General features: G+C 39.9%; 52 protein-coding genes and 1 pseudogene (1 of these 53 running past the window's edge). 19 read left to right on the forward strand and 34 right to left on the reverse strand.

All coding sequences use genetic code 11. The features are described from left to right. The 8 genes from dnaJ to M5U24_RS16185 form a co-directional block, all read left to right on the forward strand. Positions 1-1071, forward strand: a 1071-nt coding sequence (gene dnaJ, locus M5U24_RS16150; RefSeq protein ID WP_298202988.1) for a molecular chaperone DnaJ, incomplete at its 5' end; no start/stop codon positions are given. A gap of 184 nt (positions 1072-1255) precedes the next feature. Beyond that, positions 1256-2065: a cobalamin biosynthesis protein gene (locus M5U24_RS16155; protein WP_099326633.1), complete on the forward strand. Its 810-nt coding sequence runs from the start codon at positions 1256-1258 to the stop codon at positions 2063-2065. Then, the gene (cobJ, locus tag M5U24_RS16160) at positions 2059-2817 is read left to right on the forward strand and encodes a precorrin-3B C(17)-methyltransferase (protein WP_099326634.1); all 759 of its coding nucleotides are present in this window, start codon (positions 2059-2061) and stop codon (positions 2815-2817) included. The genes M5U24_RS16155 and cobJ overlap by 7 nt, the downstream gene beginning before the upstream one ends. Positions 2818-2958: 141 nt before the next feature. Next, positions 2959-3996 carry a 4Fe-4S dicluster domain-containing protein gene (locus tag M5U24_RS16165; protein WP_099326635.1) on the forward strand — a complete coding sequence of 346 codons (1038 nt, stop codon included), beginning with the start codon at positions 2959-2961 and terminating at the stop codon, positions 3994-3996. Next, positions 3993-4820 (forward strand): FAD/NAD(P)-binding protein, encoded by an 828-nt coding sequence (locus M5U24_RS16170; RefSeq protein WP_099326636.1) that lies wholly within the window; start codon positions 3993-3995, stop codon positions 4818-4820. The genes M5U24_RS16165 and M5U24_RS16170 overlap by 4 nt, the downstream gene beginning before the upstream one ends. Next, positions 4817-5557, forward strand: a complete 741-nt coding sequence (locus M5U24_RS16175) for an NADH:ubiquinone oxidoreductase (protein WP_099326637.1) — start codon at positions 4817-4819, stop codon at positions 5555-5557. The genes M5U24_RS16170 and M5U24_RS16175 overlap by 4 nt, the downstream gene beginning before the upstream one ends. A gap of 19 nt (positions 5558-5576) precedes the next feature. Continuing rightward, a complete protein-coding gene (locus tag M5U24_RS16180; protein WP_099326638.1) occupies positions 5577-6866 on the forward strand; it encodes a Ni/Fe hydrogenase subunit alpha in 1290 nt (429 codons plus the stop codon). Positions 6867-7265: 399 nt separating this feature from the next. Further along, positions 7266-8948 (forward strand): IS1634 family transposase, encoded by a 1683-nt coding sequence (locus tag M5U24_RS16185; protein WP_205713364.1) that lies wholly within the window; start codon positions 7266-7268, stop codon positions 8946-8948. Here M5U24_RS16185 and M5U24_RS16190 read toward each other — a convergent pair. Next, a complete protein-coding gene (locus M5U24_RS16190) occupies positions 8911-9462 on the reverse strand; it encodes a Druantia anti-phage system protein DruA (protein ID WP_164995047.1) in 552 nt (183 codons plus the stop codon). The genes M5U24_RS16185 and M5U24_RS16190 overlap by 38 nt on opposite strands. Between M5U24_RS16190 and M5U24_RS16195 the strand changes: the two genes are divergently transcribed. From M5U24_RS16195 to M5U24_RS16215, 5 genes and pseudogenes are all read left to right on the forward strand, one after another. Beyond that, positions 9461-9886, forward strand: coding sequence for a hypothetical protein (locus tag M5U24_RS16195; RefSeq protein ID WP_205713302.1), 426 nt, complete (start codon positions 9461-9463; stop codon positions 9884-9886). The genes M5U24_RS16190 and M5U24_RS16195 overlap by 2 nt on opposite strands. 9 nt (positions 9887-9895) lie before the next feature. Further along, a pseudogene (locus tag M5U24_RS16200) lies at positions 9896-10012 on the forward strand (integrase); the annotation flags it as partial. A gap of 582 nt (positions 10013-10594) precedes the next feature. Next, entirely contained in the window at positions 10595-10756 is a 162-nt protein-coding gene (locus tag M5U24_RS16205) for a hypothetical protein (RefSeq protein WP_298202991.1), read from the forward strand. 89 nt (positions 10757-10845) lie between these two features. Next, positions 10846-10974, forward strand: coding sequence for a hypothetical protein (locus M5U24_RS16210; protein ID WP_298202992.1), 129 nt, complete (start codon positions 10846-10848; stop codon positions 10972-10974). Between the two features lie 224 nt (positions 10975-11198). Further along, a complete protein-coding gene (locus M5U24_RS16215; protein ID WP_298202994.1) occupies positions 11199-11486 on the forward strand; it encodes a hypothetical protein in 288 nt (95 codons plus the stop codon). A 487-nt stretch (positions 11487-11973) separates the two neighbouring features. Here the strand turns inward: M5U24_RS16215 and M5U24_RS16220 are convergent, their stop codons facing one another. After that, the gene (locus M5U24_RS16220) at positions 11974-12144 is read right to left on the reverse strand and encodes a hypothetical protein (protein WP_298202996.1); all 171 of its coding nucleotides are present in this window, start codon (positions 12142-12144) and stop codon (positions 11974-11976) included. Continuing rightward, positions 12132-12572, reverse strand: a complete 441-nt coding sequence (locus M5U24_RS16225; RefSeq protein ID WP_298202997.1) for a hypothetical protein — start codon at positions 12570-12572, stop codon at positions 12132-12134. The genes M5U24_RS16220 and M5U24_RS16225 overlap by 13 nt, the downstream gene beginning before the upstream one ends. 645 nt (positions 12573-13217) lie before the next feature. Here M5U24_RS16225 and M5U24_RS16230 point away from each other — a divergent pair. Further along, positions 13218-13529, forward strand: a complete 312-nt coding sequence (locus tag M5U24_RS16230; protein WP_157820725.1) for a hypothetical protein — start codon at positions 13218-13220, stop codon at positions 13527-13529. A gap of 146 nt (positions 13530-13675) precedes the next feature. Here the strand turns inward: M5U24_RS16230 and M5U24_RS16235 are convergent, their stop codons facing one another. The 7 genes from M5U24_RS16235 to nfi all read right to left on the reverse strand — a co-directional run bounded on the left by M5U24_RS16235 (position 13676) and on the right by nfi (position 21340). Next, positions 13676-13978 carry a hypothetical protein gene (locus M5U24_RS16235; protein ID WP_099326656.1) on the reverse strand — a complete coding sequence of 101 codons (303 nt, stop codon included), beginning with the start codon at positions 13976-13978 and terminating at the stop codon, positions 13676-13678. A gap of 226 nt (positions 13979-14204) precedes the next feature. Continuing rightward, positions 14205-14960: an amino acid ABC transporter ATP-binding protein gene (locus M5U24_RS16240; protein WP_099326657.1), complete on the reverse strand. Its 756-nt coding sequence runs from the start codon at positions 14958-14960 to the stop codon at positions 14205-14207. A 92-nt stretch (positions 14961-15052) separates the two neighbouring features. Further along, positions 15053-16558: an ABC transporter substrate-binding protein/permease gene (locus M5U24_RS16245; protein WP_099326658.1), complete on the reverse strand. Its 1506-nt coding sequence runs from the start codon at positions 16556-16558 to the stop codon at positions 15053-15055. Between the two features lie 6 nt (positions 16559-16564). After that, a complete protein-coding gene (locus M5U24_RS16250; protein ID WP_099326659.1) occupies positions 16565-17131 on the reverse strand; it encodes a flavin reductase family protein in 567 nt (188 codons plus the stop codon). A 159-nt stretch (positions 17132-17290) separates the two neighbouring features. Beyond that, on the reverse strand, positions 17291-18727 hold the full coding sequence (locus M5U24_RS16255) for a mannose-1-phosphate guanylyltransferase/mannose-6-phosphate isomerase (protein WP_099326660.1): 1437 nt from the start codon (positions 18725-18727) through the stop codon (positions 17291-17293). A gap of 36 nt (positions 18728-18763) precedes the next feature. Beyond that, positions 18764-20461 carry a YvcK family protein gene (gene yvcK, locus M5U24_RS16260; protein WP_099326661.1) on the reverse strand — a complete coding sequence of 566 codons (1698 nt, stop codon included), beginning with the start codon at positions 20459-20461 and terminating at the stop codon, positions 18764-18766. Positions 20462-20629: 168 nt separating this feature from the next. Then, positions 20630-21340 (reverse strand): deoxyribonuclease V, encoded by a 711-nt coding sequence (gene nfi, locus M5U24_RS16265; RefSeq protein WP_099326662.1) that lies wholly within the window; start codon positions 21338-21340, stop codon positions 20630-20632. A 252-nt stretch (positions 21341-21592) separates the two neighbouring features. Between nfi and M5U24_RS16270 the strand changes: the two genes are divergently transcribed. Then, positions 21593-21751 carry a hypothetical protein gene (locus tag M5U24_RS16270; protein ID WP_157820726.1) on the forward strand — a complete coding sequence of 53 codons (159 nt, stop codon included), beginning with the start codon at positions 21593-21595 and terminating at the stop codon, positions 21749-21751. A gap of 646 nt (positions 21752-22397) precedes the next feature. Here the strand turns inward: M5U24_RS16270 and M5U24_RS16275 are convergent. From M5U24_RS16275 to M5U24_RS16290, 4 genes are all read right to left on the reverse strand, one after another. Next, positions 22398-23792, reverse strand: coding sequence for an ammonium transporter (locus M5U24_RS16275; RefSeq protein WP_230405656.1), 1395 nt, complete (start codon positions 23790-23792; stop codon positions 22398-22400). Between the two features lie 318 nt (positions 23793-24110). Further along, complete coding sequence (locus M5U24_RS16280) at positions 24111-24557, reverse strand: P-II family nitrogen regulator (protein ID WP_099326665.1); 447 nt, start codon at positions 24555-24557, stop codon at positions 24111-24113. Between the two features lie 39 nt (positions 24558-24596). Beyond that, positions 24597-25028, reverse strand: coding sequence for a hypothetical protein (locus M5U24_RS16285; protein ID WP_099326666.1), 432 nt, complete (start codon positions 25026-25028; stop codon positions 24597-24599). Positions 25029-25368: 340 nt separating this feature from the next. Next, positions 25369-26763, reverse strand: coding sequence for a sigma-54 dependent transcriptional regulator (locus tag M5U24_RS16290; RefSeq protein WP_099326667.1), 1395 nt, complete (start codon positions 26761-26763; stop codon positions 25369-25371). Positions 26764-26989: 226 nt separating this feature from the next. On the opposite strand from M5U24_RS16290, the gene M5U24_RS16295 reads away from it, so the two are divergent. Continuing rightward, the gene (locus M5U24_RS16295; protein ID WP_099326668.1) at positions 26990-27358 is read left to right on the forward strand and encodes a hypothetical protein; all 369 of its coding nucleotides are present in this window, start codon (positions 26990-26992) and stop codon (positions 27356-27358) included. Positions 27359-27387: 29 nt separating this feature from the next. Here M5U24_RS16295 and M5U24_RS16300 read toward each other — a convergent pair whose 3' ends face one another. From M5U24_RS16300 to M5U24_RS16385, 18 genes are all read right to left on the reverse strand, one after another. Further along, positions 27388-30582 carry a PAS domain S-box protein gene (locus M5U24_RS16300; protein ID WP_099326669.1) on the reverse strand — a complete coding sequence of 1065 codons (3195 nt, stop codon included), beginning with the start codon at positions 30580-30582 and terminating at the stop codon, positions 27388-27390. A 9-nt stretch (positions 30583-30591) separates the two neighbouring features. Then, on the reverse strand, positions 30592-32211 hold the full coding sequence (amt, locus tag M5U24_RS16305; protein WP_099326670.1) for an ammonium transporter: 1620 nt from the start codon (positions 32209-32211) through the stop codon (positions 30592-30594). Positions 32212-32515: 304 nt separating this feature from the next. Beyond that, the gene (gene msrA / locus M5U24_RS16310) at positions 32516-32959 is read right to left on the reverse strand and encodes a peptide-methionine (S)-S-oxide reductase MsrA (protein ID WP_205713303.1); all 444 of its coding nucleotides are present in this window, start codon (positions 32957-32959) and stop codon (positions 32516-32518) included. Beyond that, entirely contained in the window at positions 32871-33449 is a 579-nt protein-coding gene (locus tag M5U24_RS16315) for a methionine-R-sulfoxide reductase (RefSeq protein WP_205713304.1), read from the reverse strand. The genes msrA and M5U24_RS16315 overlap by 89 nt, the downstream gene beginning before the upstream one ends. Before the next feature lie 507 nt (positions 33450-33956). Further along, positions 33957-36632 (reverse strand): DEAD/DEAH box helicase family protein, encoded by a 2676-nt coding sequence (locus M5U24_RS16320; RefSeq protein ID WP_099326671.1) that lies wholly within the window; start codon positions 36630-36632, stop codon positions 33957-33959. A gap of 9 nt (positions 36633-36641) precedes the next feature. Further along, positions 36642-36956 (reverse strand): type II toxin-antitoxin system RelE/ParE family toxin, encoded by a 315-nt coding sequence (locus M5U24_RS16325; protein ID WP_099326672.1) that lies wholly within the window; start codon positions 36954-36956, stop codon positions 36642-36644. Continuing rightward, positions 36944-37132 carry a hypothetical protein gene (locus tag M5U24_RS16330; protein ID WP_099326673.1) on the reverse strand — a complete coding sequence of 63 codons (189 nt, stop codon included), beginning with the start codon at positions 37130-37132 and terminating at the stop codon, positions 36944-36946. Before M5U24_RS16330 ends, M5U24_RS16325 begins: the two co-directional genes overlap by 13 nt. Positions 37133-37331: 199 nt before the next feature. Beyond that, positions 37332-38318 carry a site-specific DNA-methyltransferase gene (locus M5U24_RS16335; protein WP_298203006.1) on the reverse strand — a complete coding sequence of 329 codons (987 nt, stop codon included), beginning with the start codon at positions 38316-38318 and terminating at the stop codon, positions 37332-37334. Positions 38319-38406: 88 nt separating this feature from the next. Next, on the reverse strand, positions 38407-39030 hold the full coding sequence (locus tag M5U24_RS16340) for a site-specific DNA-methyltransferase (RefSeq protein ID WP_298203008.1): 624 nt from the start codon (positions 39028-39030) through the stop codon (positions 38407-38409). A gap of 163 nt (positions 39031-39193) precedes the next feature. Beyond that, positions 39194-40330 (reverse strand): site-specific DNA-methyltransferase, encoded by a 1137-nt coding sequence (locus tag M5U24_RS16345; protein WP_298203010.1) that lies wholly within the window; start codon positions 40328-40330, stop codon positions 39194-39196. 110 nt (positions 40331-40440) lie between these two features. Continuing rightward, the gene (locus M5U24_RS16350) at positions 40441-41772 is read right to left on the reverse strand and encodes a hypothetical protein (RefSeq protein WP_099326675.1); all 1332 of its coding nucleotides are present in this window, start codon (positions 41770-41772) and stop codon (positions 40441-40443) included. A 369-nt stretch (positions 41773-42141) separates the two neighbouring features. Further along, on the reverse strand, positions 42142-43005 hold the full coding sequence (locus M5U24_RS16355) for a hypothetical protein (RefSeq protein ID WP_298203012.1): 864 nt from the start codon (positions 43003-43005) through the stop codon (positions 42142-42144). Further along, on the reverse strand, positions 43002-45491 hold the full coding sequence (locus M5U24_RS16360) for an SNF2-related protein (RefSeq protein ID WP_298203014.1): 2490 nt from the start codon (positions 45489-45491) through the stop codon (positions 43002-43004). The genes M5U24_RS16355 and M5U24_RS16360 overlap by 4 nt, the downstream gene beginning before the upstream one ends. A 407-nt stretch (positions 45492-45898) precedes the next feature. Continuing rightward, positions 45899-46426, reverse strand: coding sequence for an SMC-Scp complex subunit ScpB (gene scpB, locus M5U24_RS16365; protein WP_099326677.1), 528 nt, complete (start codon positions 46424-46426; stop codon positions 45899-45901). A gap of 37 nt (positions 46427-46463) precedes the next feature. Beyond that, positions 46464-47195 (reverse strand): FMN-binding protein, encoded by a 732-nt coding sequence (locus M5U24_RS16370; RefSeq protein ID WP_099326678.1) that lies wholly within the window; start codon positions 47193-47195, stop codon positions 46464-46466. Positions 47196-47198: 3 nt separating this feature from the next. Further along, positions 47199-48230 carry an RnfABCDGE type electron transport complex subunit D gene (locus tag M5U24_RS16375; RefSeq protein ID WP_099326679.1) on the reverse strand — a complete coding sequence of 344 codons (1032 nt, stop codon included), beginning with the start codon at positions 48228-48230 and terminating at the stop codon, positions 47199-47201. Positions 48231-48280: 50 nt separating this feature from the next. Next, on the reverse strand, positions 48281-49621 hold the full coding sequence (gene rsxC, locus M5U24_RS16380) for an electron transport complex subunit RsxC (protein WP_099326680.1): 1341 nt from the start codon (positions 49619-49621) through the stop codon (positions 48281-48283). A gap of 1120 nt (positions 49622-50741) precedes the next feature. Then, positions 50742-51698: a peptidyl-prolyl cis-trans isomerase gene (locus tag M5U24_RS16385; protein WP_099326681.1), complete on the reverse strand. Its 957-nt coding sequence runs from the start codon at positions 51696-51698 to the stop codon at positions 50742-50744. Between the two features lie 125 nt (positions 51699-51823). On the opposite strand from M5U24_RS16385, the gene M5U24_RS16390 reads away from it, so the two are divergent. From M5U24_RS16390 to M5U24_RS16400, 3 genes are read left to right on the forward strand one after another with little or no spacing between them, the layout of a single operon-like run. After that, positions 51824-52408 carry a molybdenum cofactor guanylyltransferase gene (locus M5U24_RS16390; protein WP_157820728.1) on the forward strand — a complete coding sequence of 195 codons (585 nt, stop codon included), beginning with the start codon at positions 51824-51826 and terminating at the stop codon, positions 52406-52408. A 19-nt stretch (positions 52409-52427) separates the two neighbouring features. After that, a complete protein-coding gene (locus tag M5U24_RS16395; RefSeq protein ID WP_099326683.1) occupies positions 52428-52646 on the forward strand; it encodes a hypothetical protein in 219 nt (72 codons plus the stop codon). Between the two features lie 13 nt (positions 52647-52659). Then, positions 52660-55356, forward strand: a complete 2697-nt coding sequence (locus tag M5U24_RS16400) for a hypothetical protein (RefSeq protein WP_298203018.1) — start codon at positions 52660-52662, stop codon at positions 55354-55356. 5 nt (positions 55357-55361) lie between these two features. Here the strand turns inward: M5U24_RS16400 and hxlB are convergent, their stop codons facing one another. Then, positions 55362-55964 (reverse strand): 6-phospho-3-hexuloisomerase, encoded by a 603-nt coding sequence (gene hxlB, locus M5U24_RS16405; RefSeq protein WP_157820729.1) that lies wholly within the window; start codon positions 55962-55964, stop codon positions 55362-55364. Between the two features lie 1007 nt (positions 55965-56971). After that, positions 56972-57671 carry the 3' portion of an ISAs1 family transposase gene (locus tag M5U24_RS16410; protein ID WP_298201247.1) on the reverse strand. 155 nt of this gene lie beyond the right edge of the window, so 700 of the gene's 855 nt are visible here — the last part of the coding sequence; its start codon lies off the right edge, out of view; it ends in the stop codon at positions 56972-56974.

Consider the following 57671-nt stretch of genomic DNA (forward strand, 5'->3'; position numbering starts at 1 on the left):
TATGATTTATTAGGTATTGCGAAAAATGCTTCTAAGGAAGATGTAAAATCTGCATACCGAAGATTGGCTAAAAAATTTCACCCGGATCTTAATAAAGATAATCCAAAATCATCAGAAGAAAAATTTAAAGAAATATCTGAAGCGTATGAGGTGCTGATTGACGATAACAAACGTGCAAAGTATGATAGTTATGGTTATGCCGGAGTCGAATCTGATTTTGGGAAAGAGGGTTTTTCTTGGCAGAATTTTACCCATATAAATGATTTGGAAGATATATTTGGTCACGATATATTTTCTGATTTTTTTGGCGCCAGGACCAGTGGATATGGAAAGCCGGAAAGAAAGATACGACGCGTACAAGTAGAAATCAGCTTAGAGCAGGCATATAGAGGGGTTAGTACTGAAGTGGCTATTCCACATATGGAAAAATGCGGTGACTGTAATGGGTCTGGAGCGGAAAAGGGCACAAGCTTAAAAATTTGTAATAGATGTGATGGACGCGGAGAAGTGAAACAGGAACAATTGCAAGAATTTGGCAGAATAATTAAGATTGGTGTGTGTCCTGTATGTAATGGGCGTGGGAAAATTATAGAGAAATTCTGCCAGAGTTGTCATGGCACTGGTGAAATTCAAAGACTGGACAAAATAAAAATAAAAATACCTCCTGGTGTAGATAATGGCACGACATTAAGAATAGCACCGGACAAAAGCGGTGGACGTTTGAAAGAAAATATATATGTTTATATTTCAATACAACCGCACCCTTTTTTTCGCAGACAGGCGAATGATGTGTATATTAAAAAAGAAATTTCGTTAATTGATGCAACATTAGGTTCTAAAGTAGAAGTGCCTACTTTGGATGGAAATGCTATAATGAAGATACCGCAGGGTACTCAGACCAACACATTATTTCGGTTGCGTAACAGTGGCATGCCATATTTAAGGGGGCACGGACACGGCGATCAGTATGTTAGAGTGATAGTTAAAACACCTAAAAATATAACAAAAAGACAAAGGGAACTTCTTGAAGAGTTTGAGAAGCACGAGAAAGAGAAAAGTACTAAAACGTAGTTACAATTTAGTTTTTTGAAAAACTCAAATAATAGCGATGTTTGCCACACGGCGTAGGGGCGAAGCATTTGTCAGTTTGGGCATAAATGTATTTATAACAATTTAAGGCAAATGCTTCGCCCCTACTTTTTCAAAAAACTAAAGTGTTACATTATAGCAGAATTTATTATGAGCTAAGGGTTTCTTGAATATTGCGATTATAACAATAACTGAAAAAGGGGTTGAGACGTCGAAAAGGATTGTTTCGTATATAGATACCACCCCTTCAGTGTATATCTTTAACTCCGACGATAAAAATGAGATAGTTAATGCCGGAGATAATTTGAATAATGCTGTGTACTTTAATGAACCGCTTCACCAATTAGTCGGGAAATTATTCAATGATTATGACGGGATAATATTTGTAATGGCTACGGGGATAGTGGTTCGGGTGATTGCTCCCTGTATTAAAAACAAATATATAGATCCTGCGATAGTGGTAGTGGATGATGTGGGGCGTTATATAATCAGTTTGCTTTCAGGGCATGAAGGTGGCGCAAATATGCTGGCGTATAAAGTTGCCTGTATATTACATTCGAGTGCTGTTATTACTACCGGGACTGAAGCGCACAAAGATATTATTGTTGGAATTGGATGTAAAAAAGGGATTACTTCGCATGAAGTAAAAAAGGCAATTGAAGACGCTCTTAATAAGATTTCCCTGAGAATAGAAAACGTTAGGTTAATTTCTACGGTTGAAATTAAAGCAAAAGAACCGGGATTATTGCAAGCTTCTGATGAACTTAGGATACCGCTGAACGTTGTGTCTTTACCTGAAATTGGCACTTGTATAAAGGAATACAGTAAGTCAGCTTTTGTAAAAGAAAAGATAGGCGTCTGGGGTGTCTGTGAACCATCTGCACTTTTAGCAGGGAGGAAAACACAATTAATTTTAAAGAAACAGAAATATCCGGGAATAACAATAGCCATTGCCAGGGAAAACTTTATGTGGTAGGTATAGGCCCAGGCTCTAAAGAAGACATGAGTGTGAGGGCATTGGAGGCGGTAAAAAAATCTGATACTATTATAGGTTACCGCCTTTATGTTGATTTGTTACGTGATATTACCAGCGGGAAAGAAATTATCTCCTCGGCGATGCGCAAGGAAGTTGAACGTGTAGAATTGGCTATTCGGGAAGCGCTGAAAGGGAAAATAGTATCGCTCATTAGTAGCGGAGATTCTGGTGTTTATGGTATGGCTGGCCTTGTTATGGAAATGTTGCACAAAGAAAATATTTGCTTGCCGCTGGAAATTATTCCTGGCATTCCCGCTGCCAATGCTGCCGCGGCCCTTCTTGGCGCACCACTGATGCATGATTATGCTGTAATAAGTCTCAGTGATTTATTAACTCCATGGGAAACAATTGAAAAACGTGTGAAAAACGCTGCAGAGGCTGATTTTGTAATGGTTATTTATAATCCTAAAAGTTCTCAAAGGAATTGGCAGCTTAAAAAGACGGTCGAAATTATTTTGAAATACAAAAACGCTGCGACACCGGTAGGAGTAGTGAAAAATGCGAAAAGAGAAGGGGAGTCTATAGCCATTACTACTTTAGGCAAAATGGACCAAAATTCAATTGATATGATGACAATCGTGATCATTGGAAATGCCTCTTCGTTCACATTTCAGAATTACATGGTTACTAAAAGAGGGTATAATTTATACTCAAGCACGAATAAATCTGAAAAGCCAAAATCCGAAGCGTGAAATCCGAATCAAATTTAAATGAACAAAATTCAAAATGTTTTGGGCATTCAAATATTTGAATTTAGGATTTGTTTCGAGTTTTGATATTAGATATTCGAATTCGATTGCGGCTACTCCGCACCAGGAATACTTTGGATAAATATGCCTATATTGATTAAAAAAGAAGACATAGATATTTTTTTAAAGAAACTAAAAGAAGAATATACGGTTTACGGTGTTAAGCAAAAAGAAACAGGGTTTTATATTTTTGATGAAATAGAGACATTTTCCGACCCACTTGATAATTATATACCTACATTGCTTCCTCCCAAAAAATACCTTTTTCCCCAACGAGAAACGCTCTTAAGCTTTTCTACCGCCCCTTATCCTGATGTAAAATCCGTGATTGAATCAAAAAAACAGGTAATCTTTGGCGTCCGTCCCTGTGATATCCATGGGATTAAATTGCTCGATAAGGTGTTTACTGCCGATCGTGAAGACAAAAATTATACTCAAAAACGTGCAAATACCATCATCATTGGAATTGATTGCATGAAGCCCTGCTATAAGTATGCTTATTGTGAAAGTGTCGGATGTTTGGACGTAGAAGAAGGATTTGATATTTTATTAACCGACATAGGTGATTGTTTTTATGCCTCCATTGGAACTGCACGCGGGGAAGTTATTATCAAAGAAAATGCTTGTTTTATACATGCGGGAAAACATGAAGATGAAAAGATTTGCCGTATGAAAGAAGAACGCAAGGGACGATTTGAGAAAAAATTTTTGACAGAGGTATCAAATCTTCCTTCATTATTTAAAAATGCAGATAACGATCCTGTCTGGGATGAACTAAATGACAGGTGTTTAGGATGCGGAAGATGTAATATTGTTTGCCCAACCTGTTATTGTTTTGATGTTTTTGATTGTGTGGATTTAACTATGACATCAGGAGAGAGACGCCGCCAGTGGGATGCTTGTACATTAAAAGATTTTTCTGTAGTTGCAACAGGCGAAAATTTCAGACCAACGAGAGGTCAGAGATTACGGCACAGGTTTAACCGAAAGTTTAATTACTTAATGACAAAACACAGCACATCATTTTGCGTTGGTTGTGGAAGATGTTCCAGGTCATGTCCCGTACATATAGATGTTGCAGAAACCGTAAATGCAGTTATAAACAATAATAAGCAAAAATGATAAGCAATAATTCAATCTATCTCCCGGAAATAGCAAAGATTGTGAGTATTAGACGTCTCACAGAGCTGGAAAAATATTTTGAAATACGTTTGGAAAATCAAAGAGAATTTTCTTTTATCCCGGGGCAATTTGTTCAACTGTCGGTTTTTGGAGTGGGCGAGGCGCCTATTTCAATATCGTCATCTCCATTTGACAAAGACAGTATTGGCGTATGCATCAGAAGAGTGGGGGACGTTACCTCAGCAATTCACAGGCTTGAAATTGGTTCATACCTGGGGATACGTGGTCCGTTAGGCAATGGTTTTCCAATAGAAGAATTAAAGAGGAAAGACATTTTATTTATTGCGGGAGGGCTCGGGTTAGCACCCTTGCGGTCGATGATTTATTATGTGCTTGAAAAAAGGCATGATTTCGGGAGAGTAATTATTCTCTATGGAACAAAAACCCCTGAAGAAATACTGTTCAGGGACGAGATGGAAACATGGAATAAAAGAGAAGATATAGAATTGACCGTTACGATAAATCGGCCTGATAAAAACTGGTTAGGAAAAACGGGCGTCGTTACCAGACTTATTCCGTTTCTCAAACTGGATCCTCAGGATACATATGCATTAGTGGTGGGGCCACCCGTAATGTACAAATATGCTTTACTCGAACTTCAGGAAAAACGGATTCCGGCAACAAATATAATACTGTCACTGGAGAGGCGTATGAAATGCGGCGTTGGAAAGTGTGGCCATTGTCAGGTCAACGGTGTATATGTATGTCTCGATGGTCCTAAATTTAGCTATCAGATGTTAAAATTTCTTCCGGAAGCGCTATGAACAAAACAAGAGTTGCCTTTTTTTCATTTACCTGTTGTGAGGGGTGTCAGTTAACTGTTTTGGCATTAGAAGAACAGCTCTTCGATCTTGTTAAGTTGGTCGATATTGTAACGTTCAGAGAGGCCATGAGTGAAAAATCTGATGAATATGATTTAGCATTTGTTGAAGGCAGTATAACCAGAAATTCAGAGATTGAGCAGGTTAAAAAGATACGTGATACGGCGAAGATTGTTGTTGCTTTAGGGGCTTGTGCAACGATCGGCGGCATTAATTGTCTAAAAAACCATTATGAAATGGATGACGTGAAAAAAATCGTTTACGGGAATATGGCAAATAATTTCGATACCATACCGGCACGCCCAATTGCAGCAGTCATAAAAATTGATTATACCATACATGGATGTCCCATAGATAAAGATGAATTTGTTGAAGTGGTAAAGGCGATTCTTCAGAAAAGAAAACCCCGTATACCAGGCTATCCGGTATGTGTGGAATGCCAGATGAAGGAAAACGTGTGTCTCTTTGAAAAAGGTATGATTTGTTTGGGCCCTGTAACAAGAGCCGGTTGCAAGGCAATATGTCCTACATACAATGATGGATGTGTGGGATGCCGTGGGCTGATAGATGATCCCAATATGTCTTCACATAAGAATTTATTAACGGAACATGGATTAACCATCGATGAGGCTGTTGCAGAATATCGATTATTTGGTAGTTACAATCAGGATAAGCAATAATATTCAAAGGGAACGTTGAATGCATGATTTACATGTAAATATTGAACATATAACCCGTGTCGAAGGACATGGAAATATTGTGATAGACGTTAAGAACGGGCAGGTGAAAGAATTGAGGCTTGATATAGTTGAGTCTCCAAGGTTCTTCGAAGCGATGGTGAGAGGCAGGACGTATAAAGAGGCCGCTCATATTACATCGCGAATATGCGGAATTTGTGCCGTTACCCATACAACAACGTCAATAAAGGCTATAGAGTCAGCACTCGGCTTTACACCATCGCAACAAACAATAAAATTGCGAAAACTACTCCTTAACGCGGAATTTATTCAAAGCCATATTCTTCATACCTATTTTCTGACTGTACCTGATTTTTTTGGTGTGAAGAGTATATTTGGCATGATAAAAGATAACAAGGAAAGCATCGTAAGGGGAATGCGGCTTAAGGCCCTTGCGAATGATTTGTGTGCCATGGTCGGTGGTAGGCATGTACATCCTATTACATTGAATGTAGGCTGTTTCTCAAAAATTCCTGAGAAAAGGGATTTTGAGCAGTTTAAAAAAAGGATAGAGGATTCGAGGGGAGATATTGATGAAACGGTAAAATTCTTTAAGCATCTGAGAACCCCGGAATTTGAAAGAGAAACAGAATATATCTCGCTTACCCATCCGGATGAATACGCTTTGTATGATGGCAATATCAAATCGAGCTATAATGGAGAAGTGAAACCTTCGGAATATCTCAAAAGAGTAAAGGAATTTATTGTAAAACACTCCACCGCAAAACATGCAAAATCATTCCGGGATTCATATATGGTGGGAGCTTTGGCAAGATTCAATAACAACTATGAACGTCTCCATCCAAAAGCAAAAGAGGCGGCGGAAGAAATGGGCTTAAAACACCCCTGTTACAATCCATATATGAATAATGTTGCTCAGGTTGTTGAAACAGTTCATTGTTTTGAGGATAGTATTGGATTGATAGATGAATTGCTTTCGGACAATTTGAAGGAAGAAACCGTGGCATTACTCCCCAAAGCAGCGAGCGGTGTTGGCGCTACCGAGGCTCCCCGTGGGACATTGTACCATGAACATACATTAGACGATAATGGCAGGATTACCTATGGAAATTTCATAATTCCAACGGCACAAAACCTTGCAAATATAGAAAATGATTTAAAGTTATTGATTCCTAAAATAGTAAATAAACCGAGGGATGAGATAATCCTTGATGTAGAAATGCTTGTGCGTGCATATGACCCGTGTATATCGTGTGCGACACATCTGATGAAAGTTGAATTTGTAAAATGAGGAAATACAATAAAAGTAACAATTTAGTTTTTTGAAAAAAAAGAGGGCGAAGTATTTGCCAGCATGGGTATTAAGGTCATACGTACCCTCAAACCAACACGCCTGCCAGTGGTTATGACTTGCGATGAAGTGAAAGCCGTTCTTGCAAACTTGACGGGCGATAAGTGGCTCATGGCCTTGCTTATGTATGGTTCGGGGTTACGTTTGATGGAGTGCCTTGAGTTGCGCGTACAGAACCCGGTTGAATGTCCTAAAAAAATCCATCCTGCAGCCTTATAGCGGATGTTCACCCCTGCCAAAACGCATAAGTGCTTAATACATAGTTTGTTAAGGCTGTATTTTTAATAAATATGTAGTCACTAATATATTGTTATTATACGACAATATACTTGACGGATAATGGTTGTTATCTGTACAATGGTGGACATGCATATTGTAGAGAACAAGTCAAAATCCGGTAAAAAAATCTATCGATCTACCCTTCTGCGGGAATCGTACCGTGAGGATGGGAAGGTCAAGAAACGCACCATTGCGAATCTGTCGAATTGCACTCCCCTGGAGATTGAAGCGATAAGACTTGCACTCGCACATAAAGACGATCTCTGTGCATTGGGCGCATTGTCAGAATCGGTGAAACTCCATGAGGGTTTGTCTGTGGGAGCAGCGTGGAGCGTGTACCAAGTGGCAAAGGAATTAGGGATAGAAGAGGCATTGGGAAAGGACTTTGAAGGAAAGCTGGCGCTTTGGCAAGTAATGGCAAGGGTAATAGGCCAGGGGTCAAGACTGTCTGCAGTAAGGCTGGCGCAGATACATGCTGCGGGTGACGTCCTGGATATGAAGCGTGGGTTTGACGAGAACAATCTGTACGATAATTTGTCATGGTTGTCAGAGAATCAGGCAAAGATAGAGCGAAAGCTGTTTGAGTTAAGACGAGGAGGCAATAAGCCGAAGTTGTTTTTGTATGACGTGACGAGCAGTTATTTAGAGGGGAAGTCGAATCATTTTGGTGAGTACGGGTATAATCGTGACGGCAAAAAGAGGAAAAAACAGATAGTGATCGGTATGCTTTGTGATGAATCCGGGGAGCCGGTATCAACAGAAGTATTTAGGGGCAACACCCAGGATCCGAAGACCTTTGAATCTCAGGTAAAGAAGGTATTAGAGCGGTTTGGATGCAAAGATGTAACGATTGTAGGAGATCGTGGGATGATCAAGACGGTGCAAATCGAAAGTTTACCGGAAGGGTTTCATTACATAACGGCGATAACCAAGCCGCAGATAGAGTCGTTGATAAATAAAGGGATACTGCAATTAGGATTGTTCGAAGAAAAGCTCTGCGAGATAAAGGATGATGAGGTTCGATATATTCTGAGGCGCAATCCGGTAAGGGCGGAAGAGATGTCAAAGACCCGTGTATCAAAATTACAGAGTATAGAGAAATACATCGTGAAGAAGAACAGTTATCTGAAGGAACATCCTAAGTCGTCAGTATCGAAGGCACTGGAAACAACAAGGGAAAGGCTAACGAGATTGAAACTTGATGGGTGGGTGCAGATAAAAGAAGAGGATAGGACGCTAAAGATAGAGAGAGATGAGGAAGCATTAAAGGAGGCATCATACCTTGATGGTTGTTACGCAATCAAGACTGATCTTGAGGAGAACGAGGCGGATACCAATCTGGTACATGAACGATACAAGGATTTAACGGAAGTGGAGAAGGCGTTTCGGGACTGTAAGACGGTGAATTTGGAGGTTCGTCCGGTGTATGTAAGAAAGGAGGATAGTACACGGGGACATGTGTTTGTGGTAATGCTTGCGTACATGATAATTCGAAGGCTGCGCAGAGCGTGGAAGAATTTTGACTTGACGGTAGAGGAAGGTCTCGCACAATTGACGACCATTTGTTCGATGGAAGTAACAATCAAAGGCCAAAAAGCTAGTTGCCAGAAGATCCCGCGTCCGCGGCAACAATCACATGAATTATTAGAGGCATTACAGATAAAGTTGCCAGAAGTATTGCCAAGCCGGAACATACGGGTAGTCACTAGAAAAAAGCTTGCTGTTCGGCGTAAAAGCCAATAAATATAAGGCTTTTACGGCACTTTTGTTTTTTGACTTGGGGTGAACATCCGTTATAGCAGGCGCCTTTAAAAAAACGAGGATCGACAAAGGTCTCCACAAGCCAGATTGGATGCCCATAGACCTTAGTCCAGTCTTGTGATAAGCGCTTAAGGTTAAGAGAAAGAATACGGGAGGCAAGGTTTGGTACGTGTATCTGAGGAAGGATCAGGAAACGGGAGTTGTTTGCTATGAGTTTCAGGCGTTGTGATTTTAAAAATGGCGGCCATCCAATCCACTTATCGCGAACGGTACATTTTAATGCTGCGGCAGCCCAGCCGATCAAGGCAAGCCATTGTCCCTGTGATTCCGCTACGTAGCGAATTGATTCTCCTACGAGAGAACGAAATCCAAGGTAATGATGCTGGCGCATCAGTGTGTCCCAATTTGCCTGGTCGTTTTGTGAAACAGGACGAACGGTAATTGAATGAAGTAGTTCGTTGTGTGTGTTATCGATTGGTGTTGTATGCTGGTTCATGCCCTATAATATAAAATATTTTAGGGGGAATATCCACGTTTTTTTACATATCTTTGTATTTTATGTGCTTATGGAAAACTTTGACAGCGCCATGCGTAACGGCAAAGGAGCGAAAGACCGGATAACGATGCTTCCTGAATTGCTTAAGAAACCACTTCAAGACCATTTGCTAAAGGTCAGAACTGTCCATGAGAGAGACCTTGCCGAAGGCTGGGGACGGGTACAGGCCCGATGCTTTGGATCGCAAGTATCCCAACGTGCCAGCAGATTGGCGCTGGCAATGGGTCTTTCCGCAGTAGAACAGATGGAAAAACACGTAACAGTTCACCCCTTCTGGTTTGTTCCAGTATTTGAAAAGGACACACCTCTCTCAAGAAGGGAATACAAAAAGTCCCCTCTTGGGAGGGGATTAAGGGGTTGGTGAACTGTTACTGATATTCGCACCATCCAGGAACTTCTTGGCCACAAAGACGTCAGCACAACGATGATCTACACCCTTGTCTTGAACAAAGGTGGTCACGGCGTCCAAAGTCCAGTCGATAGGTTGTAGGTTGGTTTATACAGACTGTATAAACCGGAATGAACAAAAGCAAAAAAATACACAAAAGCTTTATAAGAAATAAGTTACAATGCGTTATCAGAAGATAAGGCAACTTCTTATATATACTGAAACAGTCTGTATTTGCAGTTTTATACAGACTATATAATCATTGTTATGCTTCCCGGACATCACTTCATGGAACGACATCGTGACAACTATCTTGTCTTCCGCAGCCATTAGTGCGGGTCTTACAGGGGCACTTTTCTGGCTTTTCCGCCGTTGGATTTCCGAGCGCCTTAAGAACGCCATTAAGTTCGAATATGACCAAAAACTCGGAAACTTCAGCGCATAACTATCCCGCCTGAGCGAAGATCGAACTCGAAAGCTTGAGCGGCTTCTCCGCCACTACGAACAATAGACAACCGCATGCTTGCCTGGTCAACCGTTTGGAGGTGGCTGCGTTTCTTTGGCTCACTGAAATACACACTTCGCAACGCTTTTGACCTCATAAGGTTATATAATTAATGAATGTGCGCATGCATATCGTTCACTTGTAGTATGGGGAAAAATGTGTTTGGTGGGAAAAGGTCTATGCCATATATGACAACCTATAACTTTGGCGAAATTATTCTTGTGAGATTTCCCCATACTGACTTGCAGGACATTTCTAAAATGCCTGCCCTTATTTCTATACGATTCGGGGATCAAGATATTCTCATAGCAAGAATAACAACACAGGAATATACCACTTAACTAAAAATAGGTATACCAATGCAAACATTTACCGTTACCATAGCCAAGGGGGAAAAGTTTTACATTGCACAGTGCAAGGAACACTCAAATTGTTTTACTCAGGGAAAACAATAGAGGAGGCCATTCATAATATAAAAGAGGTTATTGAGCTTATACTGGAAATCAAAAAGCCTAAAATAAAGGTGGTATTAAAAGAAGATCTTGTAAATGCCTTGTAAAAAAGGCAAAACAGAGTCAGAGATTGGAACTCGAAATTCTATCACTGAACAAAGACCCCACACACGTCTCTATGCACGGCATCTTGTTGCCTGTTTTTAACGCCTTTACAAACATATACAAACACTACCAAGTAAATTGCTTTTTTATAACATTTCTGCTGTCAAGTAAATTCTAAATTATTTTCGCTGAATAGTTACAAAATATCTACATTGATACCGTCATTGTGAGCGACAGCGAAGCAATCTTAAGTCTTTTGGGAACAAGAGATTGCTTCGTCGCTCCACTCCTCGCAATGACATTTTTTAAGGGAAGTGTCCCTATATTAATTATGCGCCGATATCATTTACAAAAGAAAGAACGAGAAATAAAGGAGTTTGATGAAATACTCGATATTATAAAGAAGGGGAAATACATCACTATAGCAATGTGCAGGAAAAACGAGCCCTACATCGTCACCTTGAGCTATGGTTTTGATAAAACAAAAAACGCTTTTATCTACACAGTGCATTAAAGGGATTAAAATACGAATTTCTAAGAGAAAATAGCAGTGTATGCGCAACAATAATAGATGATAAAGGTTATATAATTAATGAATGTGCGCATGCATATCGTTCACTTGTAGTATGGGGAAAAATGTGTTTGGTGGGAAAAGGTCTATGGCATGGACATACTTCTTGCACATCTGGAAAATACCCCAGAACAGATTAAAAAAGGGGCATTATCTAACATCCATATTTATAAAACAGTTGGGATATTTAGAATAGACGTTTTGAAAAAATAGGGAAAAAGGGGGGGAGAAAAAATTTGGGGAATTTAATATTATTTTAAAAAAAACAAAAAAAAAAAAAAAAAAAAACCCCCAAGTGGCTGTAAGAATAGAAAGATATATCACCACAAAATTACAACGTCTGATAATGTATATTATGTTGTGTTTATAATGGATTTAAGTCGAAACTACGTTCTTATGGCATATTCGCACCTATTTAAACAAATTCCACTTACTTTGTCTTTTTCTGTGTTTTGGTTGTCTGTTTTGTGTCTATCCTTTTTGCTTTGCGCAATTCACGCAATGCAAGATAGAATTGCCTTTCCAGAGATGATTCATATTTCATTATTTCGCTCATCTTATCTTTTTCTTCAATAATTTTTAATGCCTTTAATTGTTGCAATTCATTTTTGTTCTCTTCTTAGATGTGAAAAATCCCTGTTCATATTCCTGAATACCGGAAGAGGCATGTTCAATAATCTGCTTCTCTATATTTAGACATCTTTTCATCCGCCATATACTAGAAACTATCCTGTCAGCGAAAAACGACTCAATTTCGTTTGAAGGTTTAAACTCCTTGTCTATAATAGCTCTCAAATCATTAAGGTCGTCAATGTTTTCACCTTCGATTAATATTTCATTACTAAATATATATTTTCTAATTACAGTGCTTTTAGGTACGGAGTCTTGTTCTTTTTCTGTAACTTCTTTTACAACAGTTTTTGTAGTTGGTTTTTTAATGATAGTATCCATAATCTTTTCTACTTTACCTTTACTGCCATTCTTCCTACTTTTTTCCTGCAAAACGTTTTCTTTTAATATTGCCGACATAAATCATCCTCCAAAGTAAAAATTAATATCTATTTTACGTAATAGCATGCCAATACGAAAGATACACACATACAGGAAGTAATATCTCATATTTGCTATTAATATTCAATAAATATTTTATCCCCTAATGCATATATGATCATAACTTATTATATTTCCACGGTATGGAAAAAGATGAAAACTAGTATAGCGTTTTATTAAAATATCTACATTGATACCGTCATTGTGAGCGACAGCGAAGCAATCTTAAGTCTTTTGGAAACAAGAGATTGCTTCGTCTTAACGAAACGATGTAATAGTTGATGCAATTATTCTGTTTATATGTAAGGGTTCCAAATAGAGATTTCTAAATTAAATTTAACTTTTGTTGACATAAATAGTTATAGCATTTGTGAAATCACATTTTGTGAACTTCTTGAGTATATAATAGATTATATTACATAGGTATTGCATAGTTATCGCCAAAGGTATTATTTATAATATACGTTGCCGGATCTTGATTTACTGATGCACTACGGTTACTATACTATAGTCTGTAATCTGGTTTTAATAATCACTGGACGGGCAATCGTAACTTAATACGGATGCGTCTGACTAATGACGTTTACATTTTACTGGGAAAATGGTTTTTTTATGGAGGGACATGTGAAAAAAAAGGTTGTATTTAGCATATCATTGAGGGATCAGGATAATATTCCCGTACAGATGAAGAACAAATTATTAGATAAATTTAATGAATTTGGCATTGAACCGGTTGATATAGGTTGGAATTTTGGAATAACAGACGCCTCTGACCTGGGATTGACAAAATATTTTACAAAAATAACTTACCAAACCGAGGGTAAAGAGGTCGATGATACGAAGGCATACACAAAAAAACTATATGAAACAATTGAAAAAACATTTACTGCTCTCAATCCTGATTTAAAAATTCAAAGTTATGAAATACAGGATTGAACAAACAAGGTTTGCAGTTTTTGATTTATTAAATTGATACAGGGCAAACATTACATAAAAAAACCCTGACAGGGTTTGGAACCCCTGTCAGGGTTAATATGCAAAATACTATCAGACTTATTTATTGAAGTTTTTTAAAAACCTAATCAATGTTGCTCTTTCCTCTTTTCGCATTTTTCATCATTGCAATATTTGCATGGGTCCTTTTTAAATGCGGCCGCACACCCCTCGCAACAAAGCGTAATTGATTTTTCCTCGCATTTTACAATGACTGCTTTTCCCGCTTCATTTGCTTTACCACAAACAGCACACTTTGCATTAGTAATTTCCTCGGCGGTTGCCTGTTTCGTTCCGCAACAACTTGATGCAAGTGTCGTATTTACCGCATTATAGGTAACTAAAGTAAATACAATCGCCAATACTCCGCAAATTAATCCAATACGCTTCACAAATTTGCTCCTTTCTCGAACTTGACATGTATAAAAATTACAATAAACGATGAGCCTTTCTCCAAATAGACCCACCAACGATTATGTAAAACAATAAATTTACTGAAAATGTTTCAACATTTTAAAAAGGCCGCATTTTACCTAAAAAAATCATATTAGTTTACCGCCGAGGGAGCCAAGAATGCAGAAAAAATAAATAAACGGTAAGCGGAACTATTACAAAAGATCATACGGTAAAATGGCTGAGGAATTCTCTCGTACGAATATTTTGAGGATTACAAAAAACCATTTCAGGGCTTCCGGACTCGACAATCTTCCCTTTTTCCAAAAAAATTACCTGCCGGGAAATGCTTTTTGCAAAATGCATTTCATGAGTCGCAATAACCGTTGTCATTCCTTCCGATACCAATTCCCTTATGACTGCAAGGACATCATCTGTCATTTCGGGGTCTAACGAGGATGTAGGTTCATCAAAAAGCATTGCTTCAGGTTTCATGGTAAGGGCGCGCGCAATTGCAACGCGCTGCTGCTCTCCACCCGATAACTGGCCTGGGTAGCTCTTTGCTTTTTTTTCCATACAAACCCTCTGAAGCATGCCCATCGCCCTCGATTCGGCTTCAGGATGGTTAATCCCCAAAACATGTACAGACGCAACCATTACATTATGCAAAACGGTCATATGCGGGAAGAGATTAAACTGTTGAAAAACCATTCCGATTTTTCTGCGTATATCTTCTACTACACCATTGTTTTTTTTATAGCGGTAATCAGGTTCGAGCGTGCCGTATATGGTAAGCTCGTCAACGGAAATTTTTCCCTTTTGAAAACATTCAAGTCCGTTGATACAACGTAATAGAGTGCTTTTCCCGCTTCCCGAAGGGCCTATGATTGAGACAATATCCCCTTTTGCAATATCAAGATGAAAACCTGTGAAAAGAGGCTCGTGGTCGTATTGTTTTGTAAGGTCACGAATTTTAATCATTTAAAATAGTGCTGATGTATGGGCGAAGCATTTGTGATAACTGGCATACATGCGTTCATGCCCGAAAACGCAAATGCTTCTCCCCTACAGTTTCAAAAGACGTTTAGCCTTTTCTCCAGTCTTCTGGAGTAAAGAGAAAGCGGATAACTCATCCCAAAGTACAACAAAGCGGTAATAATCCCCAGTTGAAAGAATTTCATAGAAGATGCCGCAAGTATGCTATAACTTTTAGTAAGCTCTACTAACGCAATTACCGAAACCAAAGAAGAATCTTTAAATAACGATATAAAATCGTTCGTAATCGGAGGCAATGTAATCCTCAATGCTTGAGGGAAAATAATCTTTTCAAATGTTAACCGCCCCGACATGCCCAATGAAAAGGCCGCCTCTGTTTGGCCTTTCGGGATTGCCTGTATGCCCGCTCGGTAAACTTCCGCTTCATACGCCGCATAATTCATCCCCAGCCCTAAAATGGCTGCGGCGAATGCCGACATGGTGATACCGATGTTGGGAAGCCCGTAATATAAAATGTAGAGTTGTATCAGGAGGGGTGTTCCGCGATATACTTCTATATATACGGTAGAAATTTTTTTAATCCATGTATTGCCGTACAAACGCATGACTGCCAATACAATTCCTAATGAAACGGCAAGCATCATAGATAAAACCGAAATGCCAATGGTAACTAACGCCCCTTTTAATAACGTTGGTACGAAGGTAGTTACTATTAAAGGAATTCGCTCTTCAGGTGATGGCGGATTTTCAGCATATTTTTGCAATAATCCCTCATGCAAATAAAGTTTTTCCTGCGCCGCATTCCAGAGTCCCCATTTCCGGCATATTTTTTTTATTTCACCCGTCCTTAAAAGTTTTTCAATGACACGGTTTAGTTCTTCCACTAACGCAGCATCTTCTTTCCGTAAGGCAATGCCATAATATCCCTCCCCTACCGGTCCCCCTACCAATCTCAATTGGGGATTTGGCTTGGCGTAATAGGAAGCAACAGGTAAGTCCACAAAAACGGCATCCAGGCGGTTATCCAGTAAATCCTTAAATGGTTCTACCTGTCCGCTGTATATCTTTATGGTCACGTCCCCCATTTTTTCAAGCATTTGTTTTGCAACGGTATTGTACAGTGTTCCTACCCGTTTACCGTGAAGATCTTCAAATGTATTGATTTTGAAGTCAGAGGCACGGACAACAATTTGTTCGCTAAAGACAAAATATGGACGTGAGAATAGTACGGAGTGCTGTCGTTCGGGTGTAATTTCGATACCATTCAATGCAATATCGAAATCGCCGCGTTGGAGAGACATGAGGATGCTATCCCATTCATTCTGAAAGTAATTTAGTTTTATCCCAAGTTCTTTTGCAATTGCTTCTGCAATTTCTACTTCAAAGCCGATATATTTTTTCGGATGCCTTTGATCTGGAAATACATAAGGAGCCCCCCCATCCGCATCAAAACCCCATGTTAATACGCCGGTCTGTCTGATCTTTTCCAGCGTATCCTGTCCGGCGCAAACAGTATTGTACGGATGGAGTATTGCCAGAAGTAGAATTGATATAACCGAAAGTGTGAAAAAGTGTCGTTTCATAAATTTTTATATATTTTTTCCTATAGAAAATGCCTTGCCAAGGCAGCTTCCAATGCCGTAATATGCACGTGTTTCAGGGGCATATATCATAGGCCGGATCTTTTCAATATCAGGCACGCCGTCATTGTTTAAGGCTGATTCTTCCGCCTTAACATCCATAATCTCGCCGATAAATTGCGTGTGCAATCCTATTTCGAAGGTGTGAAGCAGTTTACACTCCAGAATAACCGGAAATTCATTTATATACGGTGCGTCAACAAACTCTCCCTTGATGGGAGTAAGTCCGGCAGCAGAAAATTTATCCACATCCTTACCGGTAACAACGCCAAAATAGTCTGCCTGCTTTGCATATTTTTCAGACGGAATATTAATCGTATACGCCTGCCTTTCAACAATACAATTATACGAATATGTCGCTTTTCTCAGTGAGATGGCAACGCATGGCGGACTCGAACAGCATATGCCGCCCCATGCTACGTTCATTGCGTTTGGTTTGCCTTCTTTATCATAGGAACAAACAATAAATACGGGGGTTGGGTATGCAATAGCTTTTGCGCCTAAGGATTTTTTCATTATTACACCTTTCTATAATAACAAATAACAACCGAAGTATTTTTTCCAAAAAATCAAATTGTCACTATTTTTGTCGTAGTGTAGGGGCAAAGCACTTGCTGTGAATTGTCATAAATGCGTTCACACCCAAACGGGCAAATGCTTCTCCCCTACTTTTTTTTATTTGTAGGTTGTATACCGGACGATATCATCTTCACCTACATAACTCCCAATCTGCACTTCTATAACTTTTGCAATTTTGTCCGTGGGATTGTGTATCCTATGTTTGGCATTCTGAGGAACAAAGACGCTTTCATTTTTCTGTATTTGCTTTTTTGTATTGCCTATATATATATCAATTTTCCCCTCAACAACATTCCAATGTTCGCTCCTGTATTTATGTTTTTGCAATGAAAGAGTTTTTTGGGGATACACACCGATTTCTTTTACCTTGTAATTGTCTTGCTCATGCAACACCGTATAGTACCCCCACGGCCTGTACACTGTGCTGCCGGTCTTTGTGTGTTGTAGTCCTTTTTTATTTATCGCCGATACGAGTTCTTTTACATTATCCGAACAACCCCTTTTAACGATCAATAAAGAATCCGCAGCATCAATCGCCATTACATCATTCACACCTAAAAAACAAACAAGCCTGTTGTCCGAATACGCAAAGCAATTCTTTGAATCAAAAAATTCAGCATCTCCAATGGTAAAATTTCCCTTTCCATTGGTATAAAACTGTAAATAACTATCCCAGCTTCCCAAATCCGACCATTTAAGATTAAATTTGATCAATGCCGCATTTTTTGTTTTTTGCATAATCCCGTAATCAATAGAATCTGCCACTATGTTTTCAAAATTCCTGCAAAATTCATCATACGTATATTGATAATATTTGTAGCTTGACGGTGAACATGCTGCGAGTTCTCCCAGGAATGTTTTTTTATTAAAACAAAATATCCCGGAATTCCACAACCCCCCTTTTTTTATAAGTAATTTGGCTTTTTGAATCGAAGGCTTTTCTACAAATGTATCCACCAAATACCCTGCACCGAACTTTCTTTTCAGGAGAATATATCCGTATCCTTCCTTGGGGAATGTCGGTTTCACCCCAAATACAATAATTTTATCCTGTTCTGTGAGTGTTTCCGCCTGCCGTATGCATTTTTCAAAATCGTTCACCGGTTCAATTATATGATCGGACGGCAATACACATATGAGTTCGTTCTCATTTAAAATAGTTCTACTCTCAATATATTTTAACGAGAGCATTATGGCTGGGAGGGTGTTTTTGGGAACAGGTTCTAAAATAATATTTTCCTTTAACAAATTCTTGATTGCATTTTTTACTCCAGGCAATAATTGAATCTGATTCAAAACGGTAAACTTATAACTTTCATGAGAAACGATAAAAATGTCTTTTGGGGAAAAACATGGCAAAAGCCTTTCTATCGTTAACTGAAACAAAGACAATCCATCCTTAAATTCAACAAATTGTTTCGGGTGGTCTTCTCTGGATAAGGGCCATAGTCTGGTTCCTTTTCCCCCAGCCAGAATGATTGCCTTTCCGTTTATTTTATCTGTGACAATAACAGTCTTTGTTTTTTTGTTCATCTTATCGTTATTTCTAAAAAAATCCTGACTACTGTATTATTTATATTTTACCATAGGTAAGTTGGCATATACTCTTAATACGGCATCTGCGAGTTTGTCCGGATCATGGCGAAGCAGATCCTGTTTTTCCCAGAGGATACGTTTTTTATCAAAATCTTCTACCAAATCCGCTTTTTTTATATTTATGTTTAATCCGTGCACACCATTGTCAAATTCCGCCAATTCAGCCCCTTCTTTTTTGTACCGGTCAAGAATCTCTTTTTTGGGAATTTTGTCATTAACAATCACATAATCAACCATGCCATCAACAAGATATTTATTAATTGCCTGAATATGATCCGATACTTTATATTTATCCGTTTGCCCTGGTTGTGTAACGATATTACAGACATAAATTTTTACTGCATTGCTGTTACAAATAGCGGTGCGTATTCCGGTCACCAGCAAATTTGTTATAAGGCTTGTGTACAAACTGCCTGGGCCGATAACAATAATGTCCGCGTTGAGAATTTCTTCCACGGCTTCCGGCAATGGTTCGACATTTTCATTTTTTAAAAACACCCTTTTAATAGGAGACTTTCCCACGGCACGGACATTAAACTCTTCTTCTACATAAGCCCCATCTTCCAATTCTGCGCATATGTGTGTATCATTAAGCGTTGATGGTAGCACTTTTCCCCTAATATTTAAAATCTTGCTGGCCTTTTTTATCGCCAGGTCGAAGCTGCCGGTAAGGTCAGTTAAAGCGGCCATTAATAAATTTCCCAGACTCATGCCATTTAACGAACCCTTGTTGAATCTGTATTGAAAAAGCTGGTATAATTCCTGTTCCTGTTCTTCAGTTTCCGACAAAGCTATGAGGCAATTTCTTGCGTCGCCCGGGGGGAGAATTCCAAACTCTTCCCTTAAAATCCCGGAGCTTCTTCCTGAATCAGTAACGGTAACCATCGCCGAGAGGTGTTTGCTGTACGTCTTAGCGCCTTCAAGCATAATCGGCAGACCGGTTCCGCCGCCAATTGCGACAATCTTGAGATTATCAGGGGTCTTACCGCTATTGTAAAGTTGAAGAATCGTAGGAATCTGAAAGATGCGTTTTATTTTATAGTCCGGTTTATCGCATTCGTGTATTGGTTGTTCCAGTTTAAATCTTCCATGTAACATCTGTATCGTAATCAATCCGAGGGACTTTGCAGCCCTTAATTCATTCCGCGTCCTGTCGCCCACCATAACCGCTTCGTTTGGATTTAAATTATGTCTTTTGAGACAATCAAGTATGCAGTCTTCCATAAGCATACCAATTTCCTGGTCATTAATGATAATTTCACTAAAACACGATTTCAAACCAAGTATTTTGACCTTGTTTTCCTGCCTTTCATGCACCCCCACGGTAAGTAAAAACAGTTTGAATCCTCTTTTCTTTAAATCTCTGAGGGTGGGTATTACATCGGAAAAGGGGACGATCCCGGAAAGCTCGCTGCTATTGTATGCACGATACGCAATATTGATAAATTTTTTGTTTGCGCGAAATTTTTTTACAATTTCGTTAAACACGGGATGGTAAGGGCCATGCCTGGCGATAAGTTCCTTTTGTAATTGATATGCGTTCTCTTCCGTAGTGGGAAGTCCTGCCTCAACCATTGCTTTTGCTGCCCGTCTCCTGGAAGCGTCAATCAACAGATTTGTACAGTCGTACAAAGTATCGTCTAAATCAAAAAATATCGCCTTTATTTTCATACAATATCCTTCCTCATGAATATCTATTATAACGAAGTGTTCCTGTTATTTATAGTACTTAGTTTTTAATAAAAGAGTTACATCAGGTGCCTTTGGCAGCACTATATTCTGTTATTGATGTTAATGTAGAGACGCATCGCATGCGTCTCTACAAAAATATTGAATTTCCTATGTAATTGAAGAGATTCTTTGAGTTTTTTTTATGTTTTGAACGCGTAGTTTATTTACCAACAAATGTGCTTGCCGAACCGGTTCAGTAATGCGATACCCCCTGCATACCTTTAAAACAAACTGCGTTGCAAAAGAAAGGCTTGTCTTGTGCCCGACAGAAACAAAAATAGGATTTGTATTTAATTTTGTTCTCAATGCGACTCCTACCATTTTATCTTTATAAATGAGGTTGGAGTATGCGCCTACTGCATTTTCAACAGCAGAATACTCACCTACCAGACAGCTTTTTGCGCAACCAATGGCCGGTTTGTCTAAGATAAGGCCTAAATGCGATGCAAGACCTAAAAACCGGGGATGCGCTATTCCTTGTCCATCAAAAAGAATTATATCTGGTGCTGTTTTTAATTTCTTAAATGATTTAAGAAGTACGGGTGCTTCTCTAAATGACAAAAGGCCGGGTATATATGGAAACATGGCCTTTTCAATAGCAGTTGCTTCTTCAATCTTTTCAAGATTTTTATTACACCTAAAGACAATTACTGCAGCAAATACAAGATCGCTATATTTATCGTATGAAACATCGGCGCCCGCTACCGTGCATATTTTACCGTGATCTTTTTTTAAAATTAATGCATTGCTCAATTCTCTCTGGATTTGAACAGCTTTCGCATAATTTTTCGTCCACGGATGTATTTTTCTTATATGCATTAAAAAGCTGGATTTTGATCGCCACCGAAGTGCGGAGTTAAAGGATGTGAAATTTGTTCCCGACGCCAATCGGGAATTTGTGTCGTACTCATAAAAGTTGAAGCTTTTTTCAAAAAACTACCGTACTACAAAACATTGGTATCAATTACAATTCTCATAATGCGGTATTATATACAACAACATAAGTTTTGCAAGAATTTTAAGACATAACTGCTCGAATTCAGAGGTGGATGTGGGGCGTGATGAATGCTAATGAATATAAGAAGGGCGAACAAATCGTTCCGGCGGACAGTAAACAACCTCCGGGCGGGATGGCTTCGGACAATAGAGGCGTTTTCAGGTGAAAAGCCTAAGGTAAAACAACTGGCATTGTTTTCGGATTACCGTGACGAATTGTCCATAATAACCTGAGAGACCCTCCAGATACGGCTAGACAAAATGAATTGTGCCGTACAAGTGAATGGAGCGCGTACTGGTTGGGATTGTATTTGTGGGATTCCTGGAGCCGGACACATTTTGGAAACAGCGTTTGCCATCAAGTCGTAATGGGACAAGCAGACTGAATATTCTGCTTTGTCTAAGTAACGTCTGGCAGTGTATTGCGCAAAAAGAAATATCCCACAGTACCAGAAAACAACGACCCTGCTATTATACCAAGGAGTTCATCGAACATCCGGCTGCGGATTTTTTCCCGCAAAGATTTGTAGCCGGTTTAAACAAAATCATTCAAGGCTCCTTTAATTATCAATAAAAAATTATCTGCGCAGTTGTATAAAGGCGACCGTCTGTTTATTCAAAAGGAAGCACCCTTCCCCCCTTATAGCAAAAGTAGAGAGGGGGTGAGCTACTTAAAACATTTGCATACTCAAGAGACTCACGATGTTTGATTTATAGACAATGTCATACAGGTTCAACACGAACACGGCCCTTCGGGGTTAGAAATAAAGATAAAGTGAAACTTTCACTCTTGCTTTCTATTTATCCCCAAAAGGCCGTACCTCCCTGGTATCAATTTAAAATTCACATTTAATGGGCACCCTGTTTTGCAATATAATTGTTACCCCTGGTTGACAAGCTCACCCAGTCTAATATGCTTGCGCATTACAGCATCGATATCCTCCATGTATCTCCCGTCCGCAGGGTAACACTGAGTACCATGAATATGCATGTCCAGCCCGTCAAGCTCTTCTGCTTCAGATACCCTGATACCGATGGTATGTTTTAGTCCAAAGAATATGACGAAGCCCAGTCCACCTGCCCATACTATGGCGGTGGCGAAGGCGATGAGCTGGGCAAGAAACTGCTGGCCGGAACCAACGATCAGCCCACTTACTCCTCCATATGAACCGTCGGCAAAAATCCCTACGGCAAGAAGCCCCCACAACCCATTAGCGCCGTGCACAGATACCGCACCAAGGGGATCATCCACTCTAAACTTACGTTCAACAAGCCACACCGAGCCGCACATCAACAAACCGCCAACTAACCCTATAATAACGGCAGCCCATGGCGCAATGAACGCACATGGCGCCGATACAGCTACAAAACCTCCCAGTGCGCCATTACAAGCCTCCGCTATATCCGCTTTTCTAGATTTCCAGTAGGTATATAATACGACAATGACAGCGCCTGAAATACCGGCAAGGAGGGTATTGGCAGCAATAATTGAAGACCGTAATTCCGATATTGCGAGGGTGCTGCCAGCATCATAAGCAAGCCACCCAAAGGCTAAAACAACGGTGCCAATAAGTACATAGGCAATGTTGTGTCCATGGATATGGTTAGAAGAGCCGTCCTTATTAAATTTTCCGATTCTCGGACCTAGCGCCCATGCACCCATAAAGGCACAGATTCCACCAATTGCATGGACTACTCCAGATCCGGCAAAGTCCTTGACTCCCACCCCCAATTTTAACTTAGCAAGCCATCCTTCGCCCCATATCCAGTGGCCGTAGAATGAATAAGCAAATGTATACACGAGAAGCCCTGCGATTAAAAAGGCGGAAAACTTAATCCTTTCTGCAACAGCGCCGGCAATGATGCTGCCAATAAAAGTGGCAACAACCGCCATGAAGGTAAAGAGCAGAATGGTCTTTACATCATACGTATCTCCTAAAAGCATAAAGCCGCCATAACCTATAAAGGGATTACCTTTATCAAGGCCTGACGCCAAGTGAGAACCGCCGAACATAAATGCAAAACCAAATAGCCAGAAAATAAAGACTCCCGCCGTTGTAGCCATAAAGCAATGAGCCATGTAGCTAAGCATATTTTTGGAGCGAACAAGCCCGCCAAGCAGCATAAACCCGGCCTGCATAAAGAGAATAAGAAACGCCGCCACCAATATCCAAACAAAGTTTCCTGAAGTGCTCAAGCCTTCGAAGCTTTGCGTGAACGTGAATGCGCCACTGGGATCGCCTGCCTGCACACAGTTTGCCCATAGGAAAAACATAGTAACGCTGCAAAAAAGGACCAAGCCAAAGCGACTCATCTTGATCCTGCACATATTCTGCATTTTAAATCTCCTTTATATACATAATGCTATAAATAATTTAGCATATACTCAATCAGACTGAAATCACTGGTTTCTGACATGCGCATTCATTGCCTTCTATACTCAATCAGATTGAAGCCGCTGGCTTCCGTCTGATTGAGTATATATTGTGTAGCATATGCCCGTTTACAAACTTTTCTATCACTAAACGCGTATATTTTATACGTTACTTTTTATTTAATCGTAGAGCGTTGTTTAAAATCTGACGATGTTTTTTTACTTTGGAAAAACTTCGTTCAGGGAAGCACGCTCTTTTTTGAGACTCTCAACAGCCTTCATATCCCCCGATTCTTTTGGAGATAATTTTACAACCCTTCCGTTAGCGCTAATGGCATTATGACCAGTTTCGCCCGTGCGTATGCGACAGGCTGATTCCACATGAGTCACAAATACTTTTCCATCGCCAATAACCCCTGTTTTTGCCTCTTCCATAATTATTTTGATTGCCGTCTCCAATTCTGCTTCCGGGACTACAACCTCGAGTTTTATCTTTTTGTGTAAATCTACCATATATTCTCTTCCACGCCATACCCGTGTCTTACTGATTTCACTTCCTTGCCCTCTGATTTCAGTAACATGCATTCCCATTATTCCCGTTTCCTGCAACATAGAACTAACCGCCATAAAACGTTCAGGGCGAATAATTGCCTCTATTTTTTTCATTTTATTTCCTCCTAATAATATTCCTGTTGTAGCTAAAGATTAAGGGCAGACGTCCACAATCTTTAAAACCTCACTTTGTCTCGTAAGTGGCGTCCCTTCAGAAAAAACGTGTTCCTGCTTTGGCGTCAATGATACCCATCTGCCATCTTCCGTTATTATATCTTTTTTAATTATGCCTGACTTTAACCGCAACGCATATTCGTATTCACAGTTATTTCCATCTTCTTCATGTAAGAATCTGCTTATGTTCCGCAATGCATCGTCTACTGCGTTTTCTTCTAAGACAACTTCTATCTTTACATTCTTTATTATATCTACTACGTACTCGTCATCGCGCCAAAAGACAGACCTGGTTGCTATTTGGTCTTGATCTTTTATATACGTCTTTATTACCGGATGTCCAATTTCTCCGAAATAATTTTCTAATATCTGTACGGCACCTGGCTTTATAAATGCGGATATTTTTTTCATTATTCATTCCCACCTATTCTTTAAGAAAGTGTAAAAGACCTAATGGATTAAGTTGTAATAACCTAAGCGCAACTGCAGTACCAATAGTATAAAAAAATAAAAAAGTCGCTAAGAAGTTTTCTAAGTGGTTTCAAATATAAGATTTATTTGCAGAAGAGCTGTGCTTCAAAAGCAAATATCAAATATATACTTTTCGGGCAATAACATCTTAAAAAAGGGTAATATTTAATGTGAAAGAGATATAAACCTGTAACACGTAATTGTTTATAAAAAAATCGGGCATGAATGGCATATTCGGGCGTTTATGCACCAAAAGAATGAGTTTTTACCCTGCCACTAATTAATCCTTGAAGGTATCCTTGTTTATGTTATATTTCTTCATTTTCCGGTAAAGGGTTTTTGCGTCGATACCGGAAATCCTGGCAGAAGAGTCAATTCGTCCTTTGCATTGTTTTAAAAGTTTCATTATATACAGGACTTCGCACTCTGATAAGAAGGTTTCCATGTCGATATTGGTAACATGGTCATTAGGGGTATTAACGAATGCTTCTTTCTGTTGTTTTTGGTGGAGTATTGGCATATCAACCTCGTTAATTATATTGTCTTTTGCCATAATTACTGCCCTCTCTGTCAAGTTCTCGAGTTCCCTGACATTGCCAGGCCAATGGTATGACATCATGATATTAAGGGCATTTTGAGAGATAGATTTAATATTTTTTTTAAACGCTTTATTATATTTTTCGATAAAGTGCAATACAAGCAAAGGGATATCTTCTAATCTTTCTTTCAAGGGCGGCAATTGAATGGGAATAACATTTAAACGATAGTATAAATCTTTTCTGAAACCCCCTTCTTCCGATAAGTTATTGAGGTCTTTATTGGTGGCGGCAATAACCCTTACGTCAACCTTTATTGTCTTATTTCCGCCAATCCTTTCGAAAGATTTCTCCTGCAATAACCTGAGAAGTTTTGTTTGCATAGAAAGAGGCAAGTTCCCCATTTCATCAAAAAAAACCGTACCTTTGTTTGCATGTTCAAACTTGCCTGTCCTCTGTTTTACAGCGCCGGTGAAAGCGCCCTCTTCATGTCCAAAAAGTTCTGTTTCCAGCAGCGACTCAGGCAATGCACTGCAATTTATGACGACAAAAGGAGCATCTTTCCTGCTGCTGTTGTGATGAACAGCGTGCGCTATAAGCTCTTTACCTGTGCCCGTTTCCCCGGTTATCAGTATCGTAGCGTCAGTGTCTGCCACCTGCATGATCAGGTCATATATTTGCCGCATTCTGTGCGACCCCCCTATTATATTGCCAAAGCTAAACCTCTCTTCCAGTTCCTTTCGTAATGCCCTGTTTTCTATTATCAGATTTTGTTTTTCAAAGGCGCGTTTGATGACCAGTCTCAACTCCTCTGCAGAAACTGGTTTCGTGAGATAATCATAAGCGCCTATCTTTATCGCTTCCACAGCAGTTCTCACGCTGCCATATGCAGTCATCATAATCAAAAATACTTCCGGATATTCAAGCTTTAATTGTTTTAATAATTCAAACCCATCCATTTTAGGCATTTTAAGGTCTGCAATAACCAGATCATGCGGCGATTTTCTATAAATACTCATCGCCTCCAAACCATTAGACGCCGTACTGATCTCGTATCCTTCGCTGTCCAGAACACTTTTAATACTACCGAGGACGTATTCGTCATCCTCCACCACCAGTATCTTTTTTTCCCCAACCATTGGTTAATAATCTCGCTCAAAATTAACAAAGAGGCTGTTTTTAGCCGTTTTTCGCAAATAAAAGACCTATTTCCGCCGCTATTTAAAAACAATATTTAATACGTGATAAATACAACCTATTGCAGTGCAATATGTTATACCGTTGAGGTGTTTGTTGGCACACCTATTGCCCTATGTTGTAGTAGAACTATTAGAATTCATTTTAAATATTTACAAGGAGTTTACTATGAAAAACATTAAAAACGCCGGTTTTGAACAAAGCATTTATTCTGAACCAGAGGTAATAATAGATAAAGTTGTTGACAATAAGAGATACCGGTTTTGCAGGTTTCCCGCCAACGAGAATCTCTATAAGGAAATAAGCAGCATTGCCAGGCGCTGGAGAGACGGAGAAATATCTCAAACAGATGCCTCCGGGTTGCTGGAGATTGCTTCACTTCCCTACGAAAGATGGATTTTTGATATGATTGCCGACCTTGCCGAGGAGACGAAACACCTTGAATATATTGCGGATGACAATGACTATAAGGGTGTAAAGGCGATTGCCTTCTTACAACATGGCAATGAGAGATCATATAATATCCAATATAAATAAAGCCCTTGCATACTGAATCATAGCGGAAACTATGCATCAGTTTTTAAAATCGGCAGTAGTATCTGAAAAGTGGTTCCCTCATTAAGGGTGCTTTTGATGCCGATCTTTCCGGCGTGTTCCGTTATAATATTGTAACATATCCATAAACCCAACCCTGTGCCGGTCCCTTTTTTCGTGCTAAAAAAGGGCTCAAAAATATTTGGCAAATCTTTTTCCCTTATTCCGCATCCGTTATCGGCAAACTCAATCTGTAACTGATTGTTTTTTGCTTGTGCAGTTATATTAATAGTTCCGCCGTTTGGCATTGCGTCAAGAGAATTGAGTATAAGGTTTGTAAACACCTGTTCTAATTGGTTGGAATGGCATCTTATGCAGGGAATATTTTTGTCAATCGTTTGTTTTACCGTTATTTTTGACTGAGAAAGTTTCTTCTGTAATAAATTCACGACATTTTGTATGTGATAATTAATATTATGATCGCCTTTTTCTTCCATTATATGCAGGTTAGAGTCTAACAAACTCCTTACAATTCCCGCTATCCTGTAAATGCCGTCCATGACGAGTTCCACATATTTCCTTTTCTCATCCTTCTCCCCCATTCTCTCCAGCAACAATTGCAGGTAATTAATAATGCCTTCCAGCGGGTTATTGATCTCATGCGCAACGCTTGAGACGACCCTGCCTGTTGAAGCCAGCTTTTCCGCCTCTAACAGTTGCGATTCCAGACTTTTTTCCGCCGTAATATCCCTGTAAACGGACCTGATGGCGGTAATTCTGCCATTATCATCACAAATATGATTATCGTTCAGGCTGACGTCTATAATGCATCCGTCTTTTTTTATAAGTTGTAGTTCTGGTCCCTTTACAAGCTGTCCGCTCAAACGTTTGGGTAATAATTTTTTCATTACTTCCCTGTTTTTTTTCGTTTGAAAATCGAAGATATGCCTTCCTATAAGTTCCTCTTTTTTATATCCTAAAATCTCTGCGCCTGTTTTATTGCAATTGATTATAATCCCGTTTTCATCGTTTGTTATATAGATATCCGGAGCATTATCATAAAGGTCTTTGTATCTTTTCTCAGACTCCCTTGTTTTTTTAAATAATCTGGCATTTTCCATGGCGATGGCCAACTGTATGGCAATCTGTTTCAGTAGTGTAAAATGTTTTTCAGAAAAGCTGTTTTTTTTTGAACTTCCAAAGTTAATCGTTCCGATAATATTGCCTTTGTATTCAAGCGGGAAACTGAGCCGCGACATTATACCTTCTTTGAGCAACAGACGATCTGGCTCAAAAGCGCTTTTTGAAGTATCTCTCACAATAAACGGCCTGCCGGTAAAAGTTACCTGCTCTAACAAGCTCCCTTCTTTTCTGAGCCAGTCATTTTCGCTAATTGCCGTGTAATCATACGATTTGTCCATGGCGGCAACCTCAACATTTTGTTTTTTTTCATCAATCAAGGCAATGCTGACCCTGTCAAACTCCATGACGCGCTTCAGCTCATTACTTATTGACCTAAATAGCATATCCGACATAAGATCAGAAGAAACAATCTTATTAATATTGTATATAATTTCCTTCTGATGTTCCATTTCCCACATTTTGGTAATATCCTGAACCAGCTCAAGCACATGGGTAATATTTCCCTGAACGTCTTTGATTGGTGACCCAATAAAGTGGTAATATTTCTTCTCGTTGTCCCTGCCAATTACCAGCTTTTTTATTTCTTCTCTCTTACCGCTCATAAATACGCGTTTTGCAGTGCAGTCCTCCGTGGAAGCATTGCCGCAGCCAAAAATTTTATTACACGCATCATTTTTAAAACCATATACCATTCCAAACTGTTCCACGAAGGGTTTGTTGCCCCACGTAATCTTCATTTCTCTATCGATGAGGCATAAGTATGCGCCTATTCCGGTCACTATCATATCGAGTTTCTTTTCTTCTCTCTCCAGTTCCGCACGTGCTTTTTCAAGGTCGTTCAGCATGTACAATGTTGCTTCTCTAAAGTCTGACAATTCATTTATAAGTTTTTTTGTATGCCTCATATCCCTGGCAACGCCGACAACATTTATCACCTCTCCATCGCTGTTACGCATTATACGCCCGCAAAAATTCACAGGGATATCTTCTCCTTTATGCGTATGATACATAATATCGTAATCCTTTAATACATCTTCCTTCCAAAGATCACTCCAGCTCCGGTTCGCAATGGGGTTGTCTTTGTCTCTCAGGATCATATCTATATTATTGCCAATTAACTCCTTTTCTTCATACCCTAACAGATCGAGCATTGATTTATTTACGGTTTTTATCCTGCCATGTTGGTCTACCACAACCAACGTATCGATCATGCTTTCAATTAAATTTTCCACATAAGCCTTTGACACAGTAGTCTTCTGCATATCTTCTGTCATTTTGTTTATAGAGGTAGCCAGCATTCCAATTTCGCCCCCTGAGGAAAGATGTATCCTCTTGTCAAGATCACCGTCGGCAATGGCGGCCATTACACGTGATATTTTTGAAATGGGGCTTGTAATCAACCTTTTTGTCAATAAGTATGTAATAAAAACAATTGCGGCAACAGAGACCAGTGCAATACAGATAAGTATTATTATGTTTGATTTCACGCTTGCATGAATAAGTCTTAATGGCGCTATGACGCTTATCGCTCCCCACAAATTGCCCTCCTTATATGCCTCATTCTCATGACCGGGAATGGTTGTTTTTCCTGCATGCCCTCCGTGGCATCCGAGACAGGACTTCTTCATATAGAGTGGGGCAATATAACGAAATATTTTTTCATTATTTATGCCAAACGACTCACCACAATACGCATCATGTGGTTTCTGTTCTTCCATGTTTTTCAAGACGGCTTCTTCCAAATCATCCGGGTGGTTATCTGTATTTATGTGTTTCAGTGCTATCAGCCGAACCGTGTATGGTCTGTTTTCGTTGATGGTGTTGGAAAATTCCGCGCAGATTTCTGAAGGGTGCAAATGTATAAAAACCGTATTGCTGCCAGCGCGGCCAGTATTGAAACTATTCTGAGCCTCTGCTAAACGACTGTGGATCATTTCTATTTGCTTAACAAGAATGTTTGCATGTTTTTTTATTTCGTCTTCCAGCAAATAGTCTTGCCTTTTAATGATCAGTGTAAAGCTTACCCCCAGTACCAGTGGTACAAAAAGGCTGATTGATAAGATATATTTAGCGCCCAGTTTCATAGATTATATTTATTTTGGTTTTTTTAAAGCGTAAAGGTCTTCTTCCATTTTTTTCATCTTTAATTCCCTGCCGACAGCTACTTTTGCAAAGTTCTCCAATTGTTCGGCTTTTTTCTTGAAATCATCCCGCGATTTTTCCAATTCCGAGGTTCTTTTCTTCACATCTTCTTCAAGATTTCTCTTTATGTCCTCCAGTTCCCTTGTTCTGTCTTTTATTTTGTCCTGTAATGCCGCATTCAAGTCCTGAACTTTTGTGATTTTAACAAAGTCAAGCCATGATGTGACGTCTGCATATTCACTGATATTTAATCCCTTAACCTCTTCTTCGGTGCTGATTCTAATGCCTACCAGTTTCTTCATACACCAGAAAAATAAAAGTCCCAATGAAAAAGCCCAGGCAAATGCCACAATAATTCCCAGACATTGCACGCCAACCTGTAAAAGGCGGCTGAAGTTTGTCATTGAAAATGCAGACACGGGAGTAAACAAGCTAACGGCCAGGGTGCCCCAGACGCCGCAAAATCCGTGGACGGGAACCGCCCCCACCGGGTCGTCCACTCTTAATATCTTTTCGATAAAATCCTTAGCCAATATTGCGATGATGCCTGCGCATAATCCAACTATACATGCATATACGGGGCTCACCCTGCTGCAACCTGCGCCAATGGCAACGATTCCCCCCATGATTCCTAAAAGTATTTCTGCGGCGTCCAATGTTTTGTTTTTCAGTTTTCTGAAAACTGCAGCAGCAACACCCGCTACCGACCCAGACAAGGTTGTATTGATAATTACCAACCCGATGCTGGTATCAGCCTGCAAAAGAGCCCCTCCGTTAAAACCAAACCAGCCAAACCACAAAAAAAATGTACCTATTGTGGCAAGTGGTAGATTGTGTCCGTACATCCTGTTCACGGTGCCATCAGGATTAAACTTTCCGGTCCTCGGCCCCAGCACAATGGCGCCCGACAAAGCAATCCATCCGCTTACAGAATGGACTACCGTAGAACCAGCAAAATCTATAAATCCGAGCCTTTCAAGCCATCCATACTGCTGGGTATGCAATAAATGTCCCCATGCCCAATGGCCAAAGACGGGATAAATCAGGCAAACAACAACAATGGTCGTACAAATATGAGTTAACAGTTTTGCTCTTTCGGCATAAGCGCCAGATGTAATAGTGGCTGCGGTACCTGCAAATACCAGTTGGATAAAAACAAAGGCATATCCCAGGGAGGTTAGATGAGTATCAATACCATATAACAGAAAATTACTTATGCCGATATAGCCGTTATAGCTCACGCCAAACATAATCCCAAACCCTACGATAAAATATGTTATGGAACTTATAAGAAAATTCAATATATTTTTTATGGAAACGCTTATGGCATTTTTTGCCTGTACTGAGCCAGCTTCATATGCCGTAAAACCCACCTGCATGAAAAAAACCATGCTGGCAGCGACAATAATCCAGATAAAATCAAGTTTTTTCTGGATTAATTGCAGAGATGTTTCCTCATTTTCAGCATGAACATTATAATGCGGGTAAAAAACTAATGCGGTCGCTATAATGCAGGCAAAGATAATTATTATTTGCCTTTTGTGCCTGTTATCGCTTTGTATGTTACTCATTCTGCACTCCCTTGTTTTCTAAGGAATTATTTACAGTATCATCTTTATTATTCAGTATTATTCATTTGTTTTCTGCTCATCTTTTCATCATGTTGGAATCTTCGGCACGATGGCAACGATTCTTTGTATGATAATACTATTTTGGGGATTTCCAAGTTTTGCGTGGGGCAAGTTATCGGGTTTTTTAGATGAACGTGTAGACTTAAAATGTTTTGATGTGATTTTCGTATTCATCATTTGACAATAGACAATCCTGCCAAGTCGGACAATCATCAATCATCCCATCCGGAACAAATCATTGCGGCTAAAAACGCTTCTGATAAAAATGGCAATAGGGTTGTTTCCCGGTTTTATGATAATAGTCCTGATGATAATCCTCGGCAAACCAAAATTGCCCGGCCTTTTCCACGGTGGTGGCTATTTTGTAGCCTTTATCCTTAAGAATATTGATCAGTTTTTCGGCAGTTTTCTTTTGTTCCTCTGAATTATAGAAGACGGCGGAACGATACTGGTAGCCGATATCGGGTCCCTGACGATTGATCTGAGTGGGGTCGTGGATTTCAAAAAATAAACGCGTAAGTTCCTCATAGGAGACAATGGATGGATCAAAGACCACTTCTACAGCTTCGACATGGCCTGTGGCTCCCGAACAGACTTCCTCATAGGTAGGATTCTTCTTTGTGCCGCCGATGTATCCGGAGGTAGCTGAAATAACACCCTCTTTGTACCCCGAAGTAATGCTCCACACCCCAGAAACAGCCGCCGGCGAAGATGGCCTTCTCCGTATTCACGACCTTCGTCTTTTCAGCCGATATGAAATTCAGTGAGAGAGAATTCACGCAGTGGCGGGTGTTCTTTTTGGTGAGGCCTTCACCCAAAAAGACATGTCCGAGATGGGCGCGACAATTTTTGCAGACTATTTCAGTACGTATGCCATCGGAATCGAGGTGCCTTTCCACGGCGCCGGGAATTTCTTCGTCAAAGCTGGGCCAGCCGCATTGGGCGTCAAATTTATCATCGGAGCGATATAAAGGCGCGTCACAGCGCTTGCAGGTGTATGTGCCCTTTACATCGTGATAATAATATTTTCCGCTGTAAGGGCGTTCAGTGCCTTTGTGGACGATAACGCGTTCTTCTTCGGGAGTTAAGGGATTGACCTTCATTTTCTTATCCTGAGCATTAAGGTTTAGGGTTATGAACAAACTTAAACTAAAAAAGAGAATGATTTTCTTCTGCATACTATTTTCGCTCCTTATGAAATTTTCCATGCCCAAATGGTCAGCTTGCCCCGATGAAGCCGGATTTTAAGCCAACCAGAGGGAAACGATAAAGGGCTGCTGGTTTTGTTGTTTTAAGGGTGACGCATCCGGACTCCCTCCCCTGCCGGAAGAATTATACGGTTAAAAGGTAGAAAGAATATCAAATATTGAACAATGAATAAAGAATGCCGAAGGATAAGAGAACTTCGTAATTCGAAATTCCCTGAAGGTTGTTGAGAAGGGCAACCGCTAATGAACAACAATGAACGTGAATCTTCATTCAAAATTCAAATAATTTGTCTCGCTTCAATCTTTCCTAACATTTTATTATTCTTCTTGCTGAAGCATGAGAATAACGCATGGACGGATTTTTCAGAAGGCTAAAATGTTACAAAATTTTAAATATACCCAAAATATTTATTTTAACAAAGTAATGTAATAAACTTAAAGAACTGTTTATTCTGCAATAGACTTTATCTCCTGCAATCAGTTCTTGTGCTCAAACGATTTTGTTAAATGTTCAAAGCTCATATTCACCATTACCGCATTATGTGGAATTAAAACATATTTCCAGGGTTTCCCTCCATTGGAAATAGTAAAATCTGTAGCAACCTTACAATACTCTAAGGCTGCCTGGGCTTTTCCCTGAACATCTTCCGATTCAATATCTGCCTCTTTCTTCGTTTCTATAAGATAAATAGCATCTTTTGTTTCCACGACAAAATCAGGGTTGTATTGCCTTGAATTGTGCTTCCAGTATAGGTGGAATTGATTAGATGCAGGCCTTAGCCACTTAAGAACTACTTTGTCCTGCTCTAAAATGACTGCAAAATCTTTTTCTGTCTTGGAATCAAATTTATACAGATTGTGGCATGCTTTTTTGAAACCACTAAATACCTTATTAGGAATGGCATTGGTTGGAGTGATTGTCTCGGTAAAATGATGAATGCTGTCTTTCGTGTATTTTGAAAAATTATGTTCTTCAATCCTTGTAAAAGGCTTTACCATTGGCTTTTCATAGCTTGGCGCTTCACAGTAAAAATGTTGCTTCATCTGGGAATAAATATAACTTCCAATCTCTTTTTTGTGAAATTGCACAACATTCATCAGTTTATCGTCGTCAAGATATGCCCTGAATTTCTCAATTGCCTGACCAGTTAATCTAAAAAGCAATTCAGTCTGTTCGTCATAATCTATTTCAGGGTAATTCATGAGTTCATTAACAATGATATTTTCCGGACCGTCATGTATGCCCCTGCCCTTCCCGCTTATAATATCAACACTGTTTTCCTGTTCACGGAGCTTTTTTACTAAAATTTCTTCCGACACCGGTTGGTAATTGAGACTCCTGGTATCAAGGTCAAAATCCTTAAAGCCCGACCTTACTTCATTGCTTTGCTGAATGGTGATTCTTGGAATTTCTATTATATTCTGTAAAAAATCATGTACCACCGCTTCATAGGCATCCTCAACTTCTTTTATCATCTCTGCAGTAAATAAATTTTTCTGAGGAGTACTGTAAATCTTTTGTTTTATTCTTTCTACAGCTATTTGTTTGATTTCTGACCTTGTCAATTCATTGACATTGGTTACGGTATTGTTTAGTCCCGGAAGTGTTGAAAGAATCGTCTTTCTGACTTCCAAGTTAATCTGGGCTTTTTGTCTCTGTTCAGGCTCAACAATAAGCCCAATCTTCCTTTGCTCTTCATCAAATTTTTGTTCAACGTTTGAAGTGGAGGTAATTACCTCTTTTTGTTGACTGATTTCCTGTGGATCAATTTCAATAATATTTTGCCTTTTAATGATAGAATCGGGTTGATTGGCTGCGTCAATTATCTCCTGAAATTTATCATGGGCTACAATCGTAAGTTTATCCACTTTATCAACACCCGTTCTTTTTCCATACGGCAAGCGTAACCCCCTGCCAATAGTCTGTTCCCTCAAAGTCATAGACGTAGCCGTTCTTAAGGGAATAATCGTATAGAGATTAGTTACGTCCCACCCTTCTTTCAGCATATTGACATGGATAACAATTTCAATTTTATTTTCTGGCTTTTCCAAAGAAATCAGTTGTGCAATATTTTCTTCTTTTTCTTCCCCTGATTGGTTCGAGTGGATTTCCATTACCTTATCGGCATAATAACCTTCAAAAAATGCGTTTGAAATGATCAACTGCTTTAATTTGCCGGCATGGGTTGTATCCTGTGCAACAACCAGCACAAAAGGCTTTACCGCTTTTACTCTATTATCCCGCGCATAGATATCCAAAGCCACTTTCGTGTCTTCATGGATACGAATGCCGTCTTCCAGTTTTATCCTGTCCAGTTCATCAGCGGAGTATTGTGAAGGATTAAAATCTTTACGGGTAGCCACTGCCGGTTCCTTTACAAAACCGTCCTGAATAGCCTTCGCTAATGAATATTCAAACACGACATTTTTAAACTTAATAGGCCCTCCGCTTCGTTCTATTTGGGGTGTCGCTGTAAGTTCCAATCCTAAAATAGGGTTTAATTCATTAATAACCTGCATGCCTCTGGCTGCCCGGTAGTGATGTGATTCGTCCATCAGCAAAACCAGGCCATCGAGGTTTGAAAGGTAATTGAAATAAGAATCGCCTAAATATTCTGAAAGCCTTTTTACGCGTGGAAGCTTGCCGCCCTTCGTTTCGGCATTTATCTTGGAGATGTTAAAAATGTTGATATGAATATCAGTTATGAACATTTTTGTCTGGCGAATTTCATTATAATTATCGCCGGTAATAATACGGGGTTGGTTATGAACAAACTCCCCAATGCCCTGAAATACGTATTTTGGGCAATTCGGATTGGAAAAGTCCTCAATGAGCTTATTATAAATGGTAATATTCGGCGCTAGTACGAAATAGTGCTTTATGCCCTTTGAAAGATATAAATAAGCGACAAATGCCCCCATTAAGCGCGTCTTTCCAACACCAGTGGCTAAAGCGAAACAGAGAGAAGGGAAGTTTCTTTCAAAGTCAGCACAAGCAGGATAGGCGCTTTTGACTATCTCCAGTGCCGCGAATAAATCGCCATTTTTCTGAAGGGTCAATTTATCCGTCAGCTCTGCCAGTATATTCAGGCTGTCTGCCTGCGGCAAGCGAAGGCTTAAGCGATTCTTGATGGTATTTGCTATGCGATTCATTTTTTGTCCTTAGGCAATGCTATTATCAAAAATATCTTCTTTCAGTAAACGGCTTCCATGCAGTACCGTAACGATCATTACTTTATCTTTTGCTTCATCATACCGGTAAATTATCCGATAATTGCCCATAATCAATTCCCGATACGGCGTATTTGGAAATTCCGGTAAAAAACGTCCCGCATTGGGGAATAATTGCAATCTTTCTGTGGATTTAAAGATATTTTGGATAGTATATTGTGCGTATAAAAGGGAATCTCTTGCTATATAGTCATAAATACCTTCTGAATCTGATATGGCTCTTTCAGACCAGATTACTGTTGCCATTTCTTCGATAACCTTTCTATCGCTTCTTCATGGGAAAATGTTCGCCCTTCGGCTATATCTTTTTCACCCATCTCAATTTTTTGAAGCATGTATATACGATACATAACGTCTTCCACCTCTACCTTTTCGGGTAACTCTTTTATCAGTTCTTCCAATTTTGATTTAATAATCTGCATTCTGTAACTCCCCTATTTTTATTTAAAAAAGTAACTATTGACCACTTGCACATCACGTCGCTATAGGCTAATCTTGCGATAGTCTGCTCTTATCACCGTAGTGATAGGAACACCTTTGGCTCATAATGTAACCCCTTCAATATGAGATATGATAAAATTGTCCGGCAGGAATAATTTCAGAGCAACTACCAATGCCGGATTATTTCTCACGTGCTTTTTCCTCTGCAAAGAGAGACCGTTGAACTATTTTTTTCTTTGTGCGTCCCTTACTTCTTTTCTTTTGAGGCGAAATAGCGGTAGGATTTGTTTCCTGAGATTCAATTTTCTCCTCATCCGCTTCAACTGGTAAATTGACAATATTTAAACTATAATCCTCTTTCCCAAACTCGCACCTGCCAAGCAACATCTTGGGAATCTTTTTTATGGTGATATTAGCGTAACGATTTTCGCAAGCTTCCTGAAAAGATTTACAACAAATCAGAAGGCTTTCGTCCGGTTTCATTTCTTCGTGAATCTTATCCAGAGACTGTACCGTAACAAACTGTGTGGTGATAAAAATATAATCCTTTTCAGTGGAACGGCCTTGCTTCCAGTAAATATGCTCATCCGGGCAGTGTCTAAAACCTTCATGCTTTGCCATAGCTGCGGCGAGCATATCGGCATTGTAACGTTCGTCAATAATCCAGTTGCCATGTTTATCTTTTTTCAGCAAACTTGGGGCTAAGTAGTAATATTTGAAACCACCGCCGCCCTGCCAGTTCACAGCTTTTGATATGCCACCTTGATCCGTGCCGTCAACTACCTTTTTCAATCGCGGAAGGCAGTGGGTATGGCAATGCTCGCCAAGTTCAATGCCTATCCACCTGCGCCACATCTTATGGGCAACAGCAGCGGTTGTGCCTGAGCCGAGGAAGGAATCAAGAACCCAATCACTGGGGTTAGTGGCAATCTCAAAGATTCGTTGAATCAATTTTTCGGGTTTAGGAGTATCAAATGACTTTCTTCCTTCGAACAAACCTTTCATTTCAGCACTTGCATTACGGGTACTTCCGCCAAAGTCATACGCCCACCATGTTTGATTTACCACACCCTCTTTGGCTTCGGAAAGGAATTTCTTTTCCATCGGAAATTCAGCGTCTCCTTTTTTACCCCACCAAATACGACCATCGTCTTCAAGCCACTTCATTTTCTCCGGCGGTCTGCGCCAACTGCTCCCTTTGGGTGGAAACACCTCCCGTCCAACGGGGTTCCTGATAGCATAATAGTCTCGATCTCTATGCTCTACACGAGTAAGAGGTGCGGCAAGCCCAAGGCCCGCGAGGATCGTTGTCTGGGTTTACATAGTTAGCAAGTTGTTTTTCATTTCTCGCTAACAAATTGGGGCGGAATAACGCTCCTTTTTTGAACACAAGAATATGATTATGCGTCTGAGCAATTGCAATAGCATTGTTGCCTGGTGTATCTTTGGATTGCCACACTATGTTAGCAACAAAATTCCCCCGACCAAATACTTCATCGCATAGAATCTTCAGATAATGCGCTTCAGTATCGTCGATTGTGATCCACAATGTCCCGTCATCTCTCAGAAGTTTATGGATTATCTCAATCCTTGGCTTCATCAGACTCAACCATATAGAATGCTCCAGTCCGTCATCATAGTGTTCAAAGGCATTGCCAGTGTTATATGGCGGGTCTATGCAGGCGCACTTAATCTCTCCTGCAAAATCCTGCTCAAGGGCTTTCAGGGCAAGGAGGTTGTCGCCAAAGATAAGCATATTTTCATTATTCTTATTCCCGTAAGACTTTTCGGGGTCTTCAATCAATATGCGCGGCTCCAGCTTCGGCTGGTTATCCTTGCCTATCCATGTGAGTTCAAGTTTTTGGGTTTTGTTGTTCATCAGTCCTTTTGTGTCGTCAGATTTTCAAACAGGCAATAGTTCATTGAAATGAAACCAGCTCAATTGTTGCGACAGTATGGCAAGAATCTCTCTCTGTATTTAGCCCGTTCTCCTTTCAGGATTTATGCACTAATCCGCTTGCCGATCTGCAAATAAAGCATAGTTAGCCCAAGCCTATCCACCTGCGCCACATCTTATGGGCAACAGCAGCGGTTGTGCCTGAGCCGAGGAAGGAGTCCAGAACCCAGTCACCGGGGTTAGTGGCGATGTGAATGATTCTTTTTAGGAGTCTTTCAGGTTTTGGTGTTTCAAAAGTGTCCTCAATACCAAAAAGGGCATTACATTCCTTTTTCGCTTCTTGGTTATGACCAACTTCCGAATTCGGCCACCATGTCCAAGCAGCAATACCTTCACTTTCAGAAAGGTATGTCTTTTTTCTTGGAACAGAATCACCATCTTTTCCGAACCAAATTCTACCTTCAGACAATAGCGTTTGGTAAACAGACTCAATATTACGCCAACAAGACCCGGGTCTTGGTTTATATTTTTTCCCATAAGGAGTAACAATTTCATACATCTGATTAGGTCTAAACCCTTTTGCCATAAAATCGGCTGATATCCATGGCCCCTTGGGGTCGTTATCCGGATTTTTGTACCTGCTGAGTTGGTCTTCAGTTTGTTCAAGAATATTCAATTTTTGTTTAAATAAAGATATGTTTTTTGAAAAAACGAGTATATGGTCATGCCCTGCGCCAATTGTTGCCCTCATATCTGGTTGAATTCTCTTTTGCCACACAACATTAGCAACAAAATTGCTCCTGCCAAATATCTCATCACAGAGCACCTTCAAATAATGGCATTCATTATCGTCAATTGTTATCCATAGAGTCCCGTCAGGGCGTAACAGCCTATGCAATATCTCAATTCTCGGCTTCATCAGGCTCAGCCATATTGAATGCTCAAGACCGTCATCGTAATGCTCAAAAGCGCTACCAGTGTTATAGGGCGGGTCAATACAAGCGCACTTTATCTCTTCTGCAAAATCCTGTTCAAGGGCTTTCAGCGCAAGGAGATTATCGCCGTGGATGAGCATATTACCCACCCCTGAATCCCCTCCCATGAGGGGACTTTTATACTTCCCTCTCGAGATGAGGTTGGGGGTATTTTTATTCCCCTCTTGAGAGAAGCGAGGGGTGTGTCCATAAGACTTCTCAGGGTCTTCAATTAATATGCGCGGCTCCAGCTTTGGCTGGTTTTCCTTGCCTATCCAGGTGAGTTCGAGTTTTTGGTTTTTGGTCATACCGAATGCCTTTGCAGTTTCACGCTAAATACTTACTCATTGACAAGCGTGATCTCGGACCCTGTAATTGAGTCTCTGAATAAATGTACCTGTTCCGTTTATTTCTTTCATTAATCCCAGAGTGAAGACTCTTTAGTATAGTTAGTTAATGAAGAGATGGATTCTTGATGCCCTTTATTATATTGCGCATTGTATGTATCTATTAAAACTTTGAGACTTAGCATCTCATAGATAACTCTTGCTACATCTGCAAAAGGCACCTCGACATTAAAATTACCTTTCTTGATTTTTGCAAAAGGAGTTTCAGTACTTAACTGTTCCGCTTTCGCTCTTAAACAAGTATCCACAATCACCCATCCGTCTTTTTCAAATATTTTTAATATTTCAGTAAGATTTATTGTGTAAGTTAAATAAATTCTTCCAATCATTAATGCAGTGATATCTTCTATTGAAAGTGGAAACACTGAGAAAGGGGCCAAGTTTGCAGAAAAACCACGGCGGTCTAAAGAATTGAAAGAGAAAACAACGTCATTATTTTGTTCCCAACGGTTTTTAACACTTTCATGTCTTGAGTCAAAATATTCTATGACCTTGTCCATGTCATCTAATTTCTCGAAATCAACGCACTCTAAAATCATATAGTTGCCAATCAATTCGCTAGAACAACACGTTTTTCTCGCTTTTGCAATAATGTTCTTGGCTATTGCTAAATAATTTTTCAGAGGAACATCACAAGGCAGAATTGTTAGCTTTGTGCCCTCATATTTCGTTATTCCAGTGTTAAAAAACTCTACTACCTCTTGCAACCTTTCCTTTTGTCTTGTTATCCTTCGTCCCCTTTTCTTTGACGACTTTACTTCTATAAGTTCAATGTCACCATTATCGTCTATTGTAGTTATATCCCCAGTTCTTAAAAAGTTGCTAATATCATTTATTATCGCCCTCTTTTTTTCATGAAGAATTTCTTTTGAAAAAACAGATAACTCTGTAATTAATCCCTCGTCAAGGCGAACAGGACCGCTATCCTCTTTGTTTGATAAAGCAGATAAAATCACCCTATTATAGTTTAAACACCTCCATGCTATTCCATCAATTATAGTCTTTAATGACTGATTGACTAGAAGGACAGCGCCTATCTGGTTCTGATATGTCCTTATTTGCTTCTCCCTATCTTCTTTATGTAAACTTGAATCAGCCGCAAGTTTCTCTAACATAATCTTCATGGCATCAATAGCCTTGGTATGTTGCAATAAGTCGCCTAATATGGATAATTGAAGCTTATAAATAGAGAATTTACTTTTACTCCTTTTTCGGCTTATGAACAAGTAATCCTCAATTATTTCCTTGTAATCTTCTTGTAATGGCATCCATATGGCATTAATCAGACGGGAATAATCTCGTTTTTTACTACCAGCGGTAACTATTTTTTGTTTAAATTCCATAATACTTATCAGTTTGTTGATTTATTCTGTAAATAGGCTCTGTCTTGCAAATATACATTCATCGCCGCAGCAAGCGATTCTGTCAGTTTGATCTCAGTCTGGCATTTCGGACAAGTAATCATTGGCTCTGTTATATATATCTCATAGAGAGTGTCGACAAACCGGCTTCCCGACGAGCAACGCAATCCGTAGCTGGTTCTCCTTACCTATCCATGTGAGTTCTAATCATTTGTTGTTCTGTATTATTGGTATTTTAAATAAGTTTCCATCTAACGGTAAACAATTCTGCTTTTTAAATCTTTTTTTTTTAGGGGGCCCCCTCTCCCCCCTCCAACTTTCCCCCCCCCTTTTTCCCCCCTCCTCTGTGTTTTAAAAAAAAAAAAAAAAGGGGGGGGTTTTTTTTTCTTTTTTTTTTTTTTTCTGCCTGTGTGCCGTTACCTTCTCTTCAAGATTGAGGATTTTTTTGGCTTCTGTCTTTCGGCATTTTATCTCTTTATCCAATTCTTTCAATTCAATTTCCATGCTGCTTTTCACATCTTCTGCCCATCTGTCTAATTTTTCCATCTCTGTATCGAAGAAACCTGCATTACGTACAGCATTCATTTGCAGGATTTCGGCTTGCTGTTTTTGGGCTATTTGATTTATGAGATTTTTAACATGAGAACCCACCCCTGAATCCCCTCCCAAGAGGGGACTTTTTGATGCGGGAAGGGAAAATAGCCTTTTGCATTGCTCAATATCCAATTCTGTACCTTCATCTGTCACGCTACATAACAAAATTTGATCTTCAGTTTCAAACGAATTAATTGTTAAGTTAATTACAGATAACCAGCCCGACTTTGCTATAAGGGACTCTAAAATATTTATTTTCTTGATAGAGTCTGAGTAATTAAATGCTAACTCCTGAACTACTAATGATAAAGACTTTGTTTTTTCGATAATACGCTGAGCCAAAGGATGCCCAACTCTATAAATGTTTACGTCGTCAATATTCTTTCCCAGTTTGTAGGGGCCAGGATGTATCTTTTCGTCAACAAAAGGGTTTTCACGTAAAATAAAAGAATGCTCGTCTATAGCGAAATCAGCGTAAGGTTCAAGGTAGTGTTTAGTAATTTCCCATAACCAATATTCATACTTGGACAAATATTCTTTACTCTCCTGTAAATTAACGCGTAATTTTTCATGTACCTCCTCATCGAAATTTTCTAACAAATTATTTCTGGCGTCTTTCATACGGTCTTCAATCTGTTCTTCCAGTTCCTTTGTAACTGGTCAAATAAGGACTGTATTCTCCCAAGTTCTGCAATGTGGTAAATCTGACCTTCATCCGTAATCCCACACAATAAGGCATGATCTTCAGTTTCAAACGAATTAATTGTTAAGTTAATTACAGATAGCCAGCCTGACTTTGCTATAAGGGACTCTAAGATATTTATCTTCCTGATAGAGTCTGAGTAATTGAATACTAACTCCCGAACTACTAAAGACAAAGACTTTGTTTTTTCGATAATACGCTGAGCCAAAGGATGCCCAACTCTATAAATGTTTACGTCGTCAATATTCTTTCCCAGTTTGTAAGGGCCAGGATGTATCTTTTCGTCAACAAAAGGGTTTTCACGTAAAATAAAAGAATGCTCGTCTATAGCGAAATCAGCGTAAGGTTCAAGGTAGTGTTTAGTAATTTCCCATAACCAATATTCATACTTGGACAAATATTCTTTACTCTCCTGTAAATTAACGCGTAATTTTTCATGTACCTCCTCATCGAAATTTTCTAACAAATTATTTCTGGCGTCTATCATGCGGTCTTCAATCTGTTCCTCCAGTTCCTTTTGTAACTGGTCAAATAAGGACTGTATTTCTCCCGAAGTTCTGCAATGCTGGTAAATCTGTGCAATCCGTTTTTCAAAATTAACACCTGATTCAATACTACCCAATACTTCATCGCTTGCCCCGAAAATGCCGTCAAAAAGCTTGAATTTTTCTTTCAATAACTGATAAACCCTCTGGTCTGCGGCATTACTCTTATTTAGGAAATTTACGACAACCACATCAAACTTTTGCCCATACCGGTGGCATCGCCCGATTCTTTGTTCGATACGTTGAGGATTCCAGGGTAAGTCATAATTTACTACCAGAGAGCAAAATTGCAGGTTAATACCTTCTGCGGCGGCTTCTGTGGCTATCAGGATGACTGCCTCATCTCTGAAATAATCTACTATTGCAGCCCGCTTATCGGCACTTTTTGAGCCTGTGATTCTGTCTGTGCCAAGATGCCTCTCGATCCATTTTTTATAGATTTCTTTGGATTTCTGATCGTTGTTCGAGCCGTTAAATAAAACTATCCTGTCCTTGTGCTCAGTATTTTCTAAGATGCTATTCAGATATTCTTGTGTTCTTGTAGATTCGGTAAATATGATGGCTTTTTTATTACCACCCAGACGTTCTATTTCAGCAAAACCTTTTTTCAGGGCGGTCAGGAGAACCTCTCCCTTTGAATTTCGGGTAATAGACCTGGCAAGATATTGAAATCCCTTCAGGTCGTTGATTTCCTTTTTGATGTTTTTGATTTCCTCTGGAGTGTAAAGTTCTTCCTTTGTTTCAGTAACGGGTTGATTTTCTTCTTCAGCATCCTCCCATTCATCCTTAATTTCATCATAAGATTCAAAATCCTGAGACACTATCTGCTCAATGTCTTCCTGTCGCCCCTTGGTAGTTACGATATTTTCAAGTTTTACTGCAAGGGCGTCTAATGTCCCTGAAATAGCAAAGGTTGACGATGCCAATAATTTCCTCAAAATTAACGTCATGAGTTGTCTTTGACTTGGCGGAAGTGCAAATAAATTTTCCCTTTGTAAATAGGCTGAAACCAGGTCATAAAGCCTTTGTTCATCAGGAGACGGGACAAACTCTTGCGTTATTGCCATTCTATTGGTGTATTTTACATATTCTAATACCTGCCTGCGGAGCGTCCTTATACAAATGGGTTTTAGTCTTTCTTTAAGATTATGGAAATCATTTTCATTCGCTAATCTGGCAAACTGATTTTTATAACTCTTTAAATCACCAAAGGTATAATCATCAATGATACTGACTAAACCATAGAGTTCTAACAAAGAATTTTGGAGCGGCGTTGCGGTAAGCAGCATTTTTGGAGCGTGGGCTACGGCATTTTTGACGGCAGTGGCAATTTTATTTGACGGCTTATAAACGTTTCTTAATCTATGTGCTTCATCGATGACCACTAAGTCCCAAGGGATATTTTTGATATAAACATCTTTAGCCCTTGCAAAATGGTATGAGCAAATGATTATTTCGTTCTGGTTGAAGGGGTTTAAGTTTCCTTTTTTAATTTCCTGATTAAAAGAAGGCGTTTCCAGTATAAGTGATGAAAGGTAGAATTTATCCAGTAATTCCTGATTCCATTGCTTACGAAGGTTTGATGGCACTATAACCAGAATTTTCTGTTTTCTTTCAGCCCACTTTTGTGAGATAACCAGACCGGCCTCGATGGTTTTCCCCAGACCTACCTCGTCCGCCAGTATAGCACCCTTTGAAAGCGGGGAATGGAAGGCAAATAAAGCAGCCTCGACCTGATGCGGATTTAAGTCTACCTGGGCGTCTAAAAGAGAAGAAGCCAGCTTTTGCAAACTATCTGAAGAACTGCGTTTTGTAAGCTCAAAAGCAAAATATTTTGCGTGGTAAGGCGTTATTTGCATTAATTATAGCATTCAGGGAATTATTTACTCTTTAAACAAAAGACCCAAATTACCTATTTTCTTTAGGTTTGTGTGTGGAGTATAAATCATTCAAAAACTTATTTCAATACCCGTTCATAATTCATACTTTCTGAGTGGCTTTGCGTGGGAAAAGAAAAAACTTTCTATTACAACTCGTTTGGGTTAGTGGATTTTAGGAGTACGGGGGATTGTTTAATTTATACTCAAGATGCTCATAAAATGTGAATTTTAAATTGATGATATGGTGGCACGGACAAACCTTGTTTGTCCGTGTTGAACTGGTACGACATTGTCTATAAATCACCAATGGTGAACCTCTTGAGTATCACTATTTCTACAAAAGTACAAAGGAATATACTCTTAAGTGCCTATGGTAACCCTTTTTGTTATGGCGCTGCTAATTCCTCTGCCTTTGGCAGATCCTTAATGTTTTTTAAGCCGAAATGTTCAAGAAATTTCTTTGTAGTGCCGTATAATAAAGGGTGTCCAAGAGATTCGTCCCTCCCAACTACCTTAACAAGGTCTTTTTCCATTAGTAGTCTTATGATTTGACCTGATTGAACGCCGCGGATAGACTCAACATCAGCCCGCAATACAGGCTGTTTGTATGCAATGATTGCAAGTGTTTCCAGTGAGGCCGAAGAAAGTTTTGTTTCAGCCGATTTTTTACGCAGTTTCGATATCCATTCGTGATACTCAGGCAGTGTGTAGAGTTGGAAGCCGCCTGCAATCTCTTCAATCTGGAATGCCCTCCCCTGCTGATTATATTCTTGTTGCAGTAAAGTAATGGCTTCCTTTATGAGGGCGGCGTCAACATCATCGATAATGTTACATATTTTTTTGCTGGAAAGAGGTTCTTCCGCAGAAAACAGCAACGCTTCAACAATGGGTTTTATTTCTTCAATGTTTTTCATGGTGGGAAAAATATCGTATCAATTCCTGCTTAATGACTCACTTGATTTGCCAGGTATATTCCTGCAATTCGATTTTGATTTTTTCGATTGCATTCTGTACCGCTTTTACTGCGGCATTTGTAGAGATGGTCGCTCCCGTGATTGCTGTAATTTTTTCTTTATCCGCAACTTTGGAAACTACCAGTTGATTATATGTCTTATCTTTAAATTGTTCCTGAAACCATGGACGCAGTTCCGTTGCCGCTCCATTCCCGGAATTATTGCCTTCTTTTCCCTGATGCATGTTAAATTCAGGCAATTGTTGGATTTTCCCATGGTCAACCCCTGAAGTTTTCCCGAAAAAACTCATTAAAACGCTCAATAAAGTATCAGAGCTTTCCTTTTCTACCATTTTCGTGCCGAGGCCAGGTGTTTCCCGCTGTGAGATGATATCGATTCCGAGAATTTTTTCCAGATTTGAATCGAGCCCCACCATTACATTTATTCTGCTTGAATATCCCTGCGCTTCACCGCTTGCCGCATATCCTATCAATTCCCCTTCACCATTTACGCCCTTGTATATTTTGTCCTGATTCTTTGTATTGGGCGGAGAAATTTCTTCCGGTGTTTCATCAATGCCGGGAAGCACCGTAAAGAGCGCCCTGGTGCGAACCTCCGACTCTTTTTCCCTTATTTTTTCTTTCGTAGTCAGGTACGTTGAGGAAACACCAATTGATGCCAGAAGGGTAACAATCGTTAGAACTACCGGGTATTGGACTTTTTTTTTCATGTTCTATTTTTTTACTTTTGAACCATAAAGGCGTGGTTTTGTGAATCGGTCAATAAGAGGAGTCGCAGTATTCATGATCAGAATTGAATAACAAACGCCCTCGGGATAACCTGAATAAAACCGGATTAAAATAGTTAATAACCCCGCCCCAACAGAAAAAATTAACATCCCTTTTTTTGTAAGAGGAGTGGTTACCATGTCTGTCGCCATAAAAAATGCGCCCAAAAAGAGGCCTCCGGCAAATAAATGGTAAAAAGGGTTATTTGCCCATGGGGTAATTGTACGAGGAGGCAGAAAAATCGATACGACAAAAACGGTCAAAAGATACGCAACAGGCACGTACCATTTTATACATTTTTTATACAGAAGGTATAATCCCCCTGCAAGCAGCGCAATCGCGGAGGTCTCTCCAATACAACCCGGCACACTGCCAATCAACAACTGGTAAAAATTATATAATTCTGCCCCGGATTCCTTTGCAAGAGGGGTTGCCCTGGTTACCGCATCCAGAAGCAGGCCGCTTTCCCCCGTACTGGTAATGTTTTTCAATACATTCATTGCGCCCGGATCTGAAAAGAATCGCCAATCTGAATTTACCGAAACAGGATATGCCACCTGCAAAAAAGCGCGTGCAGCAAGTGCAGGATTCCATATATTATTCCCTAAACCACCAAAAGAGTGTTTAACAACAGCGATCGCAAAAAACGATCCTACCACAGGGACATACCACGGAGCGCCTGGAGGCAATGTATAAGCAAGCAAGATGGCGGTAACAATGGCGCTGCCATCCTTAATCATTGCAAAAGCAGGCTGCTTTTTCATAAGTGAAATGACAATTTCCGTGACGAGAGCAGTAAGGCAACATAAACCAATAACAAAGAGGACATAATAACCAAAAACAAAAATGGCAGCGAATCCTGCAGGAAGTAAAGAGAGAACGACAGTCCACATGATATGAGAAATGCTGTCATTGTCTCTCATATGAGGCGATGAACTGACGATTAAAGGAGTTACGCTCTGAGTAGTATTTGTCATAGTTTTTACTTTATGCCGATTATTTTTACGTTACACGATAGAAACGAATGCTATTTCTTTGTTTTTTGTTTTGCAATAAGGGCCTTTGTAAATTTGATGTGATGCACAATAGGCCGTTTTGCAGGGCAAATATAAGTGCAACAGCCGCATTCTTTGCATTCAAGAACATTATTCTCCAACGCAAGGGAAATATTCATGGATTCCCCCATAATACTTAACTCGCTTGGGTTGAGTCCGTATGGGCAACTGACGATGCACCGCCCGCACCGTATACATGCATGAGATTCATAGTGCGGCTGGTTTTTCAGAACAAGAATTCCACCCGTTCCCTTAATCGTCACGGCGTTATCGATGCTCCCCTGCGCAATGCCCATCATTGGACCCCCAAAGATAATCTTATTGAGGCCAACAGAGGTTCCGGTGATTTCTAATAAATCCCGGACTGGCGTTCCAATGCGGACGCGCAAATTTTGAGGTTTATTGACTCCATTCCCCGTTACCGTAATTATTCTTTCGATCAAAGGACGCTTATATTTCACCGCATTATTGATTGCAAACGCCGTTGCAACATTTATAACGACAGCGCCTGCCTCCATGGGGAGTTGAGTGGGTTTGAATTCACGACGTAATAATGCTTTAATAAGCTGATGTTCTGCACCCTGAGGGTATTTTACTTCCAATAAATCTATTTTAATGGAAGGATCTCCAGCCAGGGTATTTTTCAATAATTCGTAGACGTCTTTTTTATTCGCTTCAATGCCGATATGCGCTTTTTTACAACCAATGCATTTCATAACAAGCCGCAATCCCTCAAGGACTTCATTTGCATTGTTACGCATAACGTAATGATCGCAGGTAAGATATGGCTCGCATTCCGCCCCGTTCATCACGATAGTATCTATCGTTTTATCTTTTGGGGGAGTAAGTTTTACGTGTGTGGGGAATGTTGCGCCGCCAAGTCCTACAATACCGGCGGAGAAAACCCTTTGTCTGATCTCTTCCGGGGTGATATTTTCAGTGTCCTGTTCAACGTTTAACGTCTCAGCCCATTCTTCCTCGCCGGAATTCTCGATAACTACCGCCAGAGACTTTGCACCGGCGACAGGATGCGGATATGGCGACACATCAACGACCTTGCCGCAAACGGAAGCATGTATGTTGGAGGAAACAAAACCATGCGCCTCGCCAATTAACTGTCCGATTTTTACCTGATCCCCTTTGTTGACAATGGGTTTTGCCGGCGCGCCAATGTGTTGATTCATAAACAGATATACTTTTTTTGGAATCGGGGAGCAAATCTCACTTATTTCAGAAGTAAGCACTTTTCCATCCTCTTTGGGATGTATCCCCCCTGCAAAAGTATTCAATTTTGATTTCATTAATGCGTACATTTAGTACCTTATCAGTAATTTCTTTGCACTTTTTGGCAAAATATTAATTTTTTAATCTGTGCAATCGTTCGACTGAGCTTGCGACGAAGTCTGTGTAATCTGTTGTTCCGCCTTTCGTATTATGATATGAAAAAAAGGCTCTTATAATTTAGCTTTCAATTCTGTAAAATCAAACGAGAAAATGGAAAAATCGATACTACAGATATTCTGAAGTAATTATTCGTAACACTTTAGTTTTTTGAAAAATTCCAATAATCGCAATGTGGGGGCGAAGCATTTGCTTTAAATTGTCATAAATGCGTTCATACCCAAACGGGAAAATGCTTCGCCCCTACTTTTTCAAAAAACTAAAGTGTTACAATTATTCCGAAAGGTTGCGCCGGCGTATTATCGATAAATGTTAATAATAAAAGCTTGCACTTTTATGTAGGAATACGCTTTGAGAGGAATGATATACTGCCCGGATAGGTAACTATAGAGTATGTTTATTTATTCTTATATAAACAAATCTTCCTGGCGGGTTCAAGTTTGCAACTCAATGTCATTAAGTTAAGAATTATTGCAACACTTTGGTTTTAAAAAAAACGTATTACCGATAAGCTCCGTAGGAGCAACCTGTTTGTAGTAGATAGGGATACCATAACAGATATTAGCTCCGTCAGGAGCGGCCTGTCTTCCTGTCAATCATATACAGGCCGCTCCTACGGAGCTATTTACCTGTTGAATTTTATTGTGCTACAAACAGACCGCCCCTAAAGGGGCTACATTGTTTTTTATATCCCCTTGAATTTTTCAAATAACTAAGGTGTTAAGAATTATTTTATTAAAAACAACCCCCTTTTTCCCCCTTTATTAAGGGGACTTTTCTGGCAGGTTGCTTAACTTAATGACATTGGTTTGCAACTTGAACCCCACGTTTTATATTGTTACTACCTGCTGGTATGGGGGATTTAGCCATTAAATACCTGGCGCGGCCTTTGGCCGCAACCAAATTCGAAATACGAAATAAATTCAAATGACAAAAAACCCAATGCTACAAACTTTACGTAAACCTCATCTAATCAATGTCTTACGATTATGCATTTTGAAAAACTAGCATAAAAAACAAGAAGTTGATCATTTAATCCGTAGCTATTTTTTTTGTGATGGAAGCGCTTTCAACGAGATTGACAAGCCACGGCCTTAATCTTTCTCTGTATTTTTTTTCCCGTACTAATTCTTCCAACTCTTTTTTTACCGTATCAAACTTTTTGTCGCTTCCGGTTTTTCTACCGGTAATTTTTACAATGTGATAGCCGTAATTTGTATTTATAATACCGCTTAACTCACCCGGCTTGAGATGCGCAACTGATTTTCCAATATCGTCTTCCGGACTAAATGGCAACATCTTCCCATCTCTTGAAGCAGAAGCGCGGTCAATCGACTGGGCCTTTGCCATTTTCGTAATATCCGCGCCTAAACGCAGTTTCTCAAGAGCTTCTTCCGCCTCTCTTTTCGTTTTCAAAACTATCTGCTGCGCCTCGATTTTTTCTCCATAAATACTTTTATATGCCTCTTGCAAATCCTCTTCAGATACTGAAATCGTCTTCATTACAACCTTTTCAGCACGTAATTCAATCTCTGCCTCTTTTACTAATCTCTTCGTTAATTTATCTTTAAACTCTTTAAGACTTGCACCGATCTTTTCCAGTTCCTTATCAAGATCCGCTTCGTTTTCTATTTTGTACGTTTGCAGTAAAGCGTTCACTTCGCGCTGCACAAGGGTGTTTATCTTGTTTTCTACTTCCTTAGTGGTAAGTGATATTCCATGTTTTCTTGCCTCCTGGTTTATAAGCGTTCTTCTGATAAGAACATCAAGGGCTTCATTTCCATAAGTACTCAATAAAAGTTCATATAGCTCATTGCTGGTAATCTTTTGTCCATTGACAATAGCAACAACATCCTTGTCTTCTTTTGATTCTTTACTTACAAGTACTATACTGGTTTCAGAGTTAGCTGACACACTCTGATTGTGGATACTAAAACTTCCAAAAGAAAACATTGCCGCCATAGGTAAGAAGAGGTATTTTCTATTCATAAATATTGCCTTGTACGAGATAAAAATTATTTTTTTAGTAAAAAGTTAGAATTGAGTTAAAATTATAACACAGAGAAAATTAACGTGTCAATGCTTTTAAAATGAACAAATGGGAGATGTGCAAAGTGACAGGAATTATATTGGCCGGCGGGAAAAGCACCAGGATGGGAACTAACAAGGCATTTCTTGCCTATGGAAATAAATCCTTCATCGAAATTCAAATCGATATATTAAGGCATATATTCCGGGAAATAATTATTTCCGCAAATGACTTCTCCCTGTATGAACATTTACAATTGCCAATCGTTCCTGACGTCATGCCAGGAAAAGGTCCTCTTGGTGGTATTTGTGCGGGACTTATTCATTCAAAGTACTCATACGCATTTGTAATCGCCTGCGATATGCCGTTTATTAATAAGGAAGTAATCGTATATATGAAGGAACTTGTCAAAGGCGACAATTATGATGTAATTGTTCCGCATACAGTCCGCGGACCCGAACCTCTTCATGCATTTTATTCAAAAAATTGCATTCAAACCATGCAGCGATGCCTTGAAGAAGAAGACCTGCGGATGTCTGATTTCTTGCAGAAGGTAAATGTGCGGCATGTTAACGAAGAAGAACTTATTAAGTCGGGCAAAGATATAAAATCTTTTATCAATCTCAACACCTATAGAGAATATGAAGACTATCGTTCAGAATGCAACTAAAACATTTGTCACGGAATAAATGGAAAACCAACCAGACCCGATCATATATAATATCGGCCAATTGCTTACCATTCGTGGGGTAACGCAAAAACCAAAGACTTCCTGGCAAATGGACGATTCAGGAATCATAGAGGACGGCGCTGTTGCAATAAAGGAGGGACAGTTTTTTTACGTGTCTAACACCGAAGAAATAATGGACCGCTACGACTCCGGCACGATCAAAACCATTAATGCCTGATGAAATGTGAATTATGAAAACAAATATTGGACCATTAAAAGATAACGACACAATAGCAATTATTGGCGGCGGGCCTGCGGGGAGTTTTTTTGCACACTTTGCATTAAAACTGGCAAAGGAACTGAATAAAAAGATTACCATTTACATTCTCTGCGGAAAGGATTTTATCCAGAAAGGTCCTGTTGGCTGTAAAATGTGCGCGGGGGTATTGTCGGAGACCCTTATTGCGAAAATGGAACAGGAAGGAATTGTACTTCCGACGTCACGCATTCAAAATGAAATAGACGGATATTTCTTTCAGTCGCAGGAACGCGGCATCTCTCTCCATCACCCGCTTCCGGGCCATAAACCAAGAATTATTACCATTTTCCGCGGAGGGGGGCCAAGGTATTCCCTCTCTGACGTAAACATTAGTTTTGATGATTTTTTATTAAACCACAGCGCTTCTATGGGAGCGAAGGTGCTTTCCGCGATTGTAGAAGAAATTGAGTTGCCGGAAAATCCTCAGCATTTAGTAAATATTGTATACAGGGAGGAAGGCATACGAAAAAAAATATCGGTAAGCCTCGCCGTTGGCGCATTCGGGGTAAATACGTCGCTTACCAAAAGAATCGTGGGGAAGAAACATGGGTATCGCGAACCGCGGTCGATACGCACATGCAATGCGGAACTCCCGCTGGGGAGGTCTTATATCAGGGAGCGTTTCCAAAGAACTATCTACATATTTTCACTGGGAATCAAGCCAATTAAATTTGCAGCGCTTATACCCAAAGACGACTACGTTACCGTATCCCTCGTCGGCAATGAAGACATCACAAAGGCGCATTTAATGCAGTTTATAAAGCACCCCCGAATACGTGAACTTTTGCCGGAAGGGTGGTCGCTGCCGGAAAACGTGTGCATCTGTTTTCCCAAAATCCCGGTCGCGCATGCCGCACACCCCTATTCTGACAGATTTGTGATAACGGGAGATGCAAGTATTTCCCGTACCTATAAAAACGGCATTGAATCGTCTTTTGAAACTTCCCGGTTAGCCGCTTACGCCGCTTTTTATCACGGCATTTCAGAAAAGGATTTTAAGGAAGCGTATTATACGCCGGCGCTGAAATTACTTGCGCACGACAATTTTTACGGCAAACTTATATTAAACCTTCACGATTATATCACCTCAAAAAAACACATCGCAAACACGCACATCGACTACCTCTGCAAACACAAGGATACCTGGGGGGCGCAGCGCATCAATGCCATTTTGTGGAACATGGTTACCGGCAACATCGGGTATAAGGAAATATTTTACGATGCAATGAGTTTTCGGTTACAGGCAGTTATGTTTCCTCATAATTTCAGATCCTCGGTCAAAATGGTGTATGGGTATTTCCGCAAACTGACCAATACAAATCTTGCGGGAACAGCCAGATCGAAAGAAACACTGGCATTGGGTCCCCTGAAAAATCAAAGCACCGTAGTTATAATCGGAGGCGGGCCTGCAGGTACCAGTTGCGGGATTGCCCTGAAGCATCTTGCCAAAGAGAAAAATATTGACATAAACGTTATTTTATACGAAATGAAGGATTTTGAAGGTGGAATTGAACACAATGAATGTGCCGGAGTACTCTCCCATCCTATTGAACATATCATGGAGGATACCTTAAAAATCCCCTTCCCATGGTATCTGGTGAAAAGGGATATACCAGGTTATTATCTTCACGCAAATGGGCAAACGATAACGCTTGAAGGCAACGGAGAAATATCTTACGCCCTTCGCAGAATTCAATTTGATGCATATCTTCTGCAAAAAGCAAAAGAAGCCGGCGTTACCGTAATCAAAAGCAAGGTTACTGATATAGAAATCGGACGGGAAAAGATTGTTATCTATAGCGAAACCCGGCATACCAGCGCCGATGTTGTAGTGGGCGCCTTCGGTATAGAAGAAGGTACACATAAATTATTTGAAAGCGGCACACCGTATAAATCCCCGAAATATTTACTCTCCATATTAACGAAATTTCATCCCAAAGGGAAATACCATGATTTAGAAAATACCGATGGATATATCCATGCCTTTTTATCGTCGATAAAAGAAATAGAGTTTGGCGCAATCACCCCAAAGGCAGACCACTATACCATCAACATTGCAGGGGCTAAAATTTCTTCAAAATCTATGGATAATTTTTTGCAGCAATCCGAGGTAATGAACCAGCTTCCGGAGTGTTTTAAGGATGCTTTAGGACACTTCGACTATCATAGGGGGTGTTTTCCGGTGAAACCTGCAAAAAATCCCTTTGGCGACAGATATGTAATTATCGGGGATGCGGCAGGCCTTATCCGTCCGTTTAAGGGCAAGGGAGTGAATGCGGCATGTTTAATGGGCATTAAAGCGGCGGAAACTATGATGAACGTTGGCATATCAAAAAGGGCTTTTCATACCTCATATTTTAACAGTTTTTACGACGTCATTAAGGACTTGCCCTATGCAAGAGCAGTCAGGCGCTTTATTATATGGGGTGCGTATTATGGTTTTTTGGGGAGTGTTATTCAGATTGCCAAAAGCAACCCTGAATTAAAAGGGGCATTGTTTGACAGCGTTTCAGGGAGAAGGACGTACCGAAGGATACTTATTGATGCATTCAGCGTGCGATTATCTTTCAAGATATTCGCTGCTATTATTCAATGTTTCATTTCAAAGATAACAAAAAAACAGCGCTAATCATATCATTCCAGGTTTGAATGCCTCCTGTTCATTTCCTGTTCCGAACTTCTCAATTCCGTCACGAGCAAATGAATTACACCGTCTAAATAAACAAGGCAGGCTTGTTCGAAAAGCGTACTGCGGAATTGGATAGAACCATTGATTTTGTTGTGCGTACGGATTTCCTGCACAGGTAGATCTACGATAATATCGGCATATTCAGTAAGAGGTGAATTTTTCTGCGAGGTAATTGCAGCAACAGTGGCAAAGGATTTTTTTGCCAATTCCGCTATGTAGCAGGTAATGTGCGTATTCCCTGAACTACTGCAGGCAATCAATAAATCCCCTTTATCGATATTCGGCGTCGTGGCGTCTCCCACACAGTAAGCGTTTAAACCAATATGTGTCAGTCTCATTGCAAAAGTACGGGACACCAGACCGGAACGGCCCTGCCCAGTCACAAATATATTCTTTGCATCAAGAATCGACGAAAACAATTGTGCAAAGGACTGTTCATTTATCTTATCAAGAACAGAATGAATTTCATTCAATATTATTTTTGTAGTTGGTTTTATGACCAGGGTAGTAGTGTTTTTATGTAATTTCATGATTTTCGGCACGAACATTTTAAGCCCCCCTCCACAGATTTTTGGTGATTTTAACAAAAATTTACCGCTCATAATAATAAAATATTTGTAACTTACTGAGCCGGCATAGTCAGAACCAAATAAGATAAGATATTAAAAACACGAAATTCGAATGGCGGGGGATTAAGGGGGTGGAATTGTCTGCGGAGGAAATCTGGGAGGTTTATAACATGAATAGCCATAAGTTTTTCTTCTCATTCCTACGTTCTGCGGGAATGCATGTCACGAAACAGGATAAAATTGTCCATTTGACCAGCCTGCGGAGCGTGGGAAAGAGGGTCAAATTTGTTTTCATAATAAAGGGGGTAGTTGAATCGATGGAGAAATCCAGTCCACCCCCTGCACCCCCACGGCAACGTCAAAGTCACCCTATGAAAGACGCGGATCAAGAATTTGTGCCAAAAGCTCCCGTCAGTAAGTGGAGAAGAAAGTAAAAAACGATAGAATTCCCATATAAATCGGCAAAAATGAGCAAAACAAGCAAAATGTAACGGGAGTATCCCTGTGGTAACGAAAGAGATAGTAAAAAAATAAAGGCTTTTTTTTGTTCTCTACATTACAAGCGAAGCATTTGAAGTGCAAGAAAAGGTCTTGCCGCAAAATTTCTGAGCGTCTTTGCAATATTTGGTACATTGAGAAAATGAAACAGCCCAACCACAAGGTTCTTCAAAGAAGCCATTGCCCTTGGGGCATTTTGTGTGCGTATTTGAGAATGGTCTTCACGGAAGGAGGTATCACGCACATAATGAAGTCCATTTTCTATTGACCAGTGTCCGCGGGAAAACTTAAGAATGGTTTTGGGACTTGCTTTTTGTTGTGTCAGGCTGGTAATACCGTAAACAATTTCCTCGGTCTTTTTGCCGGTCTTGACTTTTGTAAATATTCTATGAATGCAAAATACCTGCTTAACGTAGGGGAAATCAAGTTATTCGTTTAATTCGGTGCTGGTCCAAATCCTGCGGATTTCAATGCGGCCATGGCCTTTTTCAATTGTTTCGTGCTGAGGGGGGAAAAGAACTGAGATTCAGTTCCTTGATGGCTTGTTTTATGGTTTTTTGATTATCTTTCACCGTGAATATATATTCTGCCTTTTTGTCTTCTACCAGATAACGGGCGGTTTCCTTTTGCGCATGTAAGGCATCGAAAGTAACGACACGGTCTTTTATGTCTAAATCATCAAACAATACCGGAACCATCGGTATTTCGTTTGTTTTGCGGTCTACCTGAGTTTGTGCGAGAACTATACCCTGTTTATGAAGAAAAGCGGCAAGCAAATGTACCTGTTTGCCGTCAGGCTGTCTTGCACCGCAAAGGGTTTTCCCGTCAACCGCAATGGGCAGGCTTTTATCACCTACAGATTGAAACCAACGCGAGAGGACTTTATCAACTGCTTCTGCATCCACCTGCTGTAAGAAACGCCTGATGGTAGGTTCACTCGGTGGTTCGTATCGTTTCGTTTTTGTATTATAACGGCAGGAGAGACGTTTGAGCATATTTTGCGGACAACGCTTTGCCCACTCTGCAATGGCGGCAAAGCTCCAGGCATTGCAGATGATAGCACAGATAGAAATTGCCAGGATAGAACGTTTCCTGTGGCGAACGCCTCTGGGCATGCGATGTTCAGGGATTTGCTGCAATAATTCGTCAAGAAATTCCGCATCTTTTAAAGATAATTTCATAGGCTTT

Origin of the sequence: Candidatus Kuenenia sp. (assembly GCF_027493735.1) — a bacterium.
In the GTDB taxonomy this organism is placed as follows: Bacteria; Planctomycetota; Brocadiia; order Brocadiales; family Brocadiaceae; genus Kuenenia; species Kuenenia stuttgartiensis_A.

What these genes read in the sequence shown, in the direction of transcription:
- M5U24_RS16285 (WP_099326666.1), bottom strand. Translation starts at nt 25,028, where the DNA reads ATGAAAAAAATATCCGCATTTATAAAGCCAGGTGCCGTACAGATATTA.
- amt (WP_099326670.1), bottom strand. Translation starts at nt 32,211, where the DNA reads ATGAGTAACATACAAAGCGATAACAGGCACAAAAGGCAAATAATAATT.
- M5U24_RS16255 (WP_099326660.1), bottom strand. Translation starts at nt 18,727, where the DNA reads ATGAACAAAAAAACAAAGACTGTTATTGTCACAGATAAAATAAACGGA.
- M5U24_RS16360 (WP_298203014.1), bottom strand. Translation starts at nt 45,491, where the DNA reads ATGCAAATAACGCCTTACCACGCAAAATATTTTGCTTTTGAGCTTACA.
- M5U24_RS16295 (WP_099326668.1), top strand. Translation starts at nt 26,990, where the DNA reads ATGAAAAACATTAAAAACGCCGGTTTTGAACAAAGCATTTATTCTGAA.
- M5U24_RS16370 (WP_099326678.1), bottom strand. Translation starts at nt 47,195, where the DNA reads ATGAAAAAAAAAGTCCAATACCCGGTAGTTCTAACGATTGTTACCCTT.
- M5U24_RS16225 (WP_298202997.1), bottom strand. Translation starts at nt 12,572, where the DNA reads ATGTCGGCAATATTAAAAGAAAACGTTTTGCAGGAAAAAAGTAGGAAG.
- rsxC (WP_099326680.1), bottom strand. Translation starts at nt 49,621, where the DNA reads ATGTACGCATTAATGAAATCAAAATTGAATACTTTTGCAGGGGGGATA.
- M5U24_RS16250 (WP_099326659.1), bottom strand. Translation starts at nt 17,131, where the DNA reads ATGAAAAAATCCTTAGGCGCAAAAGCTATTGCATACCCAACCCCCGTA.
- M5U24_RS16240 (WP_099326657.1), bottom strand. Translation starts at nt 14,960, where the DNA reads ATGATTAAAATTCGTGACCTTACAAAACAATACGACCACGAGCCTCTT.
- M5U24_RS16325 (WP_099326672.1), bottom strand. Translation starts at nt 36,956, where the DNA reads ATGGCAACAGTAATCTGGTCTGAAAGAGCCATATCAGATTCAGAAGGT.
- M5U24_RS16330 (WP_099326673.1), bottom strand. Translation starts at nt 37,132, where the DNA reads ATGCAGATTATTAAATCAAAATTGGAAGAACTGATAAAAGAGTTACCC.
- M5U24_RS16185 (WP_205713364.1), top strand. Translation starts at nt 7,266, where the DNA reads ATGGTTGTTATCTGTACAATGGTGGACATGCATATTGTAGAGAACAAG.
- hxlB (WP_157820729.1), bottom strand. Translation starts at nt 55,964, where the DNA reads ATGTTCGTGCCGAAAATCATGAAATTACATAAAAACACTACTACCCTG.
- M5U24_RS16165 (WP_099326635.1), top strand. Translation starts at nt 2,959, where the DNA reads ATGCCTATATTGATTAAAAAAGAAGACATAGATATTTTTTTAAAGAAA.
- M5U24_RS16175 (WP_099326637.1), top strand. Translation starts at nt 4,817, where the DNA reads ATGAACAAAACAAGAGTTGCCTTTTTTTCATTTACCTGTTGTGAGGGG.
- M5U24_RS16350 (WP_099326675.1), bottom strand. Translation starts at nt 41,772, where the DNA reads ATGGAATTTAAACAAAAAATAGTTACCGCTGGTAGTAAAAAACGAGAT.
- M5U24_RS16355 (WP_298203012.1), bottom strand. Translation starts at nt 43,005, where the DNA reads ATGAAAGACGCCAGAAATAATTTGTTAGAAAATTTCGATGAGGAGGTA.
- M5U24_RS16400 (WP_298203018.1), top strand. Translation starts at nt 52,660, where the DNA reads ATGAAAACAAATATTGGACCATTAAAAGATAACGACACAATAGCAATT.
- M5U24_RS16280 (WP_099326665.1), bottom strand. Translation starts at nt 24,557, where the DNA reads ATGAAAAAAATAGAGGCAATTATTCGCCCTGAACGTTTTATGGCGGTT.
- nfi (WP_099326662.1), bottom strand. Translation starts at nt 21,340, where the DNA reads ATGCATATAAGAAAAATACATCCGTGGACGAAAAATTATGCGAAAGCT.
- M5U24_RS16205 (WP_298202991.1), top strand. Translation starts at nt 10,595, where the DNA reads ATGCCATATATGACAACCTATAACTTTGGCGAAATTATTCTTGTGAGA.
- M5U24_RS16275 (WP_230405656.1), bottom strand. Translation starts at nt 23,792, where the DNA reads ATGTTTTTCCTATGGGCAAACTGTGTGCAGGCAGGCGATCCCAGTGGC.
- M5U24_RS16335 (WP_298203006.1), bottom strand. Translation starts at nt 38,318, where the DNA reads ATGAAGTGGCTTGAAGACGATGGTCGTATTTGGTGGGGTAAAAAAGGA.
- M5U24_RS16395 (WP_099326683.1), top strand. Translation starts at nt 52,428, where the DNA reads ATGGAAAACCAACCAGACCCGATCATATATAATATCGGCCAATTGCTT.
- M5U24_RS16245 (WP_099326658.1), bottom strand. Translation starts at nt 16,558, where the DNA reads ATGAAACGACACTTTTTCACACTTTCGGTTATATCAATTCTACTTCTG.
- M5U24_RS16315 (WP_205713304.1), bottom strand. Translation starts at nt 33,449, where the DNA reads ATGCAGAAGAAAATCATTCTCTTTTTTAGTTTAAGTTTGTTCATAACC.
- scpB (WP_099326677.1), bottom strand. Translation starts at nt 46,426, where the DNA reads ATGAAAAACATTGAAGAAATAAAACCCATTGTTGAAGCGTTGCTGTTT.
- M5U24_RS16195 (WP_205713302.1), top strand. Translation starts at nt 9,461, where the DNA reads ATGCCCTATAATATAAAATATTTTAGGGGGAATATCCACGTTTTTTTA.
- M5U24_RS16270 (WP_157820726.1), top strand. Translation starts at nt 21,593, where the DNA reads ATGAATATAAGAAGGGCGAACAAATCGTTCCGGCGGACAGTAAACAAC.
- M5U24_RS16170 (WP_099326636.1), top strand. Translation starts at nt 3,993, where the DNA reads ATGATAAGCAATAATTCAATCTATCTCCCGGAAATAGCAAAGATTGTG.
- M5U24_RS16375 (WP_099326679.1), bottom strand. Translation starts at nt 48,230, where the DNA reads ATGACAAATACTACTCAGAGCGTAACTCCTTTAATCGTCAGTTCATCG.
- M5U24_RS16300 (WP_099326669.1), bottom strand. Translation starts at nt 30,582, where the DNA reads ATGAAACTGGGCGCTAAATATATCTTATCAATCAGCCTTTTTGTACCA.
- M5U24_RS16190 (WP_164995047.1), bottom strand. Translation starts at nt 9,462, where the DNA reads ATGAACCAGCATACAACACCAATCGATAACACACACAACGAACTACTT.
- M5U24_RS16180 (WP_099326638.1), top strand. Translation starts at nt 5,577, where the DNA reads ATGCATGATTTACATGTAAATATTGAACATATAACCCGTGTCGAAGGA.
- M5U24_RS16340 (WP_298203008.1), bottom strand. Translation starts at nt 39,030, where the DNA reads ATGAACAACAAAACCCAAAAACTTGAACTCACATGGATAGGCAAGGAT.
- M5U24_RS16320 (WP_099326671.1), bottom strand. Translation starts at nt 36,632, where the DNA reads ATGAATCGCATAGCAAATACCATCAAGAATCGCTTAAGCCTTCGCTTG.
- M5U24_RS16290 (WP_099326667.1), bottom strand. Translation starts at nt 26,763, where the DNA reads ATGGTTGGGGAAAAAAAGATACTGGTGGTGGAGGATGACGAATACGTC.
- M5U24_RS16345 (WP_298203010.1), bottom strand. Translation starts at nt 40,330, where the DNA reads ATGACCAAAAACCAAAAACTCGAACTCACCTGGATAGGCAAGGAAAAC.
- yvcK (WP_099326661.1), bottom strand. Translation starts at nt 20,461, where the DNA reads ATGAAAATAAAGGCGATATTTTTTGATTTAGACGATACTTTGTACGAC.
- M5U24_RS16385 (WP_099326681.1), bottom strand. Translation starts at nt 51,698, where the DNA reads ATGAATAGAAAATACCTCTTCTTACCTATGGCGGCAATGTTTTCTTTT.